At 75.1% G+C, this 57,176-nt stretch carries 52 protein-coding genes (1 of these 52 running past the window's edge); 20 read left to right on the forward strand and 32 right to left on the reverse strand.

Translation table 11 applies throughout. The features are described 5' to 3' along the window. Positions 1–24: 24 nt before the first annotated feature. The 3 genes from AB0B02_RS10800 to AB0B02_RS10810 all read right to left on the reverse strand — a co-directional run bounded on the left by AB0B02_RS10800 (position 25) and on the right by AB0B02_RS10810 (position 3,117). Positions 25–1,251, reverse strand: coding sequence for a ricin-type beta-trefoil lectin domain protein (locus tag AB0B02_RS10800; RefSeq protein ID WP_357299221.1), 1,227 nt, complete (start codon positions 1,249–1,251; stop codon positions 25–27). 129 nt (positions 1,252–1,380) lie between these two features. Further along, a complete protein-coding gene (locus AB0B02_RS10805; RefSeq protein ID WP_357299225.1) occupies positions 1,381–2,451 on the reverse strand; it encodes a zf-HC2 domain-containing protein in 1,071 nt (356 codons plus the stop codon). Positions 2,452–2,550: 99 nt separating this feature from the next. Beyond that, a complete protein-coding gene (locus AB0B02_RS10810) occupies positions 2,551–3,117 on the reverse strand; it encodes a sigma-70 family RNA polymerase sigma factor (RefSeq protein WP_281942276.1) in 567 nt (188 codons plus the stop codon). A 439-nt stretch (positions 3,118–3,556) separates the two neighbouring features. Here AB0B02_RS10810 and AB0B02_RS10815 point away from each other — a divergent pair, with 439 nt between their 5' ends. After that, positions 3,557–5,146 carry a ricin-type beta-trefoil lectin domain protein gene (locus AB0B02_RS10815; RefSeq protein ID WP_281942278.1) on the forward strand — a complete coding sequence of 530 codons (1,590 nt, stop codon included), beginning with the start codon at positions 3,557–3,559 and terminating at the stop codon, positions 5,144–5,146. Positions 5,147–5,220: 74 nt separating this feature from the next. On the opposite strand, the gene AB0B02_RS10820 is transcribed toward AB0B02_RS10815, so the two are convergent. After that, positions 5,221–6,705 carry a S8 family serine peptidase gene (locus AB0B02_RS10820; RefSeq protein ID WP_281942280.1) on the reverse strand — a complete coding sequence of 495 codons (1,485 nt, stop codon included), beginning with the start codon at positions 6,703–6,705 and terminating at the stop codon, positions 5,221–5,223. A gap of 197 nt (positions 6,706–6,902) precedes the next feature. Here AB0B02_RS10820 and AB0B02_RS10825 point away from each other — a divergent pair, with 197 nt between their 5' ends. After that, entirely contained in the window at positions 6,903–8,912 is a 2,010-nt protein-coding gene (locus AB0B02_RS10825; protein WP_281942282.1) for a hypothetical protein, read from the forward strand. Here AB0B02_RS10825 and AB0B02_RS10830 read toward each other — a convergent pair. The 7 genes from AB0B02_RS10830 to AB0B02_RS10860 all read right to left on the reverse strand — a co-directional run bounded on the left by AB0B02_RS10830 (position 8,873) and on the right by AB0B02_RS10860 (position 17,215). After that, complete coding sequence (locus AB0B02_RS10830; RefSeq protein ID WP_357299230.1) at positions 8,873–10,747, reverse strand: hypothetical protein; 1,875 nt, start codon at positions 10,745–10,747, stop codon at positions 8,873–8,875. The two genes, AB0B02_RS10825 and AB0B02_RS10830, sit on opposite strands and share 40 nt — an antisense overlap. A gap of 118 nt (positions 10,748–10,865) precedes the next feature. After that, positions 10,866–11,351, reverse strand: a complete 486-nt coding sequence (locus AB0B02_RS10835; protein WP_281942285.1) for a hypothetical protein — start codon at positions 11,349–11,351, stop codon at positions 10,866–10,868. A 69-nt stretch (positions 11,352–11,420) separates the two neighbouring features. Continuing rightward, a complete protein-coding gene (locus AB0B02_RS10840; protein WP_357299233.1) occupies positions 11,421–12,365 on the reverse strand; it encodes a hypothetical protein in 945 nt (314 codons plus the stop codon). A gap of 41 nt (positions 12,366–12,406) precedes the next feature. Further along, on the reverse strand, positions 12,407–14,059 hold the full coding sequence (locus AB0B02_RS10845) for a class I adenylate-forming enzyme family protein (protein WP_281942288.1): 1,653 nt from the start codon (positions 14,057–14,059) through the stop codon (positions 12,407–12,409). A 109-nt stretch (positions 14,060–14,168) separates the two neighbouring features. Beyond that, positions 14,169–14,933 (reverse strand): ABC transporter permease, encoded by a 765-nt coding sequence (locus AB0B02_RS10850; RefSeq protein WP_281942290.1) that lies wholly within the window; start codon positions 14,931–14,933, stop codon positions 14,169–14,171. A gap of 2 nt (positions 14,934–14,935) precedes the next feature. Next, a complete protein-coding gene (locus tag AB0B02_RS10855) occupies positions 14,936–15,913 on the reverse strand; it encodes an ATP-binding cassette domain-containing protein (RefSeq protein WP_357299239.1) in 978 nt (325 codons plus the stop codon). Between the two features lie 150 nt (positions 15,914–16,063). Then, positions 16,064–17,215, reverse strand: coding sequence for a glycosyltransferase (locus AB0B02_RS10860; RefSeq protein WP_281942294.1), 1,152 nt, complete (start codon positions 17,213–17,215; stop codon positions 16,064–16,066). A gap of 71 nt (positions 17,216–17,286) precedes the next feature. Here AB0B02_RS10860 and AB0B02_RS10865 point away from each other — a divergent pair, with 71 nt between their 5' ends. The 3 genes from AB0B02_RS10865 to AB0B02_RS10875 all read left to right on the forward strand — a co-directional run bounded on the left by AB0B02_RS10865 (position 17,287) and on the right by AB0B02_RS10875 (position 20,036). Then, positions 17,287–18,225, forward strand: coding sequence for a 3-oxoacyl-[acyl-carrier-protein] synthase III C-terminal domain-containing protein (locus tag AB0B02_RS10865; protein WP_357299243.1), 939 nt, complete (start codon positions 17,287–17,289; stop codon positions 18,223–18,225). A gap of 12 nt (positions 18,226–18,237) precedes the next feature. Beyond that, positions 18,238–19,056 carry a 2-hydroxy-acid oxidase gene (locus AB0B02_RS10870; protein WP_357299246.1) on the forward strand — a complete coding sequence of 273 codons (819 nt, stop codon included), beginning with the start codon at positions 18,238–18,240 and terminating at the stop codon, positions 19,054–19,056. Positions 19,057–19,178: 122 nt separating this feature from the next. Then, on the forward strand, positions 19,179–20,036 hold the full coding sequence (locus AB0B02_RS10875; protein WP_357299249.1) for a hypothetical protein: 858 nt from the start codon (positions 19,179–19,181) through the stop codon (positions 20,034–20,036). A 163-nt stretch (positions 20,037–20,199) separates the two neighbouring features. Here the strand turns inward: AB0B02_RS10875 and AB0B02_RS10880 are convergent, their stop codons facing one another. From AB0B02_RS10880 to AB0B02_RS10910, 7 genes are all read right to left on the reverse strand, one after another. Beyond that, positions 20,200–20,412, reverse strand: coding sequence for a hypothetical protein (locus AB0B02_RS10880; protein WP_357299252.1), 213 nt, complete (start codon positions 20,410–20,412; stop codon positions 20,200–20,202). A gap of 343 nt (positions 20,413–20,755) precedes the next feature. After that, positions 20,756–21,778 (reverse strand): histidinol-phosphate transaminase, encoded by a 1,023-nt coding sequence (locus AB0B02_RS10885; protein WP_357299255.1) that lies wholly within the window; start codon positions 21,776–21,778, stop codon positions 20,756–20,758. Beyond that, entirely contained in the window at positions 21,775–23,052 is a 1,278-nt protein-coding gene (locus AB0B02_RS10890) for an NAD(P)/FAD-dependent oxidoreductase (RefSeq protein WP_281942310.1), read from the reverse strand. The genes AB0B02_RS10885 and AB0B02_RS10890 overlap by 4 nt, the downstream gene beginning before the upstream one ends. Then, positions 23,049–24,749 (reverse strand): prenyltransferase/squalene oxidase repeat-containing protein, encoded by a 1,701-nt coding sequence (locus AB0B02_RS10895; RefSeq protein WP_357299258.1) that lies wholly within the window; start codon positions 24,747–24,749, stop codon positions 23,049–23,051. The genes AB0B02_RS10890 and AB0B02_RS10895 overlap by 4 nt, the downstream gene beginning before the upstream one ends. Next, positions 24,746–25,774, reverse strand: coding sequence for a UbiA family prenyltransferase (locus AB0B02_RS10900; protein ID WP_281942314.1), 1,029 nt, complete (start codon positions 25,772–25,774; stop codon positions 24,746–24,748). Before AB0B02_RS10900 ends, AB0B02_RS10895 begins: the two co-directional genes overlap by 4 nt. Then, positions 25,771–26,790: a polyprenyl synthetase family protein gene (locus AB0B02_RS10905; RefSeq protein WP_357299262.1), complete on the reverse strand. Its 1,020-nt coding sequence runs from the start codon at positions 26,788–26,790 to the stop codon at positions 25,771–25,773. The genes AB0B02_RS10900 and AB0B02_RS10905 overlap by 4 nt, the downstream gene beginning before the upstream one ends. Positions 26,791–26,999: 209 nt before the next feature. Further along, the gene (locus AB0B02_RS10910) at positions 27,000–28,022 is read right to left on the reverse strand and encodes a methyltransferase (RefSeq protein ID WP_357299265.1); all 1,023 of its coding nucleotides are present in this window, start codon (positions 28,020–28,022) and stop codon (positions 27,000–27,002) included. Between the two features lie 159 nt (positions 28,023–28,181). On the opposite strand from AB0B02_RS10910, the gene AB0B02_RS10915 reads away from it, so the two are divergent. Continuing rightward, positions 28,182–29,045, forward strand: coding sequence for a TauD/TfdA family dioxygenase (locus tag AB0B02_RS10915; protein WP_281942320.1), 864 nt, complete (start codon positions 28,182–28,184; stop codon positions 29,043–29,045). Positions 29,046–29,054: 9 nt separating this feature from the next. On the opposite strand, the gene AB0B02_RS10920 is transcribed toward AB0B02_RS10915, so the two are convergent. Beyond that, a complete protein-coding gene (locus AB0B02_RS10920; RefSeq protein ID WP_281942322.1) occupies positions 29,055–30,248 on the reverse strand; it encodes a cytochrome P450 in 1,194 nt (397 codons plus the stop codon). A 144-nt stretch (positions 30,249–30,392) separates the two neighbouring features. Between AB0B02_RS10920 and AB0B02_RS10925 the strand changes: the two genes are divergently transcribed. Continuing rightward, positions 30,393–31,574, forward strand: coding sequence for a nucleotide disphospho-sugar-binding domain-containing protein (locus tag AB0B02_RS10925; RefSeq protein WP_357299271.1), 1,182 nt, complete (start codon positions 30,393–30,395; stop codon positions 31,572–31,574). A 22-nt stretch (positions 31,575–31,596) separates the two neighbouring features. Beyond that, on the forward strand, positions 31,597–32,799 hold the full coding sequence (locus AB0B02_RS10930; protein ID WP_281942327.1) for a cytochrome P450: 1,203 nt from the start codon (positions 31,597–31,599) through the stop codon (positions 32,797–32,799). Between the two features lie 15 nt (positions 32,800–32,814). Here the strand turns inward: AB0B02_RS10930 and AB0B02_RS10935 are convergent, their stop codons facing one another. Continuing rightward, entirely contained in the window at positions 32,815–34,227 is a 1,413-nt protein-coding gene (locus AB0B02_RS10935; RefSeq protein ID WP_357299276.1) for a condensation domain-containing protein, read from the reverse strand. 65 nt (positions 34,228–34,292) lie between these two features. Between AB0B02_RS10935 and AB0B02_RS10940 the strand changes: the two genes are divergently transcribed. The 3 genes from AB0B02_RS10940 to AB0B02_RS10950 are packed head-to-tail and all read left to right on the forward strand — an operon-like array spanning position 34,293 to position 36,618. Continuing rightward, complete coding sequence (locus tag AB0B02_RS10940; RefSeq protein ID WP_357299279.1) at positions 34,293–35,018, forward strand: 4'-phosphopantetheinyl transferase superfamily protein; 726 nt, start codon at positions 34,293–34,295, stop codon at positions 35,016–35,018. After that, entirely contained in the window at positions 35,012–35,293 is a 282-nt protein-coding gene (locus AB0B02_RS10945; RefSeq protein ID WP_281942333.1) for a phosphopantetheine-binding protein, read from the forward strand. The genes AB0B02_RS10940 and AB0B02_RS10945 overlap by 7 nt, the downstream gene beginning before the upstream one ends. Next, positions 35,290–36,618, forward strand: coding sequence for a glycosyltransferase (locus AB0B02_RS10950; RefSeq protein WP_281942335.1), 1,329 nt, complete (start codon positions 35,290–35,292; stop codon positions 36,616–36,618). Before AB0B02_RS10945 ends, AB0B02_RS10950 begins: the two co-directional genes overlap by 4 nt. A gap of 106 nt (positions 36,619–36,724) precedes the next feature. Here the strand turns inward: AB0B02_RS10950 and AB0B02_RS10955 are convergent, their stop codons facing one another. From AB0B02_RS10955 to AB0B02_RS10970, 4 genes are all read right to left on the reverse strand, one after another. After that, a complete protein-coding gene (locus AB0B02_RS10955; RefSeq protein WP_357299603.1) occupies positions 36,725–37,969 on the reverse strand; it encodes a beta-ketoacyl-[acyl-carrier-protein] synthase family protein in 1,245 nt (414 codons plus the stop codon). Continuing rightward, positions 37,966–38,226 carry an acyl carrier protein gene (locus AB0B02_RS10960; protein ID WP_107155127.1) on the reverse strand — a complete coding sequence of 87 codons (261 nt, stop codon included), beginning with the start codon at positions 38,224–38,226 and terminating at the stop codon, positions 37,966–37,968. Before AB0B02_RS10960 ends, AB0B02_RS10955 begins: the two co-directional genes overlap by 4 nt. A 39-nt stretch (positions 38,227–38,265) precedes the next feature. Beyond that, the gene (locus AB0B02_RS10965; protein WP_357299284.1) at positions 38,266–39,546 is read right to left on the reverse strand and encodes a cytochrome P450; all 1,281 of its coding nucleotides are present in this window, start codon (positions 39,544–39,546) and stop codon (positions 38,266–38,268) included. Between the two features lie 94 nt (positions 39,547–39,640). Then, positions 39,641–40,435 carry an endonuclease/exonuclease/phosphatase family protein gene (locus AB0B02_RS10970; RefSeq protein ID WP_357299287.1) on the reverse strand — a complete coding sequence of 265 codons (795 nt, stop codon included), beginning with the start codon at positions 40,433–40,435 and terminating at the stop codon, positions 39,641–39,643. A 222-nt stretch (positions 40,436–40,657) separates the two neighbouring features. On the opposite strand from AB0B02_RS10970, the gene AB0B02_RS10975 reads away from it, so the two are divergent. Continuing rightward, positions 40,658–40,999 (forward strand): hypothetical protein, encoded by a 342-nt coding sequence (locus tag AB0B02_RS10975; protein ID WP_281942342.1) that lies wholly within the window; start codon positions 40,658–40,660, stop codon positions 40,997–40,999. Continuing rightward, positions 40,999–41,538: an adenylate kinase gene (locus AB0B02_RS10980; protein ID WP_281942344.1), complete on the forward strand. Its 540-nt coding sequence runs from the start codon at positions 40,999–41,001 to the stop codon at positions 41,536–41,538. The genes AB0B02_RS10975 and AB0B02_RS10980 overlap by 1 nt, the downstream gene beginning before the upstream one ends. 37 nt (positions 41,539–41,575) lie before the next feature. Here AB0B02_RS10980 and AB0B02_RS10985 read toward each other — a convergent pair whose 3' ends face one another. Genes AB0B02_RS10985 through AB0B02_RS10995 form a run of 3 tightly spaced genes read right to left on the reverse strand, consistent with a single transcriptional unit; the run spans position 41,576 to position 44,079 of the window. Next, positions 41,576–42,517 carry an acyltransferase domain-containing protein gene (locus AB0B02_RS10985; RefSeq protein WP_281942346.1) on the reverse strand — a complete coding sequence of 314 codons (942 nt, stop codon included), beginning with the start codon at positions 42,515–42,517 and terminating at the stop codon, positions 41,576–41,578. Between the two features lie 53 nt (positions 42,518–42,570). Next, a complete protein-coding gene (locus tag AB0B02_RS10990; protein WP_357299291.1) occupies positions 42,571–42,741 on the reverse strand; it encodes a hypothetical protein in 171 nt (56 codons plus the stop codon). A gap of 54 nt (positions 42,742–42,795) precedes the next feature. Then, entirely contained in the window at positions 42,796–44,079 is a 1,284-nt protein-coding gene (locus AB0B02_RS10995) for a multidrug effflux MFS transporter (RefSeq protein WP_281942349.1), read from the reverse strand. 169 nt (positions 44,080–44,248) lie between these two features. On the opposite strand from AB0B02_RS10995, the gene AB0B02_RS11000 reads away from it, so the two are divergent. Together AB0B02_RS11000 and AB0B02_RS11005 are read left to right on the forward strand one after the other, a co-directional pair. Further along, entirely contained in the window at positions 44,249–44,851 is a 603-nt protein-coding gene (locus tag AB0B02_RS11000; protein ID WP_357299294.1) for a TetR/AcrR family transcriptional regulator, read from the forward strand. Positions 44,852–44,877: 26 nt separating this feature from the next. Continuing rightward, positions 44,878–45,546, forward strand: coding sequence for a lysophospholipid acyltransferase family protein (locus tag AB0B02_RS11005; RefSeq protein ID WP_281942353.1), 669 nt, complete (start codon positions 44,878–44,880; stop codon positions 45,544–45,546). Between the two features lie 103 nt (positions 45,547–45,649). Here the strand turns inward: AB0B02_RS11005 and AB0B02_RS11010 are convergent, their stop codons facing one another. Beyond that, on the reverse strand, positions 45,650–46,705 hold the full coding sequence (locus tag AB0B02_RS11010; RefSeq protein ID WP_357299298.1) for a LacI family DNA-binding transcriptional regulator: 1,056 nt from the start codon (positions 46,703–46,705) through the stop codon (positions 45,650–45,652). 460 nt (positions 46,706–47,165) lie between these two features. On the opposite strand from AB0B02_RS11010, the gene AB0B02_RS11015 reads away from it, so the two are divergent. From AB0B02_RS11015 to AB0B02_RS11030, 4 genes are all read left to right on the forward strand, one after another. Beyond that, positions 47,166–49,283: a cellulase family glycosylhydrolase gene (locus tag AB0B02_RS11015; protein ID WP_357299301.1), complete on the forward strand. Its 2,118-nt coding sequence runs from the start codon at positions 47,166–47,168 to the stop codon at positions 49,281–49,283. A 274-nt stretch (positions 49,284–49,557) separates the two neighbouring features. Beyond that, entirely contained in the window at positions 49,558–50,151 is a 594-nt protein-coding gene (locus AB0B02_RS11020; protein WP_281942359.1) for a TetR family transcriptional regulator, read from the forward strand. Positions 50,152–50,267: 116 nt separating this feature from the next. Beyond that, positions 50,268–51,464, forward strand: a complete 1,197-nt coding sequence (locus tag AB0B02_RS11025; protein ID WP_357299306.1) for an SRPBCC family protein — start codon at positions 50,268–50,270, stop codon at positions 51,462–51,464. Continuing rightward, complete coding sequence (locus tag AB0B02_RS11030) at positions 51,461–52,255, forward strand: alpha/beta fold hydrolase (protein ID WP_357299310.1); 795 nt, start codon at positions 51,461–51,463, stop codon at positions 52,253–52,255. Before AB0B02_RS11025 ends, AB0B02_RS11030 begins: the two co-directional genes overlap by 4 nt. A gap of 5 nt (positions 52,256–52,260) precedes the next feature. On the opposite strand, the gene AB0B02_RS11035 is transcribed toward AB0B02_RS11030, so the two are convergent. Continuing rightward, positions 52,261–53,157 carry a LysR family transcriptional regulator gene (locus AB0B02_RS11035; RefSeq protein WP_357299314.1) on the reverse strand — a complete coding sequence of 299 codons (897 nt, stop codon included), beginning with the start codon at positions 53,155–53,157 and terminating at the stop codon, positions 52,261–52,263. A 95-nt stretch (positions 53,158–53,252) separates the two neighbouring features. Here AB0B02_RS11035 and AB0B02_RS11040 point away from each other — a divergent pair, with 95 nt between their 5' ends. Further along, entirely contained in the window at positions 53,253–54,302 is a 1,050-nt protein-coding gene (locus AB0B02_RS11040; protein ID WP_281942367.1) for a saccharopine dehydrogenase NADP-binding domain-containing protein, read from the forward strand. 177 nt (positions 54,303–54,479) lie between these two features. Here the strand turns inward: AB0B02_RS11040 and AB0B02_RS11045 are convergent, their stop codons facing one another. The 3 genes in view from AB0B02_RS11045 to AB0B02_RS11055 are tightly spaced (at most 45 nt apart) and all read right to left on the reverse strand, a layout consistent with a single transcriptional unit that may run on beyond the window. Then, positions 54,480–55,133 (reverse strand): nitroreductase family protein, encoded by a 654-nt coding sequence (locus AB0B02_RS11045; protein ID WP_357299317.1) that lies wholly within the window; start codon positions 55,131–55,133, stop codon positions 54,480–54,482. A 45-nt stretch (positions 55,134–55,178) separates the two neighbouring features. Beyond that, the gene (locus AB0B02_RS11050) at positions 55,179–55,886 is read right to left on the reverse strand and encodes a VOC family protein (RefSeq protein ID WP_281942371.1); all 708 of its coding nucleotides are present in this window, start codon (positions 55,884–55,886) and stop codon (positions 55,179–55,181) included. A 23-nt stretch (positions 55,887–55,909) separates the two neighbouring features. Further along, positions 55,910–57,176: the 3' portion of an EAL domain-containing protein gene (locus AB0B02_RS11055; RefSeq protein ID WP_357299322.1), read on the reverse strand. Its footprint extends 740 nt past the window's final position; only the last 1,267 of its 2,007 coding nucleotides appear in the window; its start codon lies off the right edge, out of view; its stop codon occupies positions 55,910–55,912.

Consider the following 57,176-nt stretch of genomic DNA (forward strand, 5'->3'; position numbering starts at 1 on the left):
GGGCCCGTCCCGGGGCCGGTCGGATCAGCGGGCGGTCTCGCGCCAGTTCTGGTTGCTCTGGCTGGCGGCGCACTCCCAGATCTGCAGCGGCGCACCGTCGTCGGAGTTCCAGTCGCGCACGTCGAGGCACTTGCCGGAGTGCGGATTGCGCAGCAGCCCGCCCTCGGCCACCCAGACCTGCGCCGGCCCGCCGTTGCACCACGCGAGCTGCACCTTGGCCGCGTTGTCCCGGGACGCCCACGCCACGTCCATGCACTTGTCCAGCACCGTCAACGTGTCACCGGGGCCACGGGTGAAGCGTTGGGCCGGGGTTCCGTTGCAGTGCCAGAGCTGCAACCGCACTCCGTCGGCCGACTCGCCGCCCGGCACGTCGACGCACTTGTCCGCGTACCCGCGCAGCGCGAAACCGGAGGTGGAGCGGACGACCGTACGCTTCGGCGACGGGGCCGGAGAGTCCCCGCCGCCGCGGAAGGTCACCACGACGTCCGCGCAGCCCGGACAGTTGTAGACCGTCTCGTTGCCGGCGACCCGGTCGTGGGTGGACCACAGGTAGGCGCGCGGGCCGAACGGGAGCAGCGCGGCGGTGTACGCGCTCTCCGCGTCCCGGTTCGGGTTGACGCAGTTGATCCGGTCGCCCCGGGCCGGGTCCCGGACGGCGTGCGCCTCCGGGCAGGCGGCGAGGAGCTGGCCGGCGGAGCAGTCCCACCGCGCGCAACTGCCCGCCTTCTCCGGCCTCGGGGCGCCGGGCGCGTCGATCGTGATCGTGGTGGAGACCGCGTCGACGTAGCTGACGTTGTACCAGGGCGCGGCGGCGTTGTTCCGGTCGAAGTTGAACTCGGCCAGGCTCACCGGCTCCGCGCCCCGCTCGCACCGGTCGGCGAACGCGCCGCAGTCACCGACCAGGCAGCGGAACGACCCGTTCGGGTCGCCGTCGCAGCGCTGGCGGGCGAAGAACCGGCCCCGCCAGTGGCCCGGCTCGCCGGCGTCCGGGATGACGATGGTGCTCCTCTCGCCCGGACGCAGGGTGGGCAGGCCGGTGATCGGCCGCGAGCCGTCCCCGCTCTCCCCCGCACCGATCCACAGCGTCTCCGCGGTGCCGTTGACGAACGTCACCCGCTCCCCGGTGGCGGCGTTCGCCGTGCCGCCCGGCACGCCCACGATCAGCCCCGACCCGAGCAACACGACGGCGAGCAGGGCGGACCTCCTGCGCGTCGGCCGCCCGCGGGTCGACGATCCGGTGTTCACTGCCATGTAGCCCTCCCTCGGCCTGACGCGGGGACGCGTCACGTCCCCCGACGAGTGCGGCAGGCGCACGGCCACACGACGGCGCGGGCGGGCTTCCGGTTCAACCGGAGTCGGTGCGGATCGGAGGGGTTGCGGTCAGCGGGAGATCGGCGCGGTCACCACGGAGGTGCCGTCCGGCCGGCCCACGCCGACGAAGGAGAGGTCGTCGACCGACGGCGACAGCTCCCCGGTCACCTCCTGCGGACCGGCCGAGGCGGTCCAGTCCCGGACCGGGTGGGTGACGCCGTCCCGGGTCACCGCGAAGAGCCGGTAGCGCAGGCCGGGCCGCAGCCCGGTCGCGGTGATCCTGATCGTGGAGCCCTGGCCCTCGTGGGTGGTGATCGACACGGAGAGGCTGACGCCCTGGCCGGGCGCCTCGCCGGTGGCGGTCAGCACCAGGTCGTCGCGGCCCCCGCCGCCGACAGCGGCCACGATCCCACCGGTGAGCACCGCGAGCGCCAGCGCCACCGCCCCACCCCAGAGCAGCAACCGGCGCCGGGCGGAGAGCGGCCGGGAGCGGCCGTCGCCGGGGCGGGAGCGGCGACCGGACGACGGCGCCGGCCCGGTCGTGCCGCCGGGCCCTCGGCCGGGCCGCAAGGGCCGCCGGCCCGCCGGCACTGGCCCGCCGTCCGGCGCGGTCGGGCCGTCCGGGTCCGGTCCGGAGCGGGGTACGGCGGGCGACGCCGGCCGTGCACCGGCGTCCGCCGGGGATTCCGGTACGACGGGTCCACCGGCGACCGGCACGGCCGGCTCCCCGACGACGGGCGGGGTCGGCTCCCCGGCGACCGGCACGGCCGATTCCCGGACGACGGGCGCGGCCGGCTCCCCGGCGACGTCCGGGTCGGGGACGACGGGGTCGGGGAGGGCCGACTCGACGACGGCGGTGGACGCCGGGTCGGGGCGCACGGCCGGGGCGGCCCGCGGGGGCAGCACCGAGGCCGGCGGCAGGACCGCGGCCGGCGGGACGTCGAACTCGGCCCAGTCGGCCGCGTCGAGCGCGCCGAGCCCGCTGGTCACGCCACCCAGGTCGGCGGCGGCGGAGAGGCACTCGTCGCAGCCGGCGAGGTGCGCCTCGAAGGCGACGCGGTCGGTCTCGTCGAGCGCGCCGAGCAGGTAGAGCGCGAGCGCCTCGTGCGCGGACGTGGGGTGTTCACCGCCGGTGCGCATCACGCCCCCCTTCCCGACCCGACGAAGGGTGCGCCGGAACGACGACCCGGGTCACCGCGTCGGTGCCGGGATCGGACGAGGAGCCGCTGGGACGTGACATCAGGCCGACTCGATCGGGCCGATCGCCGCGTGCAGCGCCCGCACCGCGTAGTACGTCCGGGACTTTACCGTACCCTCGGGTATCCCGAGCCGCTCCGCCGCCTCCGCGACCGAGGCGCCCTTGTAGTACATCTCGATCAGGACCGCCCGGTGCTCCGGCTTGATCTGCCGCAGCGCCAGCCGGACGGTGTGGGCGGTGACCACCCGGTCCATCTCGTCGTCGGCCGAGGTGAGCCGGTTGAGGTCCGGCACGGCGACCTCGGGCGGCCGGGCCTGCCGGGCCCGGCCGGCGTCGACGGCCACGTGCCGGGCGACGGTGTAGAGCCAGGGGGCGATCCGGCGCGGCTCCTCGGCCAGCGTGCCGAGGTTGCGCCAGGCCCGCAGGAACGTCTCCTGCACGAGATCCTCGGCCAGCTCCTGCCGGCCGAGCACCAGGCGGGTGACGAAGCGCAGCAGCGGCTCGCGGTACTGCTCGTGGATCCACCGCATCAGGCTCTCGGGGGAACCCTGGCCGACGGCCTCGCCCGGAACTCCGGGCTCCACCGCCTCGTTGGGCACCGCCGACACAGAACGCCTCCCCCTGACGTGTCGGGCGTGCCCGCCCGGCCGGCCCGGCGCCACGGCACCGGACCCTTCTGAGGGAGAAGGATAACCGTACTCATCGGACGCCGTCGCCGGCCGGCGGACCGCGACCAGGGTGGCGGTGCTCACCGGGCGCGCTCCGACCGACGGACGACGACCCGCCGCGGGCCGGCCCCGCCCACGACGACGCTGGTCAGCCCCGCGCCGGGCGAATGGTGGCGAGTCCACATCGAGCACTCCGATCGACGGTCCGGCGGTGTCCGGCGGCGGAAATCGGTCCGTCCGGCGCCGTCCACGTTGACGGCCCGGTGCGCCGGTCGGTTCAATGGCGACCGGACTGGAATCGGAATGATTCCGGTCGGGTGAACCGAGGACGTCGCGCATCCGTCACGCCTGGCGACGTCATCACCGGAAGGGAAGTCCCGTGACACCCGATCTTCCTGGCCTCCGATCCCGGCTCGCCCGGATACCGCGTCGTGTCGTCGCCGCCATCGCGGCCGGCCTCGCGGTGCTGCTCATGGTGGTCGCCTCCGTGAGCTGGGGCATCGCCACCGCCCGCGACGACAAACTGACCGGCCGCAAGGTCTCCGCCGAGCATCTGACCGCCATCCGGGCCGCGGCCCGCTCCTGCCCCACGCTGACCCCGGCCCGGCTGGCCGGGCAGCTGATGACCGAGTCCGGCCTGGACGGACGCGTCGGCAAGACCACCTCGGGTGGTCGCGGCTTCGCCGGCCTGGACGACGACCGGTGGAAGTCCTGGGCGCCGTGGCCGGGCGCGGACCGCACCGACACGGCCGCCAACATCCTGGCGCTGGCCCACCAGATGTGCGACCTCAGTGGGCAACTGCGCCTGGCCGCCATCCCCGGCGACCCGTGGCGGCTGTCCCTGGCCGCGTTCCACACCGACCTCGACCGGGTACGCGAGGCGAAGGGCGTCCCGTCCGACGCGGTCACGTACGTCGACGACGTCAGCCGCTACGCGGCGTACTACGGCGAGCTGACCGCGTTCGGCGGCTCCGGCACCACCCGGCCGGACACCGAGCGCCAGCAGCCGAAGGCGGTGCCGGCGACCTACGTCAAGCTCGTGGTGCGGGCCGGCTCGGTGTGCCCGGAGGTGCCGCCCGCCGCGGTGGCGGCGCAGCTCATGGCGGCGTCGGGTTTCGACCCGAACCTGCTCGGCGACGACGGCCGGCGGGGCATCGCCCAGTTCCTGCCCGAGGTGTGGCAGGCGTACGGGCCGACGGACGCCTCACCGTGGGATCCGCAGGTGGCCGTCCCGGCGGTCGGCGTCGCGCTCTGTGCGCTGCGTCGCGACCTCGCCGGCCTCGACGGCGACCCGGGTCTGCTGGCGCTGGCCGCGTACCGGAACGGGCCGACCGCGGTGCGACAGACCGGCGGTGAGCTGGACGACGACACGCAGGCGTTCCTGCGTCGGGTGAAGGAGTTCACCGACTTCTACGCGCTCGACGGGCGGCTCACGGCGGGGCCGGCCAGCCCGAGCCCCTCCCCGTCCGCCACGCCCCGGTCGCCCAGCCCGACGCCGACGGTCAAGCCGCCCGCGCCGCGACCCAGCGTGTCGCCGTCGACCCGCCCACCGGCCGAGCCGGAGAAGCCGGCCCCGCCGAAGCGCCCGACCGGCGCGAAGCAGCTCGTCGGCAAGGAGACCGGGCTGTGCGCCAGCGGCGGCGCCGGGGACGGCATCCCGGTGGTCCTGCGGCCGTGCCGGGAGGAGCGGGCGCAGTGGTGGACGTTCGCGTCCGACGGGAGCGTCCGCGCCAACGGTCTCTGCCTGGACGTGGCCTGGGGTGAGAAGCGCGACGGCGCGCCGGTGCAGAGCGCGCTGTGCAGCGGCAACCCGGCCCAGAAATGGAGATGGACCGAATACAAGGGCATCCGGTCGCTGTTCAACCCGGAGACCGACCGCTGCCTGGACGTGGACGGGCACGGTACGGGTGCCCCGCTGAACGCGTGGACCTGCGTGTTCAACCCGAAGCAGACCTGGTCGCTGCGCTAGCCGGAGGGTGTAAGGAGGGGCCCCTTCTTAACAGACGTCTGTTAAGAAGGGGCCCCTCCTTCACTACGTGGCGGTCAGCCGGCCCAGCGGCGGCGGCGCAGCCGGTAGACCAGGAAGCCGCCCGCGCCGAACAGCAGCGCGAACCCCAGGAGCACGGCGACCAGCGTGCCCCCGCCCCGGCCCGCCTGCGCGGCGGCCGGGGCCTGGGCGTCCACCGACGGGGCCACCGAGGCCGCCGGGTTGATCATGCCGGAGCCGTAGCGCGGATCTCCCTCGGCGACCTGCCCGCCCACCGGTTCGGCGGTGGCGCGGATGCGCTCCTCCACCTGCGCGGCGCTGAGGTCGGGCTGGGCGGCCCGGATCAGCGCGGCCTCACCGGCCACGAACGCCACCGCGAACTCGGTGCCGGTGTTGCCGATCACCTTGCCGCCGCCGACACCGAGCGTCGCCACCTCGATGCCGGGTGCGACCACCTCGACCGAGCCGTCGACGTACTTCTCGGCGAGCTGGCCGCCCGCGCCGACGCCGCCGGTGAGCACCAGCGACCCGCCGGAGCCGCCCCGCGGCGACGGGAGCGTGGTGGGCTTGACCGGCGCTCCCGCCACCACCAGCACGTCGTGCTCCAGCGCGGTGGCCAGCGACGCCGCCACCGCCGGGTCGGCCAGGTCGACCCGGGAACCGAGCGCCACCACCGAGGCGCCGGTGCTGACCGCCACCTCGATGGCCGTCGCGGCGTCGGCCGGGCGTGCGTCGCCGGAGGACCGGACCATCCGCACCGGCACGATGGTGGCGTCCGGCGCCAGCCCCACCGGGCGGTTCTCGACGCTGTCGTCCGCGGCGATGATGCCCGCCATCGCCGTGCCGGAGCCGAGGCAGTCCTCGTCCCCGCGTCCATTACCGACGGTGACGTCCGCGCCTACCGCGACCCGGCCGCTGAGCTGCTGGAGACCGGCGTCGACGCCGGTGTCGACGACCGCCACCTTGACGCCGTTGCCGCGGGTCAGGGTCCACGCGCTGTCCGCCGCCATGCGTAGCTGCGCCCACTCCGACCGCCCGCTCGACGCGGTGGTGGCGGTGCACTTCCCGTCCCGGCCGGGACCGGTGGGCGTCCCGGAGGGCGTGGGGCTCGCGCCCGGTGACGGGCTGCCGTCCGGCCGCGCGCCCGGCGACCGGGTCGGCGTGGGGCGGGCCGACGGCCGGCGGGGGGCCGGCAACTGTCCGTACTCGACCCCCTCACCGGCGGCGTCCCACGGCAGCACCAGGTGCCACCCGGCCCGCAGCGTGCCCGGGTCGGTGAGCCGGGCCCCGTCCGGCTGGACCCGACCGGTGTTGAGCTGGTAGATCTCGGCGGCCCGCGCGCCGCTGCCCAGGAACCGCCGGGCGATCTCGGTGAGATTCTCCGGCTGGCCCTGGTACTGCGCCGCGACCACGTAGTACTTCACGTACGGCTCGGTGTCCGGCCCGGACCGGGCGGCCGACGGCCGTGGCACGGCCAGGATCGCGCAGCCGACCATCACCACCACGAGCAGTCTTGCAAGGATGGAGTGCTTCGCCAGCACCTCGGGTCCCCTTCCGTCACCGCGGCCCAGACCGATCGGCCGTCACCGTCTATTGCGGATCAGCGCCGACTTCGTTCAAATCAATCTGAACCAGATTTCCATGGCGTCCGTCATGGAGACCGCCGAGGGTACCGGCCCTCGATGTCGAACGGCTCCGGCCGGCGGCGGGACGACTGTGTGACGAAGGCGGGGCGGCGGTGACAGGGCTGGCACGGACCGCCGCCGTGGGCGGCCGGGGACTCGACCGGATGCCGACCACCCGCCGCTTCGACCCGCGCCGACACCGGCGGGTGCCCGGCCTGCTCGATCTGTGGCTGGTGTGCGGCCCGCGCGGGAAGCCGGCGCTGCCCACCGCGCCGGACCGCCCGCTGGACGCGCCCGCGCTGGCGGACCTGGTCCGGCGGACCGGGGACGCCGCCGACGACGTCCGGATCCTCACCGACGACGGGGCCCGCCACGCCGAGCTGTTCACCGAGGTGGCCGGCCTGCTCGGGCACGACGTGCTGGTCAGCCCGGACGGCGCGGACATCCGGCAGGTGCTGCCCGGCCGGGTGCCCGACGCCGACGACGGGCCGCTGCACGCGTTGCCGCTGGACCGCGTGACCCGGCAGCCGATGGACTGGCTGGTGCTGCAACCGCCGGACCTCGCCACCCCGCTGCCCGGCTGGTTCGCGGTGGAGGACGGTCTGGTCCGGCCCCGCACCGGCGTGGTCAACCTGCCGCTGACCACCGGTGTGGCGTTGGCCACCCGGGCCGACTTCGTGGCCCGCCGGGCCACCGCCCACCGGCTCGGCGCCACCGCGACGGAACTGGTCACGGTCTCCGTCACGGCCCGCTCCGGCGGCTTCCTGATCGGCGACTACAGCGGCACCCAGCAGGTCCGTGACGCCGGGCACCTGGCCGCGCTCCTCGGTGAGCTGCCGCTCTACGGCGCCGACCTGCGGCTCTGGCTCACCTGGCCGTCCGAGCCGGACGAGCAGGCGAAACTCGCGGCCCAGGCCGCCGAGCTGGCCGAGACCACCGGCGCCACGGTCTGGACCCCGCCGCCGGGCGGACGCGCCGAACTCGTCGCCGACCATCGCCACCTGCGCGCGCTCGACGCGGCCGGCGGTGTCGCGCCGTGGCAGGCCCACCGCCCCCGGTACGCCGAGGGCCCGCCGGGCGTCGACGCGACAGCGGACGGTCTCCTGGTGCCGCGCCCGTCGCGGCAGCGCATCGTGGTGACCGACGCGGACGCCGACGTCGACGCCGAGGGGATGCGGGCGGTCGAGCCGCCCACCGCCGACGTGCCCGACGATCACGACGTCAGCGTCCCGGAGTCCTCGCCCCGCCCCCCGCTGGCCGCCGAGCAGCGCCGCGCCGGCCGGTACGGGCCGCCCTGGCTGCGCCCCGGCCAGCAGGTCACCGTCGAGGCGTTCGAGGCGTACGTGCCGGTCACCGGCGACCTGGAGCGGGCCGCCGCCGACGGCGTACCCAGCGCCGAGCTGTTCCTGGTCGGCTACCTGGACCCGCGGTCCGCGCCGGACCGGGCCGACCTGCTGCGGGTACGGGTCGAGCCGGGTGGCGCGATCCCGGTGCAGGTGCTGCGCTCGCACGTCCCGGCCCGACTCCAGTACCTGCTCGGCGCCCCGGACACCTACCTGCTGCCGGCCGGCCGGCTGGACCGGGCGCGGGTGCGGGGCGCGTTCCGGGCCACCGACGACGGCCGGCTGCGCCCCGTCGACGGGCTCGACGGCGGGGCGCTACGCATCCGCCCCGCGCCGACGAGCGCGTCGAGCGCCGGGCTGCCGCACGACGTCAGCCGCTGGCCGGCGCACGGCACCCGGCGGGCGTACGCGCTGCTGCCGGCACACTCGCGCGGCCTGGCGCCGGGTTGGTTGCCGCTGTCCCGGCGGCGGCCGGCGGCCCGGGCCGGCCGGCTGCTCGTGGAGGTACGGGTGCCGCGTGGCCGTACGCTCGACGTCGTCGCCACCGCCGACGCCCTGGCCGCGCTGCCGCTGGCCCGTGGCCGCGCGGAGCGGCTGCGACAGGCCGGCGTCGAGCTGATCCTCACCAGCCGCTCCTACGACCGGGTCCAGGTGGACCGCGTCCACCGGGCGCGGGACGGGGCGTGGGAGGCGGTGCCCGGCGTGGCGGCCGGCCCGCTGCCCGTGGTGGCGCGCGGCGTTCAGTCCGCCCCGGCCGGCCCGGCGGCCACCTCGAACTGAAGCGACCAGCGGCCGGCCGGGACCGGCCCCAGCACCACCGGCACGCAGCGTCCGTCGGTGGCGGCGGCGAGGCCGCGCGCCCCGGCCGGGGACGGGCCCGCGGTGAACACCACCGACGGCGCCGGCAGGTCCTCCCCCGGCCGCGGCGGCTCGGGCAGGCCGGCCAGGCGGCGGTAGCCGTCCGGCAGCTCGGCGCCCAGCGCCTCCCCCACCACCGCGACGCCGACACCGGCGTCCGACAGCCGCCCGGCGAGGGTCGCGGCGGCGCGGCCACACACCGCCGCCGGCCCGACCAGCGTGAACACGTCGGGCACCCGGGCCAGGTCCACGTGCAGCCGCCACGGTCCGCGACGCCCCAGCACCAGCGGCAGCACGGCCGGCGGCGCAGTCTCCCCCGGGCCCAGCCAGGCGTACGGTGGCACGCCCCGCCCGGCCGCCACCCCGACCAGCCGCACCCGGGCCGGACCGACGTCGGTCTCCAGGTCGGCGGTGAGGTACGGCGCCTCGTCCGCGGCGGGCAGCGGCGGGCGCGGCACGTCCGGCGTCGTGCCGGTGCCGGTCCCGGTGTCGGTGGGGCCGGTCCGGGTACCGGTGGGGCCGGTCCGGGTACCGGTCGCGGTGTCGCTACCGGTGGGGCCGGTCCCGGTGCCGGTCGCGGTGTCGGTGGGGCTGGTCCCGGTGCCGGTCGCGGTCTCCGGCGACGCGGCGGGAGGGAGGGCCGGGGACGCCGTCGAGGGCACCGGACGCGGCTTCGGCGCGTCGGCCGCGCCCGCGACCGACGCCCGGGGTGTGGCCGCCGGCGGGGCGGCCCCGGCGGCGGGCGGGCCGGCCGGCAGCGGGGCCGGTGACCGCGCGGGTCGGGAGCGGCCGGCGCCGGCCTTCGTCGCGTTGCGCGCCGGCGACGCCGACGAGTTCGCCGTGGTGCTCCCCGAGCGGCCGGCCGGCTGGTCCGGGCCGACCGCCGGGGACGATCCGGGCGGGTCGCCGACGGGCCGGCGGACCGCCGGCGCGGCGGCGTCCGCTGCCGCTGCCGCCGGCACCGGCTCGGGCGCGACGCGGTCACCGGCCGTCGACCCGGGCGCGGGCGCGACAGGGTCACCGGACGCGGGCGTGACGCGGTCACCGGGCTCGATCGCGACACGGTCGCCGGGCGCGGGCGTGTGGTGCCGCTCGGGCGGCCACGGCCCGTCGTCACCGGCCAGGGACACGCCACGAGCAGCGCGACGCGGACGCAGCAGCACGATCGCCACCGCCGCGAGCAGCACCGACAGCACGCCCGCGCCGACGCGGATCACCATCGGGTCGACCCCGCCGTCCGAGGCCCGGCGTCCCCCCGGCGGCGGGGCGGCCACCTCCGTGGCGACCGGGGGACGCGTCGCCGCCTTCGTGGTGGCGGGCGCCCGGGTCGACGGCGGTACGCGGCTCGGCGGCGCCGTGGTGCGGGCGGGCGTGGACGGGGCGGGGGCCGGCGACCGGGTCGCCGGCGGGGCGGACCGGGTCCGGGTCCGGGGCAGCGGACCGATGCGTACGCCCTGGCCCTTGGCGTCGCGGGGCAGCACGAGCACCCAGCCCGGGTTCAGCACCAGCCCGTCGGTGAACGTCTCCCCGTCCGGCTGGGCGCGACCGGTGTTCAGGTCGACTATCTCCCGGTAGCGGTTACCGTTGCCGAGCGTGCGCAACGCGATGGCGTACAGGTATTCCCGCTGTCCGTCGACCGGCGGACCGACCACGTAGTACCGGCCGGTCTCCGCCGGCGCGGCGTGCGCCGGACCGGTCGGCACCAGCCAGATCCCGACCAGCACCAGCACCGCCAGCACGGCCCACCGCATCCGCACGCGTCGCCCTCCCTCTCCTGTGCCACCGCCACCCTGCCGTCGGGCTCACTACGGACCGGACCGCCGACGGTTCAACGGTGATCGTGGTCGGATCACGGAGCGGGCCGGCGCATCGGTGTCACGGGGAGGTGGAGAAGACGCCCATCAGCGCGAGCCCTCCGCAGCAGAGCGGCACGACGACGACCAGCGCGGCCAGCGCGACGCTGTAGTTCGACCACAGGCCGAACCGCGTCACGTCGGTGCCGTAGGCGTCGTGGACGCGGTTGCGCCAGCCGCCGAACCGGAACGACAGGTGATGCGCGGCCCCCGGCTGGGCCAGCACCGACGTGGTGATGATCGGGATGCCCATGAAGTCGGTGTAGCGGACGTCGCGCGGACCGGCCGGGACCGCGATGTGCCAGGTTCCCTCACCGGGGATCGGCACCGACCGCCCGTCCACCTTGAAGCGGCTGGTCGTCGGCGCGGGCACCAGGTAGGGCCCTCGGTTCACCGAGACGACGAGCACCGCGAAGCCCGGCGGCGGCGCGATCGGATGAGGGTAGGCGACCAGGGGCGTGACCGCGCCGGGCATCGGCGGGTACGGCTGCGAGGGGAGGTAGGACACGGCTGACGATTCTGGCACGGCGGCGCACCCCCGCGCCCGCGCGCCCACCTCCGGCCACCGGTGGTCCGGTCAGCGCAGCTCGACGACCGGGCGGGTGAGGACCTCGTCGGCGTAGCCGTCGTCGGAGGCGAGCCAGCGACCGAAGTCGTCGTCCCGGTAGGCGGTCGCCAGGGTGAGCCAGCCCAGGAAGAATCCGCTGCCACCGCAGGTCGCGCCGCCTCCGTCGCCGCCGCACACCACGGTCCGCTCGGTCGTCGCCTCGTGCCGGTACGGATCCTGCCCGATCGCCAGGCCCCACCGGTTCTCCTCCCGGTGCGGACCGGTGCGGTGGTCGAAGGGGTATCCGTCGGCAGGGTGGTCGTCACCCCAACGGAAGAGCGTCGTCGCGCCGGCCCCGCACGCCCACTCCCACTCGTCCGGGGTGGTGGTCCGCAGGTCCAGACGCGCGAGCCCGGCCATCGCCTCGTCGTACGAGACCTGTCGGATCAGCCGGGCCCGCGTCACCCGGCCGGCCCGGTCGAACTCGACGTGCAGCCCGCCGTCCGGCCCGACCCGCCGCATCCCGCCGACCCCCGGCTCCGCCGACGCGGCCACCTCACGCACCCGCGGATCGTCCGGCGCCAACGCGACGCCGCAGGGGTCGAGCGCGTCCACCGCCACCAGCATCGCCGGCATCTCCACCACCCGCTCCGGCGACGTCATCGCGTCGACGAACTCGGGCACGGGCGGGAGGCCGTACTCGTCGGCGCTCTCCGCGTAGTCGGCCGCCTGAGCGGCGTCCGGCCGGAACCGTGAGCCGTCGTACCCGAGTGTCGGTCGCCCGCCCGGGACGAGCGCGAAGCGCGTGCCGTCCCGGTCGAACCGGGCCTGCCGGTGCGACCACCCGGCGCCGGCCCGGACCGCCAGGCCCCGCAGCGTCAGGCCGTGCCGGTCGGCGATCCCCGCCGCGACCCGGTGCGCGGCGTCGTCGGACATGGCGTTCCACTCGGCGGACGTGAGGGCGGCGTAGGACACGGCACGAGGATAGGGCCCGCACGCCGACCGCGCGGCCCGGCTCACCCCGCGGTGGACGCTCCGGCGTCGGCCAGCAGCCGCTGGCGCATCAGGAACTTGCGGACCTTGCCGGTCGGGCCCATCACCACGCCGTCGTCGGGCACGGTCACCACCCGGCGCAGCGTCGCGGCCACCGCCGGGCCCAACGCGGCCCGGACCCGGTCGGTGCGGTCCAGCGCCGGGTCGGCGTCGTCGGTGAGCAGGAGCAGCACCTCGGTGACGGTGGCGCCGTCGTCCCCGGCGGCGGCGATGACGGTGCAGTCCCGCACGTCCGGGCAGTGCGCGAGGATGCGTTCCTCGGACAACGCGGTGTAGAGCCAGGTCCCGCCGCCCAGGTCGACCGCGTCGCTGGCACGGTCGACGTGGTGGTAGTCGCCCCGCGCGTCGCGGTACATCAGGTCCCCGGTCAGGTAGTAACCGTTCAGCCGGGTCCGGTACGTGGTGACCGAGTCGTTCCAGTAGCCGATGGCCAGCGTCGGCGACCTCAGCCCGACGTGCCCGACCTGCCCGTCCGGCACCTCCTCGCCGGTGGCCACGTCGAGCAGCGCGATCTCGGCGAACGGGTACGGCTTGCCGACGCAGCGGTCGTAGCGGTCACTGCCGGGCCGGTGGGTGATCCGGAACGCGCCGTGCCCCATCTCGGTGGAGCCGAGCATGTCGACGAACTTCGAGCCGGGCACGTCGACCGGCCCGTCGGGGGTCCAGGTGGGATGGCTGCCGACCGCGACCAGCCGGCGGACGTGCGACTCGTGGGCGCAGTCGCCGGTGTTGAACCAGTTGCGCACCGAGCTGAGGTCGCGGGTGGTCAGGTCGACGCGGGCCAGCTCGGACCAGGTCACGGCGAAGCCGAACACACCGGTCGGGCGCCACCGCTCGATGGCGTCGAGGACGGTCTCGGCGCTGCGTGCGAACGGGCCGCCCTGCGCCGAGAGGCAGAGCAACTGGTAGCCGTTGCAGAGCGCCTGGTTGAGCGTGATGATGCCGGCGGCGTGCGCGGCCGGCAGCGCGGACATCTCCCGCACCTCGCCGTGCGGCCGGGACTCGGTGAGCCGTACCGCCCGGATCGCGGCGAACAGGCCGTGGTGCGAGTGGACGATCGCGGCCGGCACCCGGGTGGTGCCGGAGGAGTGGGTGATGACGACCGGGTCCTCGGGATGGTGCCGGTGGTGCGCGGGCGCCTGCGCCGGGTCGCCGGTGCCGGTCTCGGCGGCGTCACCGAGGACCGGTACGCCGAGGTCGTGCCCGCGCAGCGCGTCGTGGTCGGCGTCGACGAGCACGCCGACGCCGCGCAGTCGCCGGACGAACTCGGCCGCCAACTCGATCGGCATGTTGCCGTTCATCAGCGCCGGGATCGCCCCGAGCCGGGTGAGGGCCAGGAAGTTGAGGAACACGTCCGGCGCGGAGGTGACGTAGACCGCGACCGGGTCGCGCCGGCCGATGCCGCGCCCGGCGAACCAGGCCGCCCGGGCGGCGACCCGCTCGGTCAGGGTGGCCAGCGACAGCGGCGTCCAGGCGGGGATGCCGTCGACGTCGACGTCGAACGTCACCCGGGGCGTCCGCATGTCGGCGCCGTGCTCGGCCAACCGGAGCAGCACGTTGCCCGCGCCGAGTTCCTGGTCCGCCGCCAGGGTCGCCCGGAAGTTGTCGGCACCCAAACGAGTCGCCTCCCCACGTGACACGCTCACCGAAAGCGCCCCCGCCGCGCCAGGACACGATCAGGCTAGAGCGCCGGCCACGGCGAGACAATGGTCGATGGACGGACGGTCAGGAAACCTCGCGGTTGAACAGGTGCGACGACCAGAACAGGCTGGCGGCGGCCAGCCCGGTCATGATGAGCGCGCCCTGCCAGACCACGGTCTGGAAAATCTGGCCGGCGAACAGCGCCCGCATGCCGTCGGTGGCCCAGGCGAACGGGTTCCAGAGCGCCGCCCGCTGGATCCACATCGGGGCGAGCACGAGCGGGATGAGCACGCCGGCCAGCAGTGAGATCGGCTGGCCCACGGTGTTCACCAGCACGCCGAGGCTGTTCTCGTTGCGAACCAGCAACGCGATGTCGTACGAGATGGACGTGCTCAGCAGCACCATCACGGCCAGCAGCGCGTACGAGACGAGCAGGTTGGCCAGGTGCACGCGCAGCCCGAACGGCAGCGCCACGAGCGTGATCACGACCGCCTGCACCACGTTGAGGCACACGTGCATCAGGGCGCGGCCCAGCAGCAGGGCGGTCCGGCTCACCGGGGTCACCCGGCAGCGTTCGATGATGCCGGCGCGCAGCGCGCTGAGCAGCCCGTAGCCGGCGAACAGGCCACCGAAGAGGCCCATCGCCACGAACAGGCCCGGGACGTAGATGCGGTAGGCGTCCGCGTACGTGGAGGCGCCCCGGTCGACCATCACCACCTTGAGGAACGGCGCGAACAGGATGAGGTAGGTGATCGGCTGGGCCAGGCTGAACGCGACCATCACCGGGTTGCGCACCATCAGGCCGGCCTCCTGCTGGAAGATCAACCAGGTGTCACGGACGACTCGCACGGTCACTCCTCCAGCGAACGGCCGGTCTTGGCCAGAAACACGTCGTCGAGGCTGGGCCGGCGGGTCTCGATCGCGCCCGGCTCGATGCCCCGGTCGTAGAGCGCCCGCATGATCTGCGGGATGGCCGTGGCGGCGCTGTCGACGTAGAGCCGCAGGGCGCCGTCGACCGACTCGGACCCGCGGACGTAGGGCGCCTCGGCGAGCACCTTCGTCGCGGCCGGCAGGCCGCCGCCGGCCGGGTCGGCGAGGTCGGAGGCGGTGAAGTCGATCGCGACCACGTCACCGGAGATCTCCCGTTTGAGCGCCGACGGCGTGCCCTCGGCCACGATCCGGCCGGCATCGATGATGGAGACCCGGTCGCACAGGCTGTCCGCCTCGTCGAGGTAGTGCGTGGTGAGGAAGATCGTCATGCCGTCCTCGCGCAGCCGCCGGACCTCCTGCCACATCCGGGCCCGGCTGGGCGGGTCGAGGCCCGCCGTGGGCTCGTCCAGGAACATCACCTGCGGCGAGTGGATGACCCCGAGCGCGACGTCGAGCCGCCGGCGCTGTCCACCGGAGTACGTCCGGATCCTGCGGTCGGCGAAGTCGTCGAGCTGGAACGCGCGGATCGCCGCCGCCGCCAGCTCCTGCGCCACGCCCTTCGACCGGCCGTGCATCCGCGCCTGGAGGATCAGGTCCCGGCGGGCGGTGGAGTCGTCGTAGGTGCCGCTGGCCTGCGCCACGAACCCGATCCGGTGGCGCACCTGGGCCGGCGCGCGCAGCAGGTCGACGCCCGCGATCGTCGCCGCGCCCCCGCTGGGCCGCAGCAGCGTGGCCAGCATCCGCAGGGTGGTGGACTTGCCCGCGCCGTTCGGGCCGAGGAAGCCGACGATCTCGCCCCGCCGGACCGCGAAGTCGACGCCGCGGACCGCCTCGACCGTGCCGGCGCCGCGACCACGCCCCACCCGGAAGGTCTTGCGTAGGCCGGTGGCCTCGATCATCGAGCCTCCTCGTGCGGCGACGACGCGGGGCCGGCCCGCGTCGCGCACCGTCCGATCACGACGGTGACCGGACGGGGGCGTCAGGTCAGGCTAGTGCGGGCCCGGGCGTGGGACAACGGTCGATGCGTTCCGGTTCGCCGCGGGTCGGCGTCACGGCGTCGCGGCCAGCGCGGCGAGGTGCGCCGCCGCCGCGCTCGCGCCGCCGGCCGCGGCGAACGAGTCGCGTACGCGGGCCGCCCCGGCCCGGTACGCCGGATCGTCGAGGACCGCGGTCACCGCCTCGGTCAGTTCCGCCGGGGTCGCGTCGTGGAAGGAGACCGCACGGCCGGCGCCGGCCCGGGTCACCTGGCGGGCGATGGCCGGGTGGTCGTGCCGGATCGGCGCGACCACCACCGGCACGCCGTGCGCCAGCGCCTCGGACACCGTGCCCAGCCCGCCGTGCGAGACGACCGCGTCCAGCCGGGGCATCAGCTCCAGCACCGGCACCCGGGGCGCGACCAGCACGTGTGCCGGCGGGTCGGGCACCAGGTCCGCCGGGGCGGTGAGGATCACCTGGAGCCGGTCGGCGAGCGGCGCGGTGGCGGCCGTCACCCGCCGGTAGAAGTCGCGGGCCAGGTGCTCGGCCATCGTCCCGACGGTGACCAGCACGTGCCGGCGGTCCGGCGCCCAGGCGGCCCAGTCGAAGTCGGGCGCGTTCGGCCGCCGCCCCAGCGCCGGCCCGGTCAGCACGCACCGCGCCGGCATCGGCGCCGGGCCGGTGAGCGCCGTGGTGGTCAGCCCGATCACCAGGTAGGGCGAGAAGCGCAGGTCGAGCGTCTCGTCGACGGGCAGGTCGGTCATCGCCCACACGCGCCGCACCTGGGCCGCCACCCAGTCGGTGAACTCGGGCATCTCCGCCGTCGGCGGGGTCAGTTCCAGCATGCCGACGCAGAACGTCGCCCAGGGCACGCCGTGCCGGTGCGCGGCCAACGCGCCGGCCATCGCGTACTGGTCGACGACGACGACGTCCGGCCGGTACTCCGTGACCGCCCGCTCGGCGGCGTCCCGGATGAAGCGGTTGGCCGGCAGCACGTGCCCCGCCCAGAGGCTGCGCACCGCGGCCATCCCGGACTCGCCGTCCGGGCGGTACCAGCGTTTCCCGGTCGGGAACAGCGTGGCGTCCGGGCCGATCAGCGGACGCAGGTCGCTGCGGGGACCGCACCAGGCCACCTCGTGTCCGGCCGCCGCCAGCGCCTGGCCGATGGCGAGCGGGGCGTTCAGATGGGAGAAAACCGGCAGCACCACGAAGAGGAACCGAGCCACGTCGATATGATGCCACGTACGTTGACATCCACCGGCGTCGTTGATCTGATCCTCTCCGTGACGGTGTGCGGATGACGGCTGTCGACGCCGTCTCGGTGTTCCTGCCGGCCCGCCGCGTGCCGATCGAGAGCCTGGCCGCGCCGCTGCGCCTGACCGAGATGCAGATCCGGCTGTTCCGGCGGTTCCACGGGCTGACCGAGGTGCGCCACGACCCCGACCTGTCCCTGACCGACCTGCTGCGGCACGCGGTCGACGGCCTCACCGCGCTGCGCGACGTCGCGCACCGGGTGCGCTTCGTGGTGTACGCGCGGGCCTTCCCGGTGGTGGCGCCGTACCCGGAGAACCCGCTGCACGACGTCTGCCGGGCGGTCGGTCTGGGGCACGCGGTGGCGTTCACGCTGACGCAGCAGTCCTGCGCGAGCGCGCTGGCCGCGGTCGACGTGGCCGGCCGGCTGCTGGCCGCCGAGCCGCACCCGCCGGGCGACGAGCCGCTCGCGCTGGTCCTCACCGGAGAGAAGGCGTTCACCCGCGACGCCCAGTTCATCCCGGAGACGTCGGTGTTCAGCGAGGGCGCGTCCGCGTGCCTGGTCAGCGCGCACGGCCGCCGGGACCGGCTGCTCGCGTACGCCGCCGCGCAGCGGGGCGAGTTCGACGTCGCCGGCGGCGCGTCCCCGGCCCGGTTCCAGCGCGAGTACCGGCCGGCGCTGGCCGAGGTGATCGGTCGGGCCCTGGCGCGGGCCGGCACGACGCTTGCCGACCTGCGGCTGATCCTGCCGCACAACGTCAACCTGATGACCTGGAAGCGGCTGGTCAAGCTGATCGGGTTCCCGCTGGACCGGGTGCTGCTGGACAACGTCACCGGCACCGGGCACGTGTTCTGCGCGGACGCGTTCGTCAACTACCGCACCGCGCGGGAACGCGACCTGCTGCGGCCGGGCGACCGGTACCTCGTGGCGGCCGTCGGCGCCGGGGACGGGGCCACGTTCGCCGCCATGGTGTTCGAGCACTGACCGGGGAGCGTCATGGGCACCGACCTGCACCTGATCCGGGCCGCGCGCCGGGAGTTCACCGGCCCGGCGGTCCTGCTCGACGATCCCGTGCTGCGCGAGCGTGCCGGCGAGTACCTGACCGACCTGGTACGCCCGTCCGGCCTGCGGGTCGACGCGGCGGCGCGGGGCCAGTCCTACGGGGAGATGGCCGCCGAGCTGATCGGGGCGCTCGTGCCCGAGGACGAGCCGGTCGACCTGCTGGTGCTGGCGTTCGCCGTGCACGACGCGCTGCCCGGCCGGGCCACCGCGGCCTACCTCAGTCACGTCTGCCCCGGCACGCCGATGTCCTTCGCGCTCTGCGACCAGGGGTCGGCGGCGGCGTTCACCGGGCTGCGGATCGCCGCCGCCCACGCGTACCGCCGGGCCCTGCTCGTCGTCGTCGAGCAGTCCGTGCTGCCGTACGACCCGGGGGTCGCCGTGCCGGACCAGCACCGGGCGGTGGCGCTGCTGCTCGGCGACGGCCCGGCCGACGACGGCGCCCGGATCACCGCCGTGCGCCAACACGCGGACGTCGGCCCGGACGACGTCGCCACGCTGGCGGCGGCCGAGCTGCGCGCGCTCGGCGCGGGGGACCCGGACGTCGCGGTGGTGCTCGGCGCCGGCCTCGCCGCAGTCGGGCCCCCGCTCGGCGGACCGGTCACGGTCGCGCCGCCGGGGCAACCGTCCACCGGCGTCTGGTGGGCGCTGCTGGACCGGCTGGCCGACGACGCCGCTTCTCGCGTGGTGGTGGTCGACTACGACGCCGAACTGCGCTATCTGTGCCTGGTGGCGAACTCCACGGACCGTCCCTGACGGGACCGGCCGCAAGTGACCTACCGTTGTCCGGTATGGACGGTGGTGAGATCACTCGACTGAGGGTGGACGGGTTGCACTCGATCGCTCACCTCCTACCCAAAGCGGGTGGCCGGTGCGGAGTGTACGAGTTGACCTTTGCCGATGGCCAAAGCTACGTGGGACAGGCGGTGGACGTCGTGACGCGGTTCTGTGCCCATCGCCGGACCTGGTCCGACATCGTCGAGATCGCCTTCCGGCGGGTCAGTCGCAGCCAACTCGACGAGGCGGAGCGTGACCAGATCCGCCGGCGCGAGGCAGCCGGGGTGCAGCTTCGCAACGTCGTGCACACCACGGGTCGGCTCAGCGCCAGCGAACTGGACCTTCTCATACCACCGGCGGAGCAGCAGCGCTGGCTGACCGACGACGAGCCGCAGCCCGTCCGCCTCGCTGACCGGCCGGTCGATTCCACCCTGCGCCACCGCACGAGCCACCGCTTCAGCCGCCTGAAGGCCGACCCTCGGTTCACCGACGAGTTGGCCCGCCTGGTGGGCGTCTACCTGCGCGCCACCATGCCGGCGCCCGCACTGACGGAGCTGAGCTACTGGACGGTCAGCGCGCTCCCGGGCACCAACTCCGGCGCCTACCCACGCCTGCTCACCGTCTCGGTGCACGCTCTGGAGACCCTGTACGTCTGCCACCGAAAACACACCCCGCACGAACTCGAGATCCACCTGAACATCGACCGGTCCGCCGCACGTTCGCGTCTTCGAGCCCGCCTCGGGCTGGCGTTGATGCACACGGCCGAGGCCCGCTACCGGATCCGCCCTGGAGTGCTGGGGCTGCGCTTCACCTCGACGCGATCCGCCCACGACGCGCTCACCAGGCCCGGCATCATCAAGGCTGCCCGAAAGCTCAACCTGGACCTCATGCGCAAGGGGCCGGCGCTGAACTGGAAGACCCACTGCCCGGACCTCATCGAGCACGTCCTCTCCATCTGACCGGCGTTCCACCCGACGTCGGGTGACCAGCCCTCGGCGGGCCCCGCTCCTCCGGACGACGTCGCCCGGCGAGCACGGCGGATCGCGGGCATGTGGATACCGGCCTGCTGCCTGGCCCCATCCATCAGGCTGCGCGTAACTAGGCACAACGCCGACCGTCGCGTCAGGGCTGTTCGTCGTCCCCGCCACGGGGCTGGTTCGGCCGGTACCGCCTGATCCAGGCTTCGACGTCGGCGCGGTCCCACACCCGGACCTTGCCACTCGCCACCGTGTCGATGGGCTTCGGGAAGGTGGACCGGTTCGTGATCTCGGTCGCCCGCGTGCGCGACACGCCACCGAGCATGTCCGCGATATCGGAGAGCGCCACAAGCCTCACACCGTGACCGTATGCACGTGACTGGCGTACACGTTGCCACTTCCAACCTTGACGGTGTGCACGTTGCAAGGGAGGCTGGTGGGGCACGTCCGGTGAGCGGTCCGGGTACCTGAACGGGGTTCGGTGCCCGGACCTGCATGTCTCGGGAGACAGCATGATCGAGAGAGAATCACCCAGGTCGGAGTGGGTGCCGGAGCTGGCGAAGCTGGTCATCCGGCGGCATTGGATCCTGGGTTACTGCCATCGGTGCCACGACCGGACGGACGCTGTCCGTCCCTGCGCTGGGCACGCGCCCGCCTCACGGCGCGGCGATCGGCGGGCGACGCCCGGTCTCCACGCTGACTCAGAACCCCTCGTCGAGCGCCGCCCGGACGAACGCGCAGAGCCGGTCGTTGGCCTCGTCCGCGCCGACCGTGATCCGGACACCGGCGCCGGGCAGCGCCATCACCAGGATGCCGGCCGCCCGGGCCCGGTCGGCGAACGGCGCCGCCCGCTCCCCCAGCGGCAGCCACACGAAGTTGGCCTCGCTGGGCGCCACGGTGAGCCCCAGGCCCCGCAACGCGTCGATCAGGCCGGCGCGCGCCGTCACCAGGTCCGCGCACCGCCGGGTCAGCTCCGGCGTGACCTCCGGCGCCAGGCTCGCCACGGCCGCCGCCTGGGCGAGCGCGTTGGGGAAGAACACCGCCCCGGTCAGCGCCGCCGCCGGGAGCAGCCGGGGCGGCACCACGGCGTAGCCGACGCGCAGCGCGGCCAGCCCGTACGCCTTGGAGAAGGTGCGCAGCACGCAGACGTTGTCGTACGCCCGGAACAGCTCCATCCCGTCCGGCGCGTCCGGGTCGGTGACGAACTCCCGGTACGCCTCGTCCACGATGACCGGGACGTCGGCCGGGATCCGGTCGAGGAACGCGCGCACCTCGGCGCGGCGCAGCGCCGTCCCGGTCGGGTTGTTGGGGTGGCAGAGCAGCACGCAGCGGGTCCGGTCGGTCACCGCGTCCGCCATCGCGGGCAGGTCGTGGTCGTAGCCGTCCAGCGGCACCGGCACCGCGGTCGCACCGGCGTTGCGGACGATCAGCGGGTAGCCCTCGAACGACAGCGCCGCGTGGACGACCTCCGGCCGGGGGCCCAGCGACTGCACCAGGTGCTGGCACAGCCCGGCCGAGCCGGGACCGACCACTATCGACTCCGGTCCCACCGCCAGCCGGGCGGCCAGCGCGGCCACCAGCGCCGACGAGGTGCGGTCCGGGTACCGCTGGAGGGTCGCGGCGCCGTCGGCGACGATCCGCCGGATGCCCGGCAGCGGCGGGTACGGCGTCTCGTTCATCGACAGGTCGACCGGCGGCGTGTCGACGGCGGTGGCAGGGGTCATGATCGCTCGCTTCTTGACGGGGCCGGCGGGGACGGGACGCGGGCGTGCCGGTCGGTGAGCAGCCCGAGCTGGTAGAGCCGGTCGACGAGGGAGAGCGGCCGGACGTCCGTGCCGGAGAGGTTGCCGGCGGTGAGCCCGAGCAGCCTCGGGTTGGCGGCGGTGCGGCGCATCATCCGTACGCCGAGCAGTTTCGGCAGCCCGGAGACGCTGGTGATCATGCGGGAGGCGTTGTGGCTGACGGTCGCGACGTGGTCGAGGCGGGGCCGGCGCGCGGCCTCGAAGGCCCGCAGCGCCCGGTCGACGGACGCCGGCGCCGGCGTGCCGCCCTCGGCCGCCAGGCTGGCCGCGAGCGTCTCCGCGTCGCCCAGGGAGCTGTTCACGCCCTGCGCGGCCATCGGGTGCACCGCGTGCGCCGCCTCGCCGACCAGCGCCAGGCCGGGCACGGCCAGGCGGTCGGTGCGCAACCGGTAGACCGCGAGGAGTTGGCGGCGGTGCAGGCTGGCCCGGATCGCGGCGCCGATCGGCCGGACCGCCGGCACGTCGGCGAGCAGCCGGTCGCACCAGGCGCCCAGGTCGGCCCGGCCCCGGAACTCGTCCCCCGTCACCTGGACGTAGAGCCGGCACCGCCCGCCCGGCAGCGGGTAGACCAGGCACAGGCCGCGCCCGGTCCGGTACGCCGTCACCTCGTCGGCCACCTCGGCGTCGGCCACGTCGAACGCGACCAGGCCGTGCGGGTACTCGCGGCGTTCGACAGTCACGCCGGCCGCCCGCCGCAGCGGGGAGGACATGCCGTCCGCGGCGACCACCAGCGCCGCCGGAACGTCCTGCTCGCCCCCGTCGCCGGCGACCCGGACGCCGGTGACCCGCCCGTCGTCGGCACGCAGCGGGCCGGTCACCCGCCGGCCCCACCGGACCTCCACGGTGGCGGGCAGCCCGTCGGCGAGCACGCCGCGCAGGTCGCCGTAGTCGGCGCAGAGGATCTCCCGGTACCCGCCCGGCAGGCCGGCGTAGTCGAGGCAGAGCAGCGGCCCACCGTCCGGGTCCCGGATGGCCAGCCGCCCGACCGGGCGGGCGCCGGTGGCGCGCAGGGCGTCGAGGACCCCCCACGAGTCGAGGATGCGGACGGTCTCGGGCTGGAGGATCTCGCCCTTGGCGATCGACGCGGGGGTGCGCTGGCGGTCGAGCACGAGCACCCGCAGCCCGAGCGCGCCCAGCGCGCGGGCGCTCGCCAGGCCGCCGGCGCCGGCGCCCACCACCACGACGTCCGCGCTCATCGGGCCACCGCGCCGGGCGCGACGTCCGGCCGTCCGGCGGTGGCCCGGCGGTACTCGCCCAGCGCGCGCAACGCGACCGCCTGGGTGATCACCGCGTTGGGGTAGCGCATGTGGTGGCGGATGTAGTTGCACACCCGGGCCGCCGGCCACCCGCCGTCCGGGCCGGCCGCCGCCACCAGCCAGGCGACGCCGCGCTCGACGGCGACGTCGACGTCGGGATCGCCGGTGGCGAGCAGGCCCTGGACGGCCCACGACGTCTCCTCGACCGTGCCGGGCGTGCCGTCGCCCGGGCCCCACGAGCCGTCCGGCAACTGCGTCCCGCGCAGCCACCGGACCGCGCCTCGCACCACCTCGTGCCGGGCGTGGCCGACCCGCGACAGCGCGCCCACCACCACGGCCGTGCCGGAGGTGTGGTCGCGGTACCAGAGGTTCTCGAACGTGCCGTCGGGCGCCGCCCGGGTCAGCAGCCAGGCCGCCGCCCGGACGATCGCCGGGTGGTCGTCGGGATGGCCGGCCTCGTGCAGGGCGAGGATCGCCTGGCTGGTGATGGCCGGGCAGGGACCGTCGTTGGCGAGTTGCGTGTCGCGGACCCACAGGCTCCACGAGCCGCGGCTGTCCTGGCGGTCCACCAGCCAGGCCAGCCCGGTACGCAGCACCGGGTCGGCGGCGGCGTCCGGATAGCCGGCGAGCGCCGACAGGATCTCGGCGGACTCCAGCGTCACCGGCCAGCCGCCCACGTTGGAGTAGCTCCACCCGCCCGGCGGCACGTCAAGCACCTCGAACGCGGTGGGCTTCTGGGTGGCGTGGAAGACGTCGCGGGTGGCCCGCAGCCGCGGGTCGGCGGCGTACCCGGCGGCGGCCAGGCCGGTCACCGCGTACCCGGAGCGGGTCAGGTCCAGGTTCGTCACGGCGTCCCAGGCGCCGTCGGGGCGGACCGCCCGCCGCAGCCAGCCGACCACGGCCGCGGCGATGTCCGGCGCCTCGCCGCTGCGAGCCAGCCCGAGCAGCACCAGCGCGGCGGGCCACGGGTCCTCGCTCAACGCGCCGGTGCGGCCCTCGTGGTCGAAGATGGCGCGCAGCAGGCGGACCGCCACCGGGCGGGCCCGGCGCAGCGTGGCCCGGCGCAGGCGGCCGGCCGGCAGCAGGTCGGCCTGCATCAGGGCGAGACCGACGAAGGGCGCGGTGCGGAACGACAGCCGCCGGCGGCGGACCCGGTCGAACAGCACGATCTCCAGCGGCAGCCGGCGCAGCGGACCGGCCTCGGCGGTCATCCCGGCCATCACGAGCAGTTGGCGGCAGAGCAGCGAGATGGCCCGGTCGGTGACCGCGTCGACGCCGCCCATCCCGGCCAGCCGGGCCCGGCCGGCGGCGATCGCCTCGGCGCTGGCCGACGGGGCGCTCAGCGCCAGCGCCGCGACCGCGACCGCGGTCGGGACGACCTCGCTCTCCGCGCCCACCACGCCGCCCCAGCCGCCGTCGTCGTGCTGCTGCCGGCGCAGCCAGCCGGTGCCGGCGTCGACCAGGTCGGCGCTGCCCACCGGGTCGGCGGCGTGCAGCGCGGCCACCGCGCCGGCGGTGCCCAGCACCGAGGCGGGCGGGTCGTCGCCGAAGACGCCGTCGGGGCGTCGGCGGCGCAGCAGCGCCTCGGCGCCGGCGGTGATCGCTCGCCCCACGGCCTCGGCGGTGACAGCGGTCATGGCGCGTCCTCCAGGGACATTCGACGGGGGGTGGCCAGGGCCAGGTCGGCGGGGGCCGGCCCCAGTTCGTGCCGGGCGCGCATGCCGCGCTGCGCCCACCAGGTCAGCGCCACCATCGGCAGCGCGAGCACGAGTTGCACCGCGACGCCGAGGCCGAGCCCCACCACGGCCGAGGCCAGCACGACCCGCTCGACGACCAGCACGGAGTGGGCGCGCAGCGCCACCATGACGGGCATGTCGGTGTGGTGCGCCAGCAACGGCCTCAACGCGGCGAGGCCCACGACGCCGACGACGAGCAGGGTCGCCAGGTAGCCGGCCCGCCCGCTCCGGTCGGCCAGCAGGCCGGCGGTGAGGGCCGCGCCGAGCGTGCCGGCGTAGAGCGCCAGCACGGTCCGGACCGCGAACGGGACACCGCGCCCGACCGGCAGCGTCCGGTAGCCGCCCGCGCGGTCGCCGTCGATGTCCCGCAGCGCCCCGACGAGGTTGGACATGGCGTCGTGCGCCCAGAACGCGACGGTCAGCGCCAGCAGGACGGGCAGGACCGGGGACGGGTCCGCCGGCAGCCCGACGGCGAGCGCGCCGTAGAGCAGCGCGACCGCGCCGAGCCCGCCGCGCACCAGGTTGCCGGCGAACCCGCGGGCCTTGAACCAGCGGCTGTAGGCGACGATGCCGCAGCCGGCCAGCAACGCCGCCGTCGTGGTGCCCCAGCCGCCGGCCACGGCGAGGACCGCGAGGACCGCGAAGCAGGCAAAGCCGCACCCCAACGCGGTACGCGCGCCCAGCCGGCTGGACGGGATCGGCCGGTGCGGCTTGCTGCCGGCGTCCAGCTCCCGGTCGAACCAGTCACCGAGGTAGTGGCCGCCGAGCCAGCCGGCGGTGGGCGCCGCCCAGGCCGACAGGAGCCGCCACGGATGGTGGGCTCCGTCGACCACCGCCGCCCCGCCGAGACCCACCAGCCCGACGTACCAGAGCGTGTAGGGCCGCCAGGTCTCCACGTGCGCCCGCAGCGCCCGGGCGGCCCTCACGCCATCTCGCTCGTCATCCAACGCGCGATGCTGGCCAGCACGTCCGCGCTCGCGGAGGGGGCGAGCACGGCCAGTTCGGCCCGGGCCCGCTCGGCGTGCTCCGCCATCCGCCGACGCGCGCCCTCCACCGCGTCGACGTCGCGGAGCAGGGCGGTGACCCACTCGACGTCGCCGGGGCCGGCGCCGCGCCGGTGCAGCACCGCCATCAGCTCGACGCGGTCCGTGTCGGTGGCCGCGTCGTACGCCAGCAGCAGCGGCAGGGTCGGTCGGCCGTTGTTGAGGTCACTGGTCGCCGGTTTCCCGGTCTGCTCCGGGGTGGCGACGTAGGACAGCAGGTCGTCGCGGATCTGGAACGCCGTGCCGAGGTGCTCGCCGTAGCGGGCCAGCGCGGACGCCACGTCCGGCTCCGCGCCGCCGAGCAGGGCGCCGATGTGGCACGCGGCGCGGAACAGGGAGCCGGTCTTGAGGCGGATCATCTCCGCGTACCACCGGGCGCCCTCGTCCAGGTCGCCGACGAGTTGGGCCTCGACGGCCTGGCCCCGGCACAGGTCCTGTCCCGCCTCGGCCAACACGGCGACCGCGGCGACGACGTGGCCGGGCGGGACCGCGCCGCCACCGTCCACGATGGCCTGGAACGCCTGGAAGATGAGGTGGTCGCCGGTCACGATGGCGTTCGGGATGCCGAACGCGACCGGGACCGCCGGCCGGCCGCGGCGCATCGTGTCGGCGTCGATGATGTCGTCGTGCACGAGCGTCGCGACGTGCAGATACTCCATGCCGAGCGCAGCGGCGAGCACGTCCCGGGGCGAGCCGCCCACCGCCTGGGCGGCGTGCAGCGTCATCATCGGGCGGAGCAGCTTGCCGGCGGGCAGCAGCGCGTACCGGGCGATCGCGGCGGGCTGCTCGGTCGTCTCCGGCCACCGCCGGAGGAGTTCGGCGCGCAGCAGCCGTCCCGATTCGCTTCGGGCCAGGTCGTCGATGAAGGGCGGATATCTCGTGAAGCCAGCAACCGTCATGACGCGTCGACCCTTTCACGAAGGCTCGGCTAGTCGCCACGCGAGACGTTACCGGCCGGAACTCCCGCGAACAACCATTGATAAATGTGCCGATTCATGGGTGGAGGCGAATACGATGACGATATTCTTCGGCAAATTGGACGATGCGCAGTCAAATCGTCGACGGCCCGGCGCACCGGTGGGTAAGGGACGTGTGGCGGCTCGACCGGTCAGGCGGGCGCGAACTCCATCAGCGTGAGCCCGTCGGGGCCGTGCCAGGTGCGCCGGGGCGCCAGACCCGCGGCGGCGGCCAGCGCGGCGTGCTCGGCCGCGCTCCGCTCGCGGCCGCCCACCAGCACCAGCATCCGCAGGTCGTACGGGGACAGGTGCGGCACGTGCGGCACGGTCGGGAGCACCTCGATGACCAGCACCCGACCGGTGTCGCCGGCCGCCTCCGCGCAGCGGCGCAGGATCGCCGTCGCGTGGTCGTCGCTCCAGTCGGTCAGCGCGCGGGACACCACGTAGACGTCCGCGCCGGTCGGCAGCGGGGCGAAGAAGTCCCCGACCACGCCCGTGGCCCGGTCGGTGAGGCCGTGCTCGGCGAACGTCGCGACGGCGGTCGCCACCGGCTCGCCGCGGTCGACGAGCGTGCCGCGCAGGTGCGGGTGGGCGCTGAGCAGTTCCCGCAGCAGCCCGCCGGAGCCCCCGGCGACGTCGACCACGTGCGTCACCTCGGCCCAGGGGTAACGCGTCGCCACCTCGGGCGCGGTGAACCGCTGCTGGCTGAGCATCAGCGCGTCGAAGTAGGCGCGGTGGTCCGGGTGGGCGTCGAGGTCGGCCCAGAAGTCCCGGCCGTGCACCGACCCGTAGCCGGGCCGGCCGGTGCGGATCGCGTGCGGCAACCCGGCGAAGGCCAGGTCCATCCGCGCGCCGAGACCGCCGAGGTCCAGGTCGGCGCCGTGCCCGCCGCCGTTGCGGTTGCAGAGCAGCTCACCCACGTCGGTGAGGGCGAAGACGTCCGGTGACACCTCGACGAACACGCCCCGGTGGGTCAGGTAGCGCAGCAGCCGGCCGAGCGCGCCCGGGTCCGCGTCGCACGCCGCGGCCAACGCGTCCAGGCTCGTGACGCCGGCCGCGATCCGGTCCGGCACGCGGAGGGTCACCGCCGTGCGTACCGCGAACGGGGTCGCCAGATCGGTGAGCCGGTCGAGCCGCGCGGCCGCGTCCCGGTCCACGTTCGCATCGATCGCCACGAGTCTCCCCTCCCCCACCGACGGGCCCGGATCATGACCCGCGGCCCCGAATGATCCCAAGCCGGCCTCCGGCGCGTCAACGACGACGCTGGTGAGGACATTCACGATCGTGGAAGAATGTGGCGACGGGGCCGTCGCGCGCAGACCGGAGGACCATCGATGACCACTTCCACCGCCGTCGACGTGCGGCTCGTCGCCGGAGCCCTGGGCGCGCAGATCCGCGGCATCGACCTCAACACGCTCACCGACGCCGGTTTCGCGCTGGTCCACGACCTCCTGCTGAAGCACCAGGTGGTGTTCCTGGCCGACCAGACCGGGCTGACCCCCGAGGCGCACGTCGCGTTCGGCCGCCGCTTCGGCGAGGTCGAGCTGCACCCCTACCTGCCCCGGCTGGAGGGGCACCCGGAGATCGTGGTCATCGACTCCACCGACGGCGGCAAGGTCGACGTCTGGCACACCGACATGACGTTCCACCAGAGCCCGCCGATCGCGTCGATCCTGCACCTGACCGAGCTGCCGGAGGTCGGCGGCGACACCATGTGGACCAACCAGTGCCGGGTCTACGAGGCGCTCTCCGCGCCGCTGCGCGACCTGCTCGACGGGCTCACCGCCATCCACGTCATCCGGATCGGCACCGAGTTCACCAGCCGCGCGGAGCACCCGGTGGTGCGCGTCCACCCGGAGACCGGGCGTCGCTCGCTGTACGTCAACCGGCTCTTCACCTCGCACATCCCGCAACTGACCCGCACCGAGAGCGACGCGCTGCTGGAGCACCTGTTCCGGTTCTCCGAGAGCCCGCAGTTCACCTGCCGGTACCGCTGGCGGGTCGGCGACGTCGCGGTGTGGGACAACCGGGTCACCCAGCACTACGCGATCAACGACTACGACGGTCTCCGGCGCGGGCAGCGCATCACCGTGCTCGGCGACCACCCGGCCGGCGACCCGCCCCGGTGGGAGCACTACGCCCCGGCGCCGGGCGAGCGCTACTGGCCGGACCGGGTCAACGCGGTGGAGAGCTACTGACCGCGTCGCTCACCAGGTGACCGGGAACGACGCGATGCCGCCGTTCATCCGGTCGTGCCGCCACGGGATGTCCTCGACCGGCACCGCCGGCGCCAGCTCCGGCATCCGGTCGAGCAGCACCCCGAGGGAGAGTTCCACCTGCATCCGGCCCAGCGCCGTGCCGAGGCAGAAGTGCGGCCCGAAGCCGAAGGTCAGGTGCGGCACGGTGGGCGTCCGGTCGATGTCGAAGACGTTCGGGTTCCGGAAGTGCCGGGGATCGCGGTTGCCGGCCCAGGGCAGCGCCATCACGCACTCCCCGGCCCGCATCGCGACGCCGCCGAGGACCAGGTCCTCGCGCACCACCTGGACCCGGAACATGCTGCTCACCGACGTGTAGCGGAGAATCTCGTCGGTCGCGGCGGACAGCTTCTCCGGGGCCGCGCGCAGCTTCGCCAACTGCTCCGGGTGCTGGAACAACGCGCGCAGGCCGGCACTCGTGGAGTTGATCTCCAGGCCGCCGAGCAGCACCCCCATCGCCAGCTCGACCAGCTCGGCGTCGACCAGCTCGTGCGCGTCCTGGCCGCGTACCCACGCCGAGAGCAGGTCGTCGCCGGGCGCCGCCCGTTTCCCGGCGAGCTGCCCGGCCAGGTAGGCCCGCAGCTCGGCCTGCGCGTCGGCGGCGCCGGCGGAGCCGTACGCGGTGATCGAGTTGAGGCCGGAGATCCAGTCGTAGAAGCGGGGGCGGTCGGCGACCGGCACGCCGAGCACGTCGCACACCACGTGCACCGGCAACGGCGCCACCAGCCCCGCCACCAGGTCGGCCGGGCGGGGACCGGCGAGCATGGCGTCGACCAGACCGTCCACCAGCCGTCGTACCCGGGGCCGGAACGTGTCCATCCGGCGCGCGGTGAACGCGCGGCTCGCCACCCGGCGCACCACCGCGTGCGCCGGACCGTCCATGTTCAGCTCCCGCGGGCCGGTGGCGCCCGACGCCTCGGTCGCGCCCAGCGGCAGCCGGGAGAACCGGGCGTCGGCCAGCACCGTGCAGCAGTGCTCGTAGCTGAGCACCAGCCAGGCGGCCCGGCCGTCGGGCAGCCGCACCCGGCTGACCGGGTCGCTGACCACCATGTCGAGCAGCTCGGCGGGCAGATCGCCGGTGAACGGCTCGAACGGATAGGCGCGCGGGCCGGAATTGACGGCCACGTCGAGGTCCACGTCGGACATCGGGTAAGACTCCAACACACGTTAGTCCGGCGTCAATATCTGTTGACGGTGGCGGCGACCTTCCGCGTACGGACGTCCATCGCCTAGCATCTGTGGTCCGGAGCTGCCGTTTCACGTGCGGATTGGTCGGATTTGACTGCGCCTTTGCGAATTCTGATGTCGACGTGGGGCTGGCGGTCGCATTTCTACAGCCTGGTCCCGCTCGGTTGGGCGCTCCAGGCGGCCGGGCACGAGGTGCGGGTGGCCAGCCATCCCTCGCTGGTCGCGGCGATCACCTCGGCCGGGCTCGCGGCGGTGCCGCTGGGCGAGGACGTCGACTTCGCCGAGGCGTTCGCGGGACGGATCGGCGCGGTGGGCGACCTGGACCGGCCCGGGGCCCAGCCGGCGGACCGCCTGGAACCCGCGATCACCGCCGACGGCGGCGTGGTCCGGTTCGCCGACGCCCTGCTCGACGACCTGGTCGCGTTCGGCCGGGCCTGGCAACCGGACGTCCTGGTCTGGGAGCCGTTCAACCTGGCCGCGCCGGTGGCCGCCGCCGCGCTGGGCGTGCCAGGCGTGCTGAACCTGTGGGGGCCGGACTCCTCGGTGACGCTCCGGCTGGACCCGGAGTCGGTGCTCGGGCCGCTCGCCGCCCGGTTCGGGCTCGCCGCCGCCGACGTGTCGCCGCACGGCGACCTGACGCTCGACCCGGCGCCGCCGCCGCTCCAGGCGCCGACCGCCCGCCCGGGGCGGCCGGTGCGCTTCGTGCCGTACAACGGCACGGCCGTGCTGCCGCCCTGGCTGCACCGGCCGGCGGCCCGGCCGCGGGTCTGCGTCACGACCGGCACCATGATGGCCGGTGTCGGGCTGCACGACCGGCTGGACCTGACCCGGGTGATCCGGTCGGTGGCCGAGTTGGACGCCGAGGTCGTCGTGGTGGTCGAACCCCGGCAGCAGCGCGGCCTGGGCCCGCTGCCGGCGAACGTCCGGCTGGCCGACGCGCCGCTGGCGATCCGGCTGGTGCTGCCGACCTGCGCCGCGCTGGTCCAGCAGGGCGGGGCCGGCACCACCATGACCGCGCTCACGTACGGCGTGCCGCAGCTCATCCTGCCGCAGGTCAGCGACCAGCACTTCAATGGCGAACGGCTGGCCGCGACCGGCGCCGGCACCTGGTTGGCGCCCGAGCACGCCGGCGGCGCGACGCTGCGGGACGCCGTCGGCGAGCTGATCGGCGACGGTCCGGCGCGGACGGCCGCCGCGTCGATGCGGGACCGGATCCGCGCGCTGCCCAGCCCCGCCGAGGTGGTGCCGGTCCTGACCGACCTCGCCCGGCGTACCCGGACCTGACCAGCCGCCAGAGGAGTCGCAGATGACGCAGCCGCAGCCCGTTCCGTACCCGCTCGCCCCGGCTCCCACGATCTACCACCCGTCACCGGACTACACCCGGTTGCGGGAGACCTGCCCGGTGGCCCGCGTCGAGCTGCCCGACGGGGCGTCGGCGTACCTCGCCACCCGGCACGCCGACGTCCGCCGGGTGTTCACCGACCACCGGTTCAGCCGGGCCGCCGCGGCCGGGCCGAACCGGCCGACCCGCGAACTCGGCTCGCTCGCCGAGGACTCGCTCATCGGCATGGACCCGCCCCGGCACACCACGATGCGCCGGGCGGTGTCGCACGCGTTCACCGTGCGCCGGGTGGAGGAGCTGCGCCCGACGGTGGCGGCGCTGGTGGCCGACATGATCGACCGGATGGAGGCGGCGGGCCGCCCGGCCGACCTGATCACCCACCTCTCCGCGCCGCTGCCGATCTACGTGATCAGCAAGCTGTTCGGCATCCCGGAACGCGACCAGGAGCGGGTCCGGGAGTGGTCCGACGCGCTTGTCGGCGACTGGGACGCCGACCCGGCGGCCCCGCAGGCGGCGCTGGACGCGTTCCAGGAAATGATCACCGAGCGCCGGCGACGGCCCGGCGACGACCTGATGAGCGCGCTCATCGCCGCCTGGGACGCGCACGAGGACCTCACCGAACGGGAGCTGGTGTCGGTCACCGCCGGCATCTTCGTGGGCGGGCACGAGACCACCACCAACCAGCTCAACCTGTTCCTGCTGGTGCTGGCCCGCCACCCGGAGCAACTGGCCGGGCTGCGCGGCGACGACCCGGCCGCGGTCGCCCGCGCGGTCGAGGAGCTGTCCCGCTTCATCCAGCTCGGTGACAACGGCGTGCTGCTGCCCCGGGTGACCACCGAGGAGGTGGAGCTGGGCGGCGTACGCCTGCCGGCCGGCTCGGCGGTGATGCCGGCGATCGCGTCGGCCAACCGGGACGCCACGGTGTTCCCCGACGCGGACACGCTGGACCTGGCCCGCGCGCACAACCCGCACCTGGCGTTCGGCGCGGGCCCGCACCACTGTCTCGGCGCGGCGCTGGCCCGGATGGAACTCCAGGAGGCGCTCGGCGCGCTGCTGCGCCGGCTGCCCGGCCTGCGGCTCGCGGTCGACGAGTCGGAGCTGCGGTTCCGGCCGGGACTGGTGGTGCGCAGTCTGGAGTCGTTGCCGGTGACGTGGGACGACAGGTGACCGCCAGGCGACCGGTCAGCCGCCGACCGACCCGGGCGTGACCCGGGTCGGCGCCGCCGCGTCGAGCGCCGCCTCCACGGCGACCTCCTCCACGCCGCGCAGCAGGCGCTCCGCCTGCGCCTCGGTGAAACTCGCGAAGTCGAAGATCACCTGGAGGTGCACGGTCCCCGGCTGGTCCTCGACCGTTATGAACGCCTGCTCGGGAAGGTGGTCCAGCGGGCCGTCCCAGACCAGGAACGTCTCGGCGGCCCGGCGCCGGAACGTGTCCGCGGTCACCGGCTCGTCGCGGGCGTGGTCGTCGGCCGCCGCCCGGGTGGTCACCCGCCGGTCGTTGATCCGGCAGCTCACGCGCGCCGGGTAGCCGCGCTCCGCGTCCAGTCGGGCCTCGGTCTCGGCGAGCTGCGTCGGGTCGTAGTAGGCGTACATGCCGGCGGTCATCGAGGCCCGCCGGGCCCGGGACACCACCTCGTCCACAGTGGTGTCGGCGGTGTCGACGGTCAGCACGCCGTTCTGGCTGAGCGGGGCGATCGCCTCGGCGAAGCCCGGCCGGAACCGGTTGCCCACGATCAGCTTCGCGGTGAGCGGACTGACGCCGGTGGCCCGGCCGATCGCGACGGCGATGACCGCGAGCAGGACGCGCGAGGTGTCCGTCCGGGTCCGCCGGGCGACGGCACGCACCGCGAGGTACGCCGCGGGCGAGCTGAACCGGCCGTGCCAGTACCGGTGGCCCCGCCGACCGCCGCCGGGTCGGGGCGGGCCGAACGTCAGCGGCGGGACGGACCGCAGGTGCGACGCCCAGTGGCGGACGGCCCGGTCGCTGACCCGCCGCAGCGGCGGCGTCTCCTCCCGCCGCCCGAGGTCGAGGATCTGCACGGTGCGCGGGTCGTGGCCATGGCGGACGGCCGGCCCGACCAGCCCGAGGTCCGCCAGGAGCAGCGACGTGGCGGTCCCGTCCACCACCAGGTGGTCGAAGGTCAGCACCCGGTGCACCGGCGCGCCCCGGTGCCGGACCACCGCCATCCGCACCGACCAGTCCCGGTACAGGTCGTAGGGGGCCAGCAGGCGGGCGTGCCCGAGCTGGTAGGCGAACGTCGCCACGTCGGCCGGGTCGGCGTCGTCCGGCACGTCCACCACGTCGAGCACCGTCTCCCCGGCGGCGGACACGACCTGGCACGGCCCGCCCCGGTCGTCGGCGCCGAGCCGCATCCGCAACGCCGGGTGCCGGGCCAGCAGGTCGGCCAGCTCCGCCGCCATCTGCTCGACCGTGACGCCGGCCGGCACCGGATGGGCGCCGCTGACGTTGTGCGTCCACCCGGTCTCCCGCATGTCCTCAAGGATCGCCTTCTGACCCCAGGTCAGCGGCGCGGTCCCGGCCCCGGGGCCGGCGAACGGGACGGGGATCCGCACCTCGGCCGTCTGCGCGATCACCGGGCTATCAGAGCAACGCGCATCGGCACGTGTCAACGTCCGGACGGACCGTTACGCTGCCGTCCATGCCGGACCGCGTACGCGTCTGCGTCATCGCCGCCGACGGCTCGCCGGACGAGCTGGCCCGGTGCCGGGCGGTGCTCGACCGCGACGAGCGGGCCCGCGCCGCCGCGCTCGGCACACCCTGGCTTCGGGACCGGTTCACCGTCGCGCACGGCGCGCTGCGCGTCCTGGCCGGGCACGCGGTGGGCGTCCCGCCGTCCGCGCTCGTCTGGCGGCGGGGCCGGCACGGCAAGCCGACGTCGGACGGGCCGCACAGCAGCCTGTCGTACTCCGGCTCGCTGGTCGCGGTGGCGATCAGCCGGGACCGCCCGGTCGGGGTGGACATCGAGCACCTGCCGCCGGGCCGGGACCCGGTCGGACTGGCCGCGCGGTTCTTCCACCCGGCGGAGGCCCGGCACGTCGCCGCCGGGGCCGACGCCGGGGAGCGGGCGCGGCGGTTCACCCGGCTGTGGGTCCGCAAGGAGGCGGTGGTCAAGGCGGCCGGGGGCCGGCTCTGGCCCAACCTGGCGGTGGCGGTCCACCCCGACGACGTGGTCCAGTGCGTCGAGCCGGCCGGCGCGTACCGGGTCGCCGACCTGGTCACGCCGGCCGGGTACCGGGGGGCGGTCGCGTCGCCCGGCGACGCGCCGTACACGGTCGAGTTCCACCCGTTGACACTCGCCGATGTGCTTTGCTCTGATGGGTCCATGCTGGAGCGCATGATCGACCCGCCGGCACCCCGGTGCTAGAACACGACACGTCGACCACGTCGCCGCAGCGCGACCAGGTGGTCGAGAGCCTCACGGCGTTGCTGGGCCGCATGCTCAGGCCGGCCGCCCCGGTCACCGAGCGAACCCAGCTGATGGACGACCTCGGCCTCAGCTCGTCGCTCGCCCTGGAGCTGCTGCTGGAGCTGGAGGACGAGCTGGAGATCCAGATCGACGTGGAGGATCTGGACGAGGACCGGATGACCACCCTCGGCGACCTGGCGGACTACATCACCGCCAACTCCACGCCCCGTTGAGCACGGCGAACGGGCGGCAGCCGGCCCTGAGCGTGGTGGTGCCCGCGCACAACAACGGCTCCGCCCTCGACGCGACGCTGCACTCGCTCACCCGGCAGACCCTGCCGCGCGACGACTTCGAGGTGATCGTCGGCGACGACGGCTCCACAGTCGCGCTGGGCCCGGTCGTGGACCGCTACCGCGACCGGCTGGCCGTCGAGTACGTGCGCAGCGACACCAACCGGGGGCGCAGCGCCAACCGCAACGCGGCGGCGGCACGCGCCCGGGCCGACACGTTGATGTTCCTGGACGCCGACACGGTGGCGCACCCCGGGTTGCTGGCCCGGCACCGGGACTTCCACGCCGGCCGGGCCGGCCGGCCCGGGGTCCTGCTCGGCCAGCGCTACGACCTGGACTGGGCCGGCACGGACGCGCTGCGTCGGGGCGAGCCGATCGTCCCGGCGATGCTGGACGCCGAGCGCGGCGACCCGCGCCTGGAGGACATCGCCCACCCGCAGCGGATGCGCGACTTCCCGAGCGCGCCCTGGGTGCTCGGGCTGACCCACAACGCGTCGGTCGACCGCCCGTCGTTCCGGCGGGTCGGCGGGTTCGACGAGGCCATGGTGAAGTGGGGCTTCGAGGACCTCGACTTCTTCTACCGGGTCTTCCACCTGCACGGCGCGCCGCCCGAGCTGTTCCACCTCGACGTCGACGCGTGCTCGTACCACCTGCCCCACTTCCGGCGGACCACCAACGGGCTCGCCTCGATGGACAACATGAAGTACATGTTGCGCAAGCACCTGCGCTACGACATCGAGGTGCTGTACGCGATCAACACGTTCGGCCGGCACCTGGGCCGCATCCGCCTCTACCGGGACGCGATCGACGCGTACCGGCGGGCCGGGCTGGGCCGGCCGGCCGTGCTGCCCGCCACGCTCCGGGAGGAGCTGGCCACCAGCCGGGCGTTGCTGATCGGCCACGGCGTGTCCACGGTGGACGTCGGCGCCGGGTCGCACACGTTCGACCACTCGGCGCCGCCCGGCGACACGAACTCGCACCTGCTGGGCACCGTGCTCCAGCAGTTCCGGACCGGCGCGCTGGACGTGATCGTCAACGTCGACCTGTGGCGCTGTCTGCTCCCCGAGGACCTGCCGGCGTTCCTGACCCGGGGGCTGCTCAAGGCCGACCGGATCGAGTTGGTCGCCAGCCACGTCGACGTGGACCAGCGGGCGCTGCTCCCGGTGCCGCTCGTCGCGGACCTCGACTACCTGGTCGACATGCTGAACCCACACTTCGCCCTGACGGTGACGACGCACGACGCCGCCACCCAGATCACCGTCCGCTGACGCCGTCCACCCCTCCCCCTGCCCCGCGCGCACTTGCCCGGAAAGCGTGGCCATCACGAGCGGAACGGCCACGCTTTCCGTGCATCTGCGTGGGGTGGGGGTGGGGTCAAGGGGTGGTGGGGTGGGTCAGGACGAGGCTGACGTTGTGGCCGCCGAAGCCGAACGAGTTCGACAGCACCGCGTCCACCGCGACCGCGCGGGGCTGCTTGCGGATGTGGTCGACGTCGCCGGCCGGGTCCGGGTCGTCGAGGTTGTGCGTGGGCGGCAGCAGGCCGCGCCGGAGCGCCTCGACGCCGACGGCCGCCTCGATCACACCGGAGACGCCGAGCAGGTGCCCGGTCACGCCCTTGGTCGAACTCAGCGGCGGCGGGTGCGCGCCGTAGACGTCGCGGAGCGCGGCCAGTTCGGCGGCGTCGCCGGCCTTCGTGCTGGTGCCGTGCGCGTTGACGTACCCGATGTCGTCGAGGCCCAGGCCGGCGTCGCGGACGGCCATCCGCATGCAGTGCGCCGCGCCGGAGCCGTCGGGCCGGGGCGTGGTCGGATGGTACGCGTCGTTCGTGGCGCCCCAGCCGAGCACGTCGGCGTGGCGGCGGGCGCCCCGCGCGGCGGCGTGCGCGGCGCGTTCCAGCACCAGCACGCCGGCGCCCTCGCCGAGCACGAGGCCGTTGCGACGGCGGTCGAACGGCCGGCTCGCGGCGGTCGGGTCGGCCCAGCCCCGGGCCAACGCCCGGGCGTTGCCGAACGCGTCGGCGAACGTGGGGAACAGCGGCGCCTCGGCGCACCCGCACAGCACCACGTCCGCCTCGCCGGCGCGCAGGATGCGCAGCGCCTCCCCGACCGACTGGGCGCCGGCCGCGCACGCCGTGCCGACCGACGAGGTGTAGCCACGGATGCCGAACGTGATGGCGACCCGCGCCGCCGCCATGTTCGGCAGTGTGCCGGGCAGCATGTAGGGGCTGACGCCGAAGCGGCCCCGCTCGGCCCGCCGCAGCACCTGGTCGGCCAGTGTGGACAGCCCTCCGACGCCGGAGACGACGACCGCCACCCGGTACGGGTCGACGTCCCGACCGACCCGCAGGCCGGCGTCGGCCAACGCGTCCCCGGCGGCGCGCAGCGCCATGACGATCGACCGGTCCACGACGCGGGACTCCGGGCCGGGCAGCACGGAGGCCGGGTCGATCGGCGGGGCGATCGCCGCGACGTCGACCACGCCGTGCACCGGATGGCCCTCCGGCGGCCGGGACAGCCCGGACCGGCCGTCGCACACCGCGTCGAACACCTCGGCGGCGGTCGAGCCGACCGGGCTCACCAGCCCGATGCCGGTGATCGTCGCGCTCGGCCGCACGCTCAGTGCGCCGAGGCCGGCTGGATGCGCTGCGCCACCGTTCGGGAGAACTCGCCGAGCGTCATCATGGCGAGCATCTCGGCCTCGTCGTCGTCGAACGCCACGCCGAACCGGTCCTCCACGCGGACCGCCAGCTCGGCGAGGCCGAGCGAGTCCACGTCCAGACCGGCCGGCCCGAAGACGGTGTCGTCGTCGACGTCGTCCACGTCGTACTTCATCTCGGTCAGGGCGGCGAGCAGGAACGCGCGGATCTCATCGGTCATGGCCGGTGTGTCCTTTCCCCAGCGTGGCATCGACCTTACTCAATCGGGATGGTTTCGCAAGGTCCCGATCGGACGGTGGACCGCCGACCCCGGCGGCGTGAGACGCACCGGCAGGTGGTCGTACCCGCGCAGCATGAGCTGACGCCGCTCGCCGGGCTCGGCGGCGAGCGCCAGCGCCGGGAAGCGGTCCAGCAGGAGAGGCAGGACCAGCCGGCCCTCCGCCCGGGCGAGGGCCGCGCCGAAGCAGTGGTGCGGCCCGGCGCTGAACGCCAGGTGGCGGTTGTCCGCTCGGGCCGGATCGAACTCGTCCGGGTCGGGAAACCGGCGCGGGTCCCGGTTGGCGGCGCCGGTCAGCACCACCACGGTCCGACCGGCCGGCACCGGCAGCCCGGCGACCTCGGTGTCCGCCGCCGCGTACCGGAGCGCGAAGTGCACCGGCGGCTCGTACCGGAGGATCTCCTCGACGTACGCGGGGGCGAGCGACGGGTCGGCGCGCAGCGCGGCCCGCGCGTCCGGCCGCGCCACGAGCAGGACCAGGCCGTTGCCGAGCAGGTTCGCGGTGGTCCGGAACCCGGCGTTGTACATGATGATCAGGTTGGCCAGCAGCTCGTCGGCGGAGAGCTGGTCGGGGTCGCGGTCCCGGATCCGCACGAGCGCCGACACGAGGTCCCCGCGCGGCCGGTCCCGGCGCGCGGCCAGCAGTTCGGTGAAGTACGCGGTCAGCTCCGTCGCCGCGACGTTGGCGGCCCGCACCTCGCGCATCGATCGCCGGCCGATCTCCAGCACCGCGTCGAACGTGCGCACCCGGGACGGGAACCAGGCCCGGTCCCGCTCCGGCACGCCCAGCAGCTCGCCGACGACGTCGCTGGGCAGGGTGAGCGCGAACCCGCCCATGAAGTCGACCGGTCGGCCGTCCGCGCCGGCCGCGGCGAGCCGGTCGAGCAGGCGGTCGGCGATCCGCGTGATCGCCGGCTCCAGGGCGGCGACCCGGCGTGGGGTCAACGCCTGGCCGAACAGGCGCCGGACCCGGAGGTGGTCACCGGGCGCGGCGTTGAGCATCGACGTCTGGAGGATCCGGGTCACCGGGTGCTGGCGCCAGCGGGTGCCGGCCCGGTCCAGGAACTCCGCGCCGAGCACCCGGAAGACTGGGTCCCGCAGCACCCGGTGGACCGCCTGGTAGCCGTGGACGACCAGGGCGTGCGGTTCGCCGGGCCGGAAGGCGACCGCCTCCCCCATCCCGTGCAGCCTCGCGTAGAACGGGTAAGGGTCGCGTCTCACCTCCTCGCCGAGCAGGTCGTCGAGGGAGATGGAGACACCCATGGGCCGCTCCTCGGGACACCGGTGCGCCCGACCTTAGACGGGCCGCCACCGGGCTGTCCACGGTGTCCGGACACCCGGTGGCGCCGGCCGTCCGTCAGCGCGGGGGCCGGTCGACGGTCAGGGTGGCCACCAGCGCCGGATGGTCCGTCGTGCCGCGCATGTCCACCGCCCGGCGGCAGCAGATGGTGACGTCGGTCGTCGCCACGATCTGCTGCCGGGCGCCGTCGTCGACGCGGCGGTAGCCCGGCGGTACGCACGACCGCACGTCGGGCGCGCCGCCCGCGCGCAGGTTCAGGTCGCCGCCGAGCACGGTCGGGGCGTATCCGGCGTCGCGGCGGATCGCCGGCACCACGGTGGCGAGCAGCTGCGCGCACTGGGCCAGCGCGACGGCGCCGTCGGTGTTCGCCAGGTGCGTGGTGCAGGCGTGCAGCACGGCGGCGGCGTGGAGGCAGAGCCAGACCCGCTCCTCCGGGTCCGCGAGGTCCTGCGCCGGATAGGTGCCGCGGTGCGCGCCGACGCGGGCCCCCGGGCCGGCGAGGCGGGCCACCAGGCCGATCCCGTACGGCTGGCCGTTGACGCAGCGGGTCGCGGCGCGGCTGGGGCGGTCGCCGGCGGCCTGGAACGCGGGGACGACCCGGCCGCCCGGCCGGACCGCCGCGAGCGCGCGGGCCAGCGTGTCCACGTCGTCCCGGCAGATCTCGTTGAGGGTGACCACGTCGGGCCGTTCGGCGGCGATCACCTCGGCGGCCCGCCGCACGGAGCCGCCGGTGTAACAGCCGGCCCGGCCGCTGTTGCAGAGGTTCATCTGGAGCATCCGGACGGCGCCCGGCCCGCTGCCACCGGCGCTGGACGAGCCCGCGGGCAGCCCGGCCACGACGAGCAGGAACACGACGGCCAGCGCCCGGCGCAGCGGCCGGGCGACGCGGGGTGCGGACGACTCGGGCAGCGGAACTCCGGCGGGGTGGCGGTCTCGGCGGGGCGTGCGTGATCCTACGTGCGGCGTTCCGGCGCCACCCGGCCGCACCGCCGCCGGCCGGGTCGACGTGCGCGGGGTTTCCGGTGGTGCGGTGGGCGGGCATGAATGCCGGAACCGGTGGGAGGAGTGACGGCAATGCTCGTGGGTGGTTATCTGGGCGCGGTGCTCATCGGCGCCCTCATCGGGCTGCTCGGGCGGCTGGTGCTGCCGGGCCGGCAGCGGATCGGCGTCTTCGCCACGTTCGTCATCGGCGTCGGCGCGGCGGTGCTCGGCACCGTGGTCGCCCGCTGGGTCGGCATCGCCGACGACGCGCCGGTGCGGCTCTGGATCCTGCGGTGGGACTGGATCGTGCTCGCGCTACAGGTCGGCTTCGCGGTGGTCGGCGTCGCGGCGGCGAACGCGCTCACCTTCACCCGGCTCGCCGGCGGCGACGAGGAACACCGTCGGCGGAACGCCCGCGGCAAGGCCCGGAGCTGATGCCGGCGCCGGCCCGGATCCTGGTCTACGGCGTGTACGGCGCCGGCAAGTCCACAGTGGCGGCGCGGTTGGCCGAGCGGCTCGGGCTGCCCTGGTGCCCGGTCGACGACCTGCTGTGGCAGCCCGGCTGGGTCGAGGTGCCGGTCGCCGAGCAGCGCCGCCGGATCGAGGCGGTCTGCCGGGGCGACCGGTGGATCCTGGACGGCGCCTACCACGGGTGGCGGGACGTGGTGCTGGCCCGCGCCGACCTGGTGGTGGGCCTGGACTATCCGCGGGCGCTCTCCTTCTGGCGGTTGCTGCGGCGCACCGCCGGCCGCCTGGTCAGCGGCGAGGAGATCTGCAACGGCAACCGTGAGTCGCTGCGCAGCGTGCTGTCCCGGGACTCGATCCTGGTGTGGCACGTGGCCGCGTTCGGTCGGGCCCGGCGGCGGATGCGGGCCTGGCGGGCGGACCCGGCCGGCCCGCCGGTGCTGCTGTTCGGCAGTCCGGCGGCCCTGGACCGCTGGTTGGCCGAGCTGCCGTCGGCGTTGCCCCGCTGACCGGCCGGCACGACGGCAGCGTCGCCTCCGGTGTCGGTCAGAACGGGAGACGACCGCAGCGCCAGCGCCAGTGGCGCCCGGCGGCCAGGTGGTCGACGACCGCCCGCTGGAGCGCCGTGCGGCGCTCCAGCCGGTCCAGCGGCGTGCTCAGGGTGCGGAACACGAACCGCAGCACCTCGACGTCGGCGTCGATGCCGTCCGGCTCCTGGTAGGGCTCCAGCTCGAACCGGCGCTGGAACCGGACGATGTTGGAGTCCTCCGGCAGGTGTTCCCGTAGCTGGGGGTCGAGCAGCCAGGAGCCGCAGGAGAACTCCGTGTGGCGCTCGTCGGGGAAGTGGCGCGGAAAGAACGCCCGGGCCCGGTCGAGCGACGCGTCCACGGCCGCCGGGCTCAGCGGCCCCGCCTCGGGGATGTGCAGGCCGATGGTGTCGCCGCGCTGGTGCTGGAGTCGACCCAGCTCGTAGAGCCCGCCACGGGTGTGCAGCGTCAGCCAGCTCTGCATGACCGGCCAGCCCTCGCCGGCCATCCGCCTGTCGATCGCCAGGTTGCGGCCCAGGTCGGCGAGGGTCGCCCGGGTCACCGCGTCGTCGATGCCGTGGTCGCGGTGGTACGCGGTGACCACGTCGACCAGGGCCAGGTACGCGTACACGTAGAGGTGCCGCCAGGCCGGGCCCCGCTCGCGGGGCAGGGCCGGGCCGGGCGGCAGCCAGTCGTGGCCCCCGAGATCGGCGCGGACCAGGGCGATCGAGCGGTCGAGCAGCCAACGCAGCTCCGGGGTCCACAGTGGGGAGCCCGGGTCGGGCCAACCCGCCATGACCTCGGCGGCGTCGTCCGGGCGGACCCCGAGCCGGTCGAGGATCGACGGCGCGTCGGCCCGGTCCGGCAGCGGCGCCGACGGCCGGTCACCGGCGAGCCGGTGCACGCGCGCGAGGTCCTCGACCGGCACTCCGAGCCGGACGGCGGTGTCGTCCAGATCCACGCGGACGACCCTACCGACGGCGTGGTCGCCGCGACAGGCCGTGCCCGGGGCGCTCAGGCCGGCTCCGGCACGCCGCCGGGCTCCCCGTCGTCGGGCATCGGCTCGGTCGGCGCCTCCGGCAGGACGTCCGGCGTGTCCGGCAGCAACTCCCCCGGGTCGTCCGGCACGTCCTCGCGTGGATCGATCGGTGGGTACAGCGCGGGGTCGAGGTCGGGATTCCTCATCGGGCCAGTATCCGACGAGATCGCCCCGACCGCCCGGGACGGCGTCGGGTCCGGTCAGTGCACCGCCACGACCGCCGGCGCGGGCTCCAGGTCGGCGAGCCGGGCCGGTCGCACCACGACCAGCAGCACCGCCAGCGCCGCCACCATGCCGCCGGCCACCACCAGGGCCATCGCCAGCGCGCCGGTGCCCAGCACGCCCACCAGCGGCGCGGCCACCGCACCCACACCGAACTGCACGGCGCCCAGCAGCGCGGACGCGGTGCCGGCCGCCTCGCCGTGCCGGGACAGCGCCAGCGCTGGCGCGTTCGGCATCGCCAGGCCTGCCGCCGCCAGCACCAGCCACAACGACACCAGCAACGCGGGCAACCCGCCGACGTCGGTCGCGGCGAAGACCACCAGGGCCAGGCCGGCCAGCGTCCCCGCGGCCAGCGAGGCGACCAGGATCCGCTGCGGCGGGAAGCGGCGCAGCAGCCGGACGTTGTACTGGGTCGCCCCGATCAGGCCCACCGCGCCCGCGCCGAACGCCAGCCCGAACTGCTGCTCGTCGAGTCCGTACCCCTGTTGCAGCACGAACGACGAACCGGCCACGTACGCGAACAGCGCGGCCATGGCGAGGCCGGCCACCAGGACCAGGCCCACGAAGACGCGGTCGCGCAGCAGCGACCCGTACAGCGCCGCGGTCGCGACGACGCCGCCGCGGCGGCGCCGCGCGGGCGGCAGCGTCTCCGGCAGGCCGAGCGCGGCGACCACGACCAGCAGGACGCCGAAGGCGGCCAGCGCGACGAAGACGCCGGTCCAGTCCGTCCAGCGCAGCAGCCCGCCGCCGAGGGTCGGGGCGAGGATCGGCGCCGCCCCCATCACCAGCAGCAGCCGGGACAGCAGGGTGGCGAACGCCGCGCCGCTGAACAGGTCCCGGACCACGGCCATCGCGACCACCGCGGTGGCGGCGACCCCCAGGCCCTGCACCACCCGCAGCGCGCCGAGCACCGCGACGTTGGGCGCGACCACACAGAGCGACGACGCGACGACGTGCAGGACGAGCCCGGCGATCAGCGGGCGTCGCCGCCCGACGGCGTCCGAGAGCGGGCCGATCAGGAGCTGGCCGAGGGCCAGCCCGGCCAGGGTGCCGGTGAGCGTCAGCTGGACCGCCGCCGAGGTGGTCGCGAAGTCGTCGACGATCGCGGGCAGCGCCGGCAGGTACATGTCGATCGTCAGGGGTCCCACCGCGATCAGCGAACCGAGGACCAGCACGAGCCGGAGCCGCTGTCCGCGGCTCATCAGGTCACCGGGCGTCCGGGCACCGGGCGTCGACAGCTTGTCGGGACGGACATCGGTCATCGGGAAGCCTCCGCCCGGTCAGGGCGCGGCCGGGCGAGGTTCGGTGCGGTAGTCACACCTCGGTTCAAATGCGGTGGCGCCGACCTGATTCCCGGCTGGCCGAGAGGTAACGCGGGTCACTCCGCCGAGGTCGGTAGACACTGTCTACGGCGGCTGGTAGACAGTGTCCATGCCGCCGCCCGACAGCACGCTCCGGGCCCGCCTGGTGCGGGCCGGCGTCGACCTGCTCGCCCAGGAGGGCACCGCAGCCCTCACGCTGCGCGAGATCGCCCGGCGGGCCGGCGTCTCCCACGGTGCGCCGCGGCGCCACTTCCCGACCCACCTCGCCCTGCTCGCGGCCATCGCCAGGGAGGGTTACCAGCAGCTCGGCGCCGAGGTCACCGCCGCGATCGGCGGCACCGGAGCGGATCCGTACGACCAGGTGCTCGCACTGGGCCGGCTCTACCTGCGGTTCGCGCGCACCAACCACGGCATGTTCGAGCTCATGTTCCGGCACGACCTGCTACGGGGCAACGGCATCGGCCTGCGGGACGCCAGCGAGGAACTCTTCGGCGTCCTGGTCGACCTGGTCGCCCGGGCCCGACCCGAAGCGGCCGACGCCCCCGCGCCGCCGGTCGTCGCCGGCGCGCTCTGGGCCAACCTGCACGGCATCGCCGAGCTGCGGCAGTGGGGCAGCCTCCAGACCATGGTGCGCAGCGACGACGTCGAACCGCTGCTGCGCGCCGCGGTGGCGGCCCACCTCGGCCGGCCCGCGCCCGGCGTCCCACGGTGACCGGGACCCACCCTCGGAGGGAACACGTGCTGTTGCAGACCGGCACCCGGCTGGTGCTCGCCCCGCTCGGCAGGATGGCATTCCGGCCGGTCGTCGAGGGCCGGGACAATGTGCCGCGGCACGGGCCGGTGATCCTGGCCGCCAACCACCTGTCCTTCATCGACAGCGTGGTGATCCCGCTGGTGGCGCCGCGACCGGTCAGCTTCCTGGCCAAGGCCGAGTACTTCCGGCGGCCCGGCCCGCGGGGGTGGCTCACCCGCAACTGCCTCACCGGCATCGACGCCATCCCGGTGGAGCGGGGCGGCCACCGCTCGGCCCAGGACTCGCTGCGGGTGGCGCTCGACGTGCTCGCCGCCGGGCGGGCCTTCGGCATCCACCCCGAGGGCAGCCGCTCCCGCGACGGGCGGCTCTACCGTGGACGCACCGGCGTCGCGTGGCTCGCGCTGGCCTCCGGCGCCCCGGTGGTCCCCGTCGCCGTCCTCGGCACCGACCGCATCCAACCGGTCGGCGCCCGACTGCCCCGGCCCGGGCGGGTAGCCGTACGGTTCGGCACGCCCCTGCACTTCACCCCACCGGTCACCGGCAGCGGCGGGCGGGCCCGGCGGGCCGTCACCGACGAGATCATGGCGGCCGTCCAGGCGTTGTCCGGTCAGGAAGCCGCCGGCTGCTACCTCGACCTGCCGTCCGAGGGATAGCGAACATCCTGCCGGCGCGTCGACCGCGCTCACCCGGTCGGATTTGTCCCCGCCACCGGCTCCGGGCCCGAGGCGCGGCTGGCAGGTCGGCTGACCGCCCGCCTCAGCGGGCCGGCGCGGCGGTGCTCTCCCGGACCGTGAGGCTGGTCGCCAGCTCCAGACCGGTCCGCTGCGTCGGTTCGCCGCGCCCGAGCGCGAGCGCCAGCTCGGTCGCGGCGACGGCCATCTCGGCCAGCGGCTGACGCACGGTGGTCAGCGGGGGATCCAGCAGTTCGGCGATCGGCAGGTCGTCGAAGCCGACCACGCTCAGGTCGGCCGGGATCCGCAGCCCGCGTTCCCGCGCGGCCCGGTAGACGCCGACCGCCTGGAGGTCGTTGCCGGCGAAGATCGCGGTCGGGGGGTCCGGCCGGCCGAGCAGCCGCAGCGCGGCGGCCCGCCCGCCGTCCACGGTCAGGTCGGCGCGGGCCACCAGGTCCGCGTCGACCGGCAGGTGGGCGGCTTCCATCATCGCGCGGTAGCCGTCGAGCCGCGCCCGGCAGCAGAGAATGCGGTCCCGACCGCCGATCATCGCGATCCGGCGATGCCCCAACCGGAGCAGGTGCCCGGTGGCGGAGCGACCGCCCGCCCAGTTGGTCGCCCCGACGAACGGCACACCGTCGGGCAGCTCGCTCGTGGGATCGAAGACCACGAACGGGATGCCGCGCGCCCGCAACTGGTCGCGTTGCTCGCCGGACAGCTGCGCGACGGAGACGATGCAGTCCGGACGACGGGCGAGCGTGTCGTCGATCCAGTAGCGGACGCCACCGCGCTCCGGCCCGAACTCGGTCAGCACCACGCCCACCCGGTGCGCCCGGGCCACCTGCTCGACGCCGCGGACGACCTCGACGCCCCACATGTGTTCCAGCTGGTCGAAGACCAGTTCCACCAGGTTGCTGCGGGTGGACGAGGTGGGCCTGCGGTAGCCGTACCGGCTGATCAGCGCCTCGACCCGGGCCCGGGTGTCCGAGGCCACGCCGGTCCGGCCGTTGATGACCTTCGACACGGTCGGGACCGACACCCCGGCGTTCGCCGCGATGTAGGAGATCGTGACCGGCCGGCCCGGAGCCGCTGCGGCGTCGTCCGGCCCGATGGCCGACGCGTCCGGCTGCGTCTGCGACAAGCTGGCTCCTCCCCGGCCGGCCCGCCCCTCCGGGTGGCCACCGCTGCCCCGGCCCCAGGATAGCCGTCCGTCCATGCCCGTCGGTGCCGCCGGGCGCCGCCGGTGCGTGCCGGGCGGCTCGAAACTTTCCGGTCGATCTCGCGCGTTTTCCGCGCCGGATCGCGCCGTTTCGCGCCGTTGACGTCGCACGACGCCGAAGACCGTCGCCGAGCCCGCCTCTTCATTGACCGTCATCTAAGAAACGCGTAGCGTTCGACCCGAAACTTTCCAGGGAGCCGGGAAGTTGCTGCCGCAGCGCGGCGATCGGCGGAGGCATCGGGCGGCGTCCGCGAGAAGCACTCCAGCGCGCGACCGTCGCGGTGGCCGCACGGCCACCGCGACGACGCCGTCGCGCCCCCCACCCGTCCGGAACCGTTGGCCACCGGCCGCGTACGGGCGGACAACGGCAAGGGAGAACACGATGATCCTGCGCACCCGAAGAATCCGCCTCCGGGGCGGTCCGCTCGCCGGTGCCGTGGCGGCTCTGCTGGTGGCGTCGACAATGACGGCCGTGGGCGCCCAGGCGGCCGGCGGCTGCCGCGTGGCGTACGCGGTGCCGTCGCAGTGGTCGGGCGGGTTCACCGCCGCGGTCGACGTGACCAACCTCGGCGCACCGGTCAACGGCTGGCGGCTGGCCTGGACATTCCCGTCCGGGCAGCGGGTCACCCAGGCGTGGAACGCCACGGTCACCGCGACGGGCGGCCAGGTGACCGCGACGAACGCCGCCTGGAACGCGAGCGTGCCGACCAACGGCACCGTGTCGTTCGGCTTCAACGGTTCGTGGTCGGGCGTCAACACCGCGCCGACCGGCTTCACGCTCAACGGCGTCACCTGCGCCGGGGACGCCGGCGGCACGCCGTCCCCGACCGGCGGCCCGTCGACCACTCCGTCGACGAGCCCGTCGCCGACCGCCACGGCGTCACCGTCGACGCCACCGACCACCCCTCCCCCGGCCGGAAACCCGATGGCCACGGTGGCCGCGATGCAACCCGGCTGGAACCTCGGCAACACGCTCGACGCCATCCCCGACGAGACCGCCTGGGGTAACCCGCTCACCACCCAGGCGCTCCTGCGTCACGTGCGCTCGCAGGGCTACCGCAGCATCCGACTCCCGGTCACGTGGAGCAACCACCACGGCCCGGCGCCCGACTACACCATCGACGCGGCCTGGCTGAGCCGGGTACGCCAGATCGTCGACTGGGCGCTCGCCGAGGACCTCTACGTGATGATCAACCTCCATCACGACTCCTGGCAGTGGCTCAACACCTACCCCACCGACCGGGCCGGCGTGACCAGCCGGTACCGGGCACTGTGGACGCAGCTCGCCACCACGTTCCGCGACCACTCACCGAGGCTGGTCTTCGAGAGCATCAACGAGCCCCAGTTCGCCGACACCACCGACGCGCAGGGTGACACCGCGACCCGGGAACTCAACGCCGAGTTCGTCCGCCTGGTACGCGCGACCGGCGGGGCCAACGCCACCCGACTGCTGGTCCTGCCCACGCTGCACACCAGTGGCGAGCAGGCGCGGCTGGACGCGTTGTCCGCCGGCATCGCCGAACTGCACGACCCCAACCTCGCCGCCACCGTGCACTTCTACGGGTGGTGGCCGTTCAGCGTGAACATCGCCGGCGGCACCCGGTACGACACGAACGTGGAGCAGGACCTGGTCGGCACGTTCGACCGGCTGCGGGACACGTTCGTCGCCCGTGGCATCCCGGTCGTCATCGGCGAGTGGGCGCTGCTCTCCTGGGACCACACCCGGCCCGGCATCATCGAACGGGGCGAGTTCCTGAAGTACCTCGAAGCGGTCGGCTACCACGCCCGCACCCGCAACCTCACCACGATGCTGTGGGACGCCGGTCAGTTCCTCGACCGCACCACGTTGCGCTGGCGCGACCAGCGCGTCGCCGACATGATCAGGGCGAGCTGGACCAGCCGCTCCGGCACCGCGTCCAGCGACCAGGTGTACGTACCGCACACCGGCGCGATCTCCGGCCGGGCGCTCACCCTCAACCTCAACGGCCTGTCGTTCCGCGGTCTCTGGCAGGGCGACACCCCGCTGGCCGCCGGCGCCGACTACACCGTCACCGGCACCACCGTCACGCTCACCCCGGCGGCGCTGACCCGCCTGGTCGGCAACCGGGCCTACGGCGTCAACGCCACCGTCGAGGCCCGTTTCTCCCAGGGTGTGCCCTGGAAGATCGACATCATCAGCTCCGACCCGCCCACCCAGGCAGCCGCCACCGGCACGACCAGCTCGTTCACCATTCCCACCCGGTTCCGCGGTGACCAGCTCGCCACCATGGAGGCCACCTACGCCGACGGCAGCCCCGCCGGCCCGGCCAACTGGACGCCGTTCAAGGAGTTCTGGGGACACTTCCAACCCGACTACACCGCCGACACCATCATCCTGAAACCGGAGTTCTTCGCCGAGGTGAACGACGGCACCGTCACGCTCACCTTCCACTTCTGGAGCGGCGCGAAAATCACGTACCGGATCACCAGGGCCGGCACCGCGGTCACCGGCGCCCCCTGACCGGCCCCGGTGCCGCGGTGGACGCCGCGGCACCGGCGGCGGGGCGGTCAGCCGAGGCCGGGCCAGGCGGCGAGGTAGCCGGTGCCGAGGGACGGCCCCGGACCACGCCAGAACCCGGCCCTGTCGACCTGCGCCACCGCCGCCGCGACGCCGCCGGCCGGCGTAGATCCGGCCGGACTCGTCGGCGCCGATCGCGAGCGGCGTGGTGCGGCGTGCCCCGACGCCCCGGCCCGGCCCGCCCGAGGGGCGCGACCATCTGCGCTAACGTGGCCGGATGACCTCTCCAGCGACGCAGGCGCGGGGCCTGGAGACCCGGCGGCGGGTGCTCGACGCGGCGATGGCGGAGTTCGCCCGGCACGGCGTCGACGGCGCGCGGATCAACCGGATCGCGGAGCGGGCGCGGGCCAGCAAGGAACGGATCTACGCCTGGTTCGGCGACAAGGACGCCCTGTTCGACACCGTGATGGAGGTCGGGCTCGAGGAGTTGTCCCGGGTGGTGCCGATCACGCCCGACCTGGTGGACTACACGGTCCGGCTGCACGACACGTTCGCCGCCCGGCCCGACCTGCAACGCATCGCGGCGTGGGCATGGCTGCACGAACGCGGGCGGGCCGAGCAGGTGTCGGAGAAGCGCGTGACGGGCTACCGGCACAAGATCGCGGTGATCCGGGACGCACAGCGGGCGGGACTGGTCGATCCGGAATGGCCGCCGCACCACCTGCTGGCCGCGTTGATCGCGGTGGCCACGTCCTGGCTCACCGCCCCGGTCGAGCTGCACCGGGCGCTCGGGCCGCAGCCCGACTCGGACGACGACGCCCGGGCCCAGGTCCGCCGCGCCGCGCAGCGGTTGGTCCGTCCGCCGGGCTGACGTCGTCCACGCGGGGAGAACCGCGCGACACGAACCGAACCAGACGGTTTGATTTTCCCGCGACCGGTGCTATACCTGAACCGAACCACCTGGTTTGAATTTGGGGAGGCGGAGCGATGCGCGCGGTGCTGATGGTCCTGTCCGCGGCCGACCACTGGACGCTGCGGGACGGCACGCGGCACCCCACCGGCGTCTGGGCCGAGGAGGTCGTCGAGCCGCACCGGCTCTTCTCCGCCGCCGGCTGGCGGGTCACCGTGGCGACCCCCGACGGCGTGCCCCCGACGGTCGACCCGCTCAGCCTGCGGCTGCCCGCGACCGGTCCCCGGCGCGCGCGCCGGCACCGCCGCCATCTCGCCGCCCACGCGCGGGAGTTCGCCCACCCGCGGAAGCTGTCCGAGGTGGACCCGACCGACTACGACGCGGTCTTCTACCCGGGCGGGCACGGCCCGATGGAGGACCTCGCCGTCGACCCGGTCTCCGGCGCGCTGCTGGCCCGGGCCCTGCGCGCCGGCACGCCGTTGGCCCTGCTCTGCCACGCCCCCGCCGCCACGCTGGCGGCGACCGGCGAGGACGGGACGTGGCCGTTCGCCGGCTACACGATGACCGGCCTGTCGAACCGGGAGGAGCTGCTCAACCGGTTCGCCCGCAAGGCCCGCTGGCTGCTGGAGGACGAGCTGGTGGCCCGTGGCGCCCGCTACGTCCGTGGTCGCGTGCCGCTGCGGCCGTTCGTCACCGTGGACCGCAACCTCTACACCGGGCAGAACCCCGCGTCGTCCGCGCGGCTCGCCCGCCGCGTGATCGCCGACCTCGAGGCGCGGCCCGCGCTCTCGGTCCGCGTCAGCCGCACCGTCGCGGCCGCCCCGGACCGGGTCTACGCGTTGGTCAGCGACATCACCCGGATGGGCGAGTGGAGCCCGGAGACGTACGCCGCCCGGTGGCGCGAACCGGGCCGGCGGTTCACCGGCAGCAACCGGATCGGTCCGTTCTACCGTTGGCGCATGACGGCGACCGTGACGGAGGCGGTGCCCGGCCGCGTGTTCGGGTTCACCACCGCCTGGCCGTCGTCGTCCACCTGGCGTTACGAGCTGGAGCCGGTCGACGGCGGCACCCGGGTCACCGAGTCGATGACCCGGGCGACGCCCCAGATGGCGGCGGTCCGCGCCGTCCAGCGCCTGGTCGGCGTCGCGGACCGCGCCGCCCACCTGCGCGCCGGCATGGCGACCACACTGGAACGGCTGGACGCGGCGCTGCGCCGGGAGGACGACGGGGCGGACGGCGCGGCCCGGCCGACGACGGAGGGGAGCACCCGGTGAGCGAGGGCGCCTGGCAGCCGTTCCGGACGCCGCTGCACTACCTCGGGCTGCCGCGCAGCGTGACGCCGCCGATCTGGCGGGAACGGCGGGCCGGCGCCGAGCTGGCCGCCCTGCGGGCCGCGCGTCCCGCGCCGCCGACGCCGCCCGAGCCGGGGGCGCCGGTGCTGGTCGTGCCCGGCTTCGCCGCCGGCGACGACCGGGTGGCGTTGCTGCGGGACTGGCTGCGCGAGGGCGGCTGGGACGCCCGGCCGACCGGGCTCACCGACGGCCGCCGCTGCTCCAGCCGGGACCTGGCCGTCGTCGAGGCGGCCCTGGTCCGCCTGCACACCGAGACCGGGCGGCCGGTCACCCTCGTCGGCCACAGCCGGGGCGGCATGTTCGCGAAGGCCCTCGCCGTCCGCCACCCCCGGCGGGTACGCGCCCTGGTCACGCTCGGCTCGCCGCTGACCGACCCGTTCGGGATCCACCTGGCGGTACGACTGCTGACCATGTGGATGGCCACCATGACCCGGCTCGGCCGCCGGGACTGGGTGCGCAACTGCCCGTTCGGCGACTGCTGCCGCGAGGTCCACGACGACGTGCTGGCGCCCGCGCCGCCGGGCCTGCCGTTCACCTCGATCGCCAGCCGCAGCGACGGCATCGTGTCCTGGCACGCCTCCCAGGACCCGGCGGCCCGCTGCGTGACGGTGGACAGCTCGCACGGCGGGATGGTCGCCCACCCGGGCGTGTGGGCGGCGATCGCCGACGCGCTGACCACCAGCGACGCCCCGGGCCGGTCGCGGGCCGGGTAGCCCGGTCAGTCCGCCGGCCCGCCACGGGCCCGGCTTGCGGCGGCCCGGAGCGCGTGGTCGATCTCGGGGTGCGCGTCCACCCGCCAGGCCAGCGCCAGCGTCGCGGGCGGCACCCCGCGCACCGGGACGTACGCCACGCCCGGCGTGGCCGCGGTGCGGGCCAGCAGGGACGGCACCGGGCAGCAGCCGACGCCGCCGGCCACCGCGCGCAGCAGCCCGGCGACGTCGGTCACGGGTTCCCCGGCGCCGACCGGCGCGGCCGGGGTGAGCCGCCACCCGGCGACGAAGGCGGCGTCGACGTCGTCCGGCAGCGGCACCTGCGGCTCCCCGGCGAGGTCGGCCACGGTCAGCTCCGGCCGTCCGGCCAGGTGGTGCCGCGCCGGCACGGCCAGCAGCCGCCGGAACGCGCCGACCGGCTCCAGGTGGAGGTCGCGAACGGCGTCCGGCGTGTACGGCGGCCACAGGTAGCCGGCCTCGGCGGTGCCGGCCCGCAGCCGCCAGACATGCTCCCGGAACGGCACGCCGGTGAGCGTGACCTGCCAGCCCGGCAGGTCACGCCGCAGCCCGAGGACGGTTTCCGCCTTCAACTCGTCGACGCTGGCGGCCAGCGTGGTGATGAGCAGCCGGCGACCCGGCGCCGCGTCCGCGGCCCGGCGGGCGTCGCGGCGCGCCTCGGCGGCGAGGTCGAGCAGGGCGCGCGCGTGCGGCAGGAACGCCCGGCCCGCCGCGGTGAGCTCGACCTGCCGTCTGCGTCGGGAGAACAGCTCGACGCCGAGGTCGGTCTCCAGCGCCCGGATCCGCGCCGACAGCGACGGCTGCGCCAGGCCCAGCTCCTCGGCGGCGGCGGTGAAGTTCATCCACTCCGTGGCGGCGACGAAGGCCCGTACCCGCTCCAGGTCCACCGGCCCCACCCTAGCCAGGTCGGATAGGAGAAACCTCTCGACACCGCGCCAGCGTCTCTTGGACACCGGCGGTCCCGGCGGGTCATGGTCGTGGCGTGTCTTCCCTCATCATCTACGGGGCCACCGGTTACGTCGGCCGGCTCGTCGCCCGGCTCGCCGTCGACCGCGGGCTCCGCCCGGTGCTGGCCGGCCGGGACGCGAACCGGCTCGCGGCGCTGGGTCTCGACGCCTCGGTCCGTACCGCCGCGTTGGAGCAGCCGCACGCGCTGGACCGGCTGCTCGCCGACGCCTCGGTGCTGCTGAACGCGGCCGGTCCGTTCGCCGTAACCCAGCAGCCGTTGCTCGACGCCTGTGTCCGGACCGGAACGCCCTACCTCGACCTGTCCGGGGAGGCGGCGGAGTTCCTGACCGTGTGGCGGCGGGACGCCGAGCTGACCGCCGCCGGGGTGATGGCGATGCCCGGCGTCGGCTTCGGTGTGGTGCCGACGGACGCGGTGGCCGTGCACCTCGCCCGGCGGCTGCCGACCGCCCGCCGGCTGGAGCTGTCGTTCGCCACCGTCGGCCGGGTGTCGCGCGGCACGCTCGACACGCTGACCGGGGGCATGGCGGACGCCGGGGTGCAGCGACGCGACGGGCGGCTGGTGCCGGCGCGCGCCGCCGCCGAGCACCGGTGGATCGGCGACGGCGCGACGCGTACCCGGGTGGTCACCAACCCCTGGCGCGCGGACGTGGTCTCCGCCGCGCGGTCCACCGGGGTCGCGGACGTCGCGACGTTCTTCGCCGCGCCCGCGCCGATCCGCCTGGCGCTGCGCGCCGCCCCGGCCGCGCCGTGGCTGGTCACGTCCCCGGCCGCGCGGCGCGTCCGGGCCGCGTTGCTGGCCCGGCTGCCGGACGGGCCCACGCCGGCGCAGCTCGACGCCGGTCGCACGCTGGTGCACGGGCTGGTCCGGGACGACGCGGGCACGGTGGCCGAGGCGGTGCTGACCGGTCCGGACGCCTACCGGTACAGCGCCCACACCGCGGTCGAGCTGCTGGCCCGGACCGCGGCGGGGGACGCGCCGCCGGGCTACCGCACCCCGGCCGAGGTGCACGGCCCGCAGATCGCGCTGACCACGCCCGGTACGACGCTGCGGGACCTGCGGTGACCGCCCCCGGATGGCCGCCCGGCCGGGAACCGGCGCGCTGCCCCGTGCACACCCGCAACGAGGCGTTCGTGCCGCTGCCCCCGCCGGCGGTGTGGGAGCGGCTCGTCGACGCCACCGCCTGGCCGTCGTGGTACCCGAACGCGCGGCGCGTCGTGCTGACCGGCGCGGCGGAAGATCTCACCAGCGGTCGACGTGCAGCACCTCGTCGAGTGGCTGGCGCTTCGCCGGCCGGAACGTGTCGCCGGTGTAGTAGGCGGTGGGGATCAGGGCCGCCTGCCGGACATCGGCCGGGAGGCCCAGCAACTCGGCCACCTCCGCCTCGTACGCCAGGTGGAGCGTGGTCCAGGCGGTGCCGAGTCCGCGGGCGCGCGCCGCCAGCATGAAGCTCCACGCGGCCGGCAGCAGCGACCCCCACAGCCCGGCCTGGTTGCCGGGCGGCAACTCGCCGCCGCCGGAGAGCCGCAGGCACGGGATGAGCAGCACCGGCACCTGGCCCATCCGGTCGCCGAGCCACGCCACGCTCTCCCCGACCCGCCGCTGCACCGCGGCGCGCTCGGGCTCGTCGACGAACAACCGTGCCGCCGACCCTTCCGACGCCAGGTAGCTCTCGACCGCGCGGCGGTAGAACCCGCCGATCGCGGACCGGACGCCCGGGTCGGTGACGACCAGCCAGTGCCAGCCCTGCCGGTTGGAGCCGGAGGGCGCCTGCAGGGCGATCTCCAGGCACTCCCGGACGAGGTCCATCGGCACCGGACGGGTCAGGTCCAGCCGCTTACGCACGGTTCGGGTGGTGGTGAGCAGGTCGTCGGGGGTCAGTGGCAACGTCGGCATCCCGCCAGCGTGGCACGCCGGCGGGCCGGTCGTCCCGACGGGTGGTCAGCCGCCGGTGGCCACCGGTCGGATCACGGTGAGCACCGCACCCGCCGGGTCGGCGAGGGCGCACACCCGGCCGGTCATGACGTCGCTCGCCGGCACCAGCACCCGGCCACCCGACCGGGCGGCCCGCGCGGCGGTGTCGTCCGGATCGGTCACCGCCACGTAGACCATCCAGCCGGTCGGAAGCAGGTCTCGCAGCGGCGGCGGCATCCGCAGCCGGCCGGCGACCGGGCCGGCCGGGCCGGCGAGCAGGGCGTAGGAGTCGTCCGGGGCGCCCGGCGGCACCGAGGCCCGCAGGCCCAGCGCGTCGGCGAGGAACCGGTCGGCCGGCTCCGTGTCCCCGGTCATGTACTCGTACCAACAGGGCTGGCCCACCCCGGAGGCCGCCGCCGGCGCGCCGGCCCGCAGGCGGAAGGCCGCGCCGAGCGGATCGCGCACCTCGTCGCCGGTGACCCGGGCTCCGGCCCGCTCGGCGGTCGCCCGGACGCCGGCCGGATCGGCCGCGCCGAAGACCGTCCACCACCGGGCCACGCCGTCGCCGCGGCGCAGCTCGGCGGCGACCACCCCACCGGCGTACGCGGTGCCGCCGTGCGCGGTGGTGGTGAACGTCCAACCGAACAGGTCACCGTAGAAGTCACGCGCCGCATCGAGGTCGTCGGTGACGAGTTCGGCGCCGATGGGCGACGCCGGGGCGAGGGGTGGGGTCACGGGGTCCTCCGAGGGGCGGTCGGTCAGGGCTCGGGCGGCCGGACGACGGTCGGCACGACGACGGTGTCCTGCCAGGCGTGGGCGGTCCGACGCAACAGGTCGTCCAGGGGCGCGGGACGGCCCAGATGGTAGCCCTGCCCGGCGTCGACGCCGAGCGAACGCAGCGCCGGAACCAGGGGCGCCTGCTCGACCGACTCGGCGACGGTCCGCATGCCCAGGCCGTGCGCGGCGCGGACGACGGCGTCGATGAGGACCGGGTCCGCGCCGCCGCGGTCCGCCTGCCGGACGAAGTCCCCGGCGATCTTCACGGTGTCGAAGGGCAGGTGCTTGAGATAGGCGAACGACCCGAAGCCGGCGCCGAAGTCGTCGAGGCTCAGCCGGCAGCCCGCGGCGCGCAGCGCGTCGGCGAGGTGTCGGACGGCGGCCACGTTGGTGATCGCCGCGGTCTCGGTGACCTCCAGTCCCAGCCGGTCGGCCTCGATGCCGGCGGCACGCAGGGTCCGCACCACCCAGTCGCCGAACCCCGGTGACTCCAGCGAGCGGGCGGAGATGTTGATGTCCAGCCGTAGGCGGGCCCGGGTGGGACCCGGCGCGGCCAGGGCCGCCGTCGCCGTGGCCACCACCCAGCGGTCCAGGTCACCGATGAGGTCGTCGCGTTCCACGGTGGGCAGGAACTGCGCGGGCGACAGGGCCGGCTGCACCCCGTCGCGCAGTCGGATGAGCAGCTCGTGGCTGATCACCCGGCCGGTCGACAGGTCGACGATCGGCTGCGCGTCCAGACTCATCCGGTTCTCGTCGAGCGCCCGGCGCACCCGGGTCGTCACGCTGACCCGGCGCACGGCGTGGCGGTACTGCTCGGGCAGGTAGAGCCGGGCCCGGTTGCGGCCGGCGTCCTTCGCCTCGTAGAGGGCCAGGTCGGCGTGCGCCAGGAGGGTGTCGCGGGTGTCGCCGGGCTGCCGGGCGGCGGCGCCGATGCTGAGGGTCACCCGCAGCCCGGCGCCGGCGGTCGGCACCGGGGCGCGCACCACGGCGTCACACATCGCCTCGGCGAACACCACGGCGCCCGCCGCGTCCGCCCCGGGCAGGACGACGGCGAACTCGTCCCCGCCGAGCCGGCCCAGCACGGTGCCGGGCGGCAGCTCGTGCGCCAGCAGCCGGGCCAGCGCGCGCAGGACCTCGTCGCCCACCGCGTGCCCGTGCACGTCGTTGATGTCCTTGAAGTTGTCGATGTCGACGAGCAGCAACGCGCCGGTGCCCTGGTCGTCGGCGAGCAGCTCGTCGATGCGGGCC

The organism is Micromonospora sp. NPDC049240 (genome assembly GCF_040647835.1).
GTDB lineage: Bacteria > Actinomycetota > Actinomycetes > Mycobacteriales > Micromonosporaceae > Micromonospora.

What these genes read in the sequence shown, in the direction of transcription:
- AB0B02_RS10800 (WP_357299221.1), bottom strand. Translation starts at nt 1,251, where the DNA reads ATGGCAGTGAACACCGGATCGTCGACCCGCGGGCGGCCGACGCGCAGG.
- AB0B02_RS10805 (WP_357299225.1), bottom strand. Translation starts at nt 2,451, where the DNA reads ATGCGCACCGGCGGTGAACACCCCACGTCCGCGCACGAGGCGCTCGCG.
- AB0B02_RS10855 (WP_357299239.1), bottom strand. Translation starts at nt 15,913, where the DNA reads ATGATCGAGGCCACCGGCCTACGCAAGACCTTCCGGGTGGGGCGTGGT.
- AB0B02_RS10865 (WP_357299243.1), top strand. Translation starts at nt 17,287, where the DNA reads ATGACGGCTGTCGACGCCGTCTCGGTGTTCCTGCCGGCCCGCCGCGTG.
- AB0B02_RS10870 (WP_357299246.1), top strand. Translation starts at nt 18,238, where the DNA reads ATGGGCACCGACCTGCACCTGATCCGGGCCGCGCGCCGGGAGTTCACC.
- AB0B02_RS10885 (WP_357299255.1), bottom strand. Translation starts at nt 21,778, where the DNA reads ATGACCCCTGCCACCGCCGTCGACACGCCGCCGGTCGACCTGTCGATG.
- AB0B02_RS10890 (WP_281942310.1), bottom strand. Translation starts at nt 23,052, where the DNA reads ATGAGCGCGGACGTCGTGGTGGTGGGCGCCGGCGCCGGCGGCCTGGCG.
- AB0B02_RS10895 (WP_357299258.1), bottom strand. Translation starts at nt 24,749, where the DNA reads ATGACCGCTGTCACCGCCGAGGCCGTGGGGCGAGCGATCACCGCCGGC.
- AB0B02_RS10905 (WP_357299262.1), bottom strand. Translation starts at nt 26,790, where the DNA reads ATGACGGTTGCTGGCTTCACGAGATATCCGCCCTTCATCGACGACCTG.
- AB0B02_RS10915 (WP_281942320.1), top strand. Translation starts at nt 28,182, where the DNA reads ATGACCACTTCCACCGCCGTCGACGTGCGGCTCGTCGCCGGAGCCCTG.
- AB0B02_RS10920 (WP_281942322.1), bottom strand. Translation starts at nt 30,248, where the DNA reads ATGTCCGACGTGGACCTCGACGTGGCCGTCAATTCCGGCCCGCGCGCC.
- AB0B02_RS10930 (WP_281942327.1), top strand. Translation starts at nt 31,597, where the DNA reads ATGACGCAGCCGCAGCCCGTTCCGTACCCGCTCGCCCCGGCTCCCACG.
- AB0B02_RS10940 (WP_357299279.1), top strand. Translation starts at nt 34,293, where the DNA reads ATGCCGGACCGCGTACGCGTCTGCGTCATCGCCGCCGACGGCTCGCCG.
- AB0B02_RS10960 (WP_107155127.1), bottom strand. Translation starts at nt 38,226, where the DNA reads ATGACCGATGAGATCCGCGCGTTCCTGCTCGCCGCCCTGACCGAGATG.
- AB0B02_RS10965 (WP_357299284.1), bottom strand. Translation starts at nt 39,546, where the DNA reads ATGGGTGTCTCCATCTCCCTCGACGACCTGCTCGGCGAGGAGGTGAGA.
- AB0B02_RS10975 (WP_281942342.1), top strand. Translation starts at nt 40,658, where the DNA reads ATGCTCGTGGGTGGTTATCTGGGCGCGGTGCTCATCGGCGCCCTCATC.
- AB0B02_RS10980 (WP_281942344.1), top strand. Translation starts at nt 40,999, where the DNA reads ATGCCGGCGCCGGCCCGGATCCTGGTCTACGGCGTGTACGGCGCCGGC.
- AB0B02_RS10990 (WP_357299291.1), bottom strand. Translation starts at nt 42,741, where the DNA reads ATGAGGAATCCCGACCTCGACCCCGCGCTGTACCCACCGATCGATCCA.
- AB0B02_RS10995 (WP_281942349.1), bottom strand. Translation starts at nt 44,079, where the DNA reads ATGACCGATGTCCGTCCCGACAAGCTGTCGACGCCCGGTGCCCGGACG.
- AB0B02_RS11000 (WP_357299294.1), top strand. Translation starts at nt 44,249, where the DNA reads ATGCCGCCGCCCGACAGCACGCTCCGGGCCCGCCTGGTGCGGGCCGGC.
- AB0B02_RS11015 (WP_357299301.1), top strand. Translation starts at nt 47,166, where the DNA reads ATGATCCTGCGCACCCGAAGAATCCGCCTCCGGGGCGGTCCGCTCGCC.
- AB0B02_RS11020 (WP_281942359.1), top strand. Translation starts at nt 49,558, where the DNA reads ATGACCTCTCCAGCGACGCAGGCGCGGGGCCTGGAGACCCGGCGGCGG.
- AB0B02_RS11025 (WP_357299306.1), top strand. Translation starts at nt 50,268, where the DNA reads ATGCGCGCGGTGCTGATGGTCCTGTCCGCGGCCGACCACTGGACGCTG.
- AB0B02_RS11045 (WP_357299317.1), bottom strand. Translation starts at nt 55,133, where the DNA reads ATGCCGACGTTGCCACTGACCCCCGACGACCTGCTCACCACCACCCGA.